This is a genomic window from Pseudomonas sp. YuFO20, from assembly GCF_035064975.1.
Classification (GTDB): domain Bacteria; phylum Pseudomonadota; class Gammaproteobacteria; order Pseudomonadales; family Pseudomonadaceae; genus Aquipseudomonas; species Aquipseudomonas putida_AE.
Genome location: NZ_JAXDEO010000001.1, coordinates 226,228 through 269,186 on the forward strand (window position 1 = coordinate 226,228; position 42,959 = coordinate 269,186).

Below are 42,959 nucleotides of genomic sequence, written 5' to 3' on the forward strand. Positions count from 1 at the left end.
TCACCGGGCTACGGCCATGGAAGCTGTCTTTCACGCTGCCATCGACGAATTCGACCAATACTTCAACGAAGTTCTGCAAAGCACCTGGTTGACCGGAAGTCGCTTTCTTCGCCGCCATGCGGAAAAGAAGAACGAAGATCAGACCCAATGCGACCGACCAGCCGAGAGTATCGACGTGGAAAGCCCAGAAGCCCATTTCCTTGGCTTCTGCTGCGGTGTGGGCAAAGCCCCAGCCGCCGGTAGGGTGCTGACCGAAGGTCAGGTTCTGCAAGTGGTGCTGGATATAGCCCGAAGCGGTTGTTTCTGCCATGGTTGCCTCAAACGCCCTAAGGTCTCGAAAGTCTTGTTCTCATCAGCAGGGGAGCGAACCAGCTGACTGACTGAGTCAGCACGAAGACACCGAATACTGCAATCGGTGCCAATGGCTTCACACCTGCAAACACCAGTGCAAACAGCACTGCCGTCAAAATCAGTTTGCCTGCCTCGCCGGCATAAAAAGACCGGACGATGGACTGGGCTGCTCGGGCGCCGGAAAACCGAAATGCCCTGTGAGCGAAATAAACATTGGGCAGCAAGGCTATCAGGCCTCCGCAAAGTCCCGAGTACCCGGCAACGACTCCCCGCCATTGCCAGAGCGCCAAAGCAGCGATCAGCAAAACGACAAATTGAGCCATTAGCACCGGAAAAACTGCCAGGCGATGGAAGGGCAAGCGGTTTGGCGTGCGGGTTTCCATCACTTTTGCTCTCCAATGGTCGGCTGCCAGAATTCAATAACTTGGCATAATTTGTGCCGACAAAATGCGCGCAGAGTATAGGGGCGGTTCAGCCCCTATTCAACTGTCAGGTAGTGATTTCCGACTGCGCGCTACATGAGGAAATGTTTCAGCGAATGTGTGCGAGCACACCCTGAAGTTCATCCAGGGAGTTGTAACCAATGACCAGTTGCCCTTTACCCTTCTTTCCATGGCGAATCTGCACCGCAGAGCCTAGGCGCTCGGCCAGGCGCTGTTCCAGGCGGGCAATATCCGGGTCCGGTTTTGGGGTTTCCACAGGCTCCGGTTTGCCACTCAACCACTGGCGAACCAGTGCTTCAGTCTGGCGCACGGTCAGTCCGCGTGCGACAACATGTCGCGCCCCTTCAACCTGTTGATTTTCCGGCAAACCGAGCAATGCACGAGCATGCCCCATTTCCAGGTCGCCATGGGAAAGCATGGTCTTGATGACTTCCGGCAGGGAAATCAGGCGCAGCAGGTTGGCCACGGTGACCCGGGACTTGCCCACGGCTTCGGCGACCTGTTGCTGTGTGAGCTGGAATTCCGTTTGCAGGCGCTGCAAGGCCACCGCTTCTTCGATCGGATTGAGGTCTTCGCGCTGGATGTTCTCGATCAGCGCGATGGCGATCGCGGTTTCATCCGGGACATCGCGCACCATCGCCGGAATGGTTTCCTGGCCAGCTTGCTGGCTGGCGCGCCAGCGGCGTTCACCGGCAATGATTTCGTAACGGCCGCTACCGATCGGCCGCACCACGATCGGCTGCATCACGCCCTGGGCCTTGATCGATTGCGCCAGCTCTTCGAGCGCCTGGGGATCCATGTCTCGACGCGGCTGGTACTTGCCGCGCTGCAGCAGGTCCAGCGGCAGGTGTTGCAGCTCGCGCGAATCGGCTTGCACCGCCTGTTCTTCCAGCGCGCTGACACTCGGACCACTCAGCAGTGCATCCAGTCCACGTCCGAGACCTCGTTTCTTGACGGCCATGGGGATTCCTTAAGTTGCCTGAGCAGCGGCGATGCGTGAGTTTTTGCGTTGACGACGGACCATCTCGCCCGCCAGGGCCAGATAGGCCACGGCACCGCGCGATGATTTGTCGTACGCCAGCGCCGGCATGCCGTAGCTCGGCGCTTCGGCCAGGCGAATGTTGCGCGGAATGACCGTGTCGTACAGCTGGTCGCCGAAGTGTTCCTTGAGCTGGGCCGATACGTCGTTCATCAGGCTCAGGCGCGGGTCGTACATCGTGCGCAAAAGGCCTTCGACCTTGAGGTTCGGATTGAGCAGCTCGGCGATGCGCTTGATGTTATCCACAAGGTCGCTCAAGCCTTCGAGTGCGAAGTACTCGCACTGCATGGGGATAATCACCCCGTCGGCGGCAACCAGTGCGTTCAAGGTCAGCATCGACAGCGATGGCGGGCAGTCGATCAGGATGTAGTCGTAGTTTTCACGGATCGGCGCCAGCGCACTGCGCAGGCGGCTTTCCTTCATCTGCATTTCCAGCAGAACCACTTCGGCCGCGGTCAGGTCACGGTTGGCCGGCAACAGCTGGTAACCGCCGTGCTCGGAGAAATGCATGGCCTGGGCCAGGTCGCACTCCCCGATCAGCAGGTCATAGACCGAGTTTTCCAGGCCGTGTTTGTCCACACCGCTACCCATGGTGGCGTTGCCCTGTGGATCGAGATCGATCAGCAATACCCGACGCTTGGTCGCGACCAGGGATGCTGCGAGGTTGATACAGGTGGTGGTCTTGCCCACACCACCCTTTTGGTTCGCTATTGCGAATACCTTAGCCATTCTTGCTTGTGTTCCCAATCATGCCGTGCGGCGCAGTATCAGCAGATGGCGTTGGCCTTGGCAACCAGGTACGGCCAGGGCGTGTTCGCTATCGAGGTGGAAGTCTGTCGGCAATGCTACCAGCTCATCGGCGGGATGAACGCCCTTCATTGCCAGCCAGCGCGTATCGGTGTCACCAAGGTGGCGCGTCCAGTTGCTGAAGTTCTCCATGCTGCTGAAGGCCCGGGAAATGATCCCGTTGAAGGGCTGTGCAGGCTGGAACGCTTCGACGCGACTGTGGATAACTTGCAGGTTGTCCAGTTTCAGCTCGAGTTTGACCTGGGTCAGGAAGCGGGTCTTCTTGCCGTTGCTGTCCAGGCAGGTCACTTGCGACTCGGGAAACAGGATGGCCAGGGGAATGCCCGGCATGCCGCCACCGCTGCCAACATCGAGCCAGCGACCGTTTTCGACGAACGACATCACGCTCAGGCTATCGAGCAAATGACGCGACACCATTTCATCGGGATCGCGCACGGCCGTGAGGTTGTAGGCCTTGTTCCATTTTATCAACAGGGCCAGATAACCCAGCAGTTGTGCCTGCTGGGTTTCGCTCAAAGCCACACCGAGCTCGCGAGCACCTGTGGATAACTCTTCTGCGTGTTGCGGGGTGACCAACGAACTCAAGCGCTTTGCTCCAACTGACGGCCCGCGCCGCGTTTTTTCAAATGAATCATCAACAGGGAAATGGCTGCCGGTGTCACGCCCGGGATACGTGATGCCTGACCCAATGTCTCTGGACGGGTCGCGCCGAGCTTGCTCTGGATCTCTTTGGAGAGACCGGAAATGTTCGTGTAATCGATATCCACAGGCAGTTTGGTGTCTTCGCTGGCCCGCAGACGCGCGATTTCATCCTGTTGACGATCGATGTAGCCGGCGTATTTGGTCTTGATTTCGACCTGTTCGGCCACCTGTGGATCTTCCGCGCCACCACCGGTGACGGCGATCAGACCAGCGTAGTCGATTTCCGGACGGCTCAGCAGATTGAGCAGGTTGTATTCGTGAGTCAGCGGCGTGCCGAATTTTTCCGCGATCGCATCGCCCTGTTCGGTGCCCGGACGTACCCAGGTACTTTTCAGGCGTTGCTCTTCCAGCTCGATGCTTTCGCGTTTTTTGCAGAACGCTGCCCAGCGCGCGTCATCGACCAGACCCAATTCGCGACCTTTTTCGGTCAAGCGCAGATCGGCGTTGTCTTCGCGCAGGATCAGGCGGTATTCGGCACGGGATGTGAACATCCGGTACGGCTCCTGAGTGCCGAGGGTAATCAGGTCGTCGACCAGAACGCCGATGTAGGCTTCGTCGCGACGCGGACACCAGGCATCTTTGCCTTGAGCACGCAGCGCGGCGTTGGTTCCGGCAAGCAAACCCTGGGCGCCGGCTTCTTCGTAACCGGTGGTGCCGTTGATTTGCCCGGCAAAGAACAGGCCGCCGATGACTTTGGTTTCCAGGCTGTACTTCAGGTCACGCGGGTCGAAGTAGTCGTATTCGATGGCGTAGCCCGGGCGCACGATGTGTGCGTTTTCCATGCCGCGGATCGATTGCACGATCTGCAATTGCACGTCGAACGGCAAGGAAGTGGAAATTCCGTTCGGGTACAGCTCATTGGTGGTCAAGCCTTCCGGTTCGATGAAAACCTGGTGGCTTTGCTTGTCGGCAAAGCGATGGATCTTGTCTTCGATCGACGGGCAGTAACGCGGGCCGATGCCTTCGATTTCACCCGCAGCCGAATACATCGGCGAACGGTCGAGGTTCGCGGCAATGATTTCGTGAGTGCGCGCGTTGGTGTGGGTGATCCAGCAGCTGACCTGTTGTGGGTGCTGCTCCTTGGAGCCCATGAACGACATCACTGGAATCGGCGTATCGCCGGCCTGCTCGGTCATCACCGAGAAATCCACAGACCGGGCGTCGATACGCGGCGGCGTTCCGGTTTTCAGGCGACCGACCCGCAGCGGCAATTCACGAAGGCGTTGAGCCAGGGCGATCGACGGCGGATCACCGGCGCGTCCGCCGGAAAAATTCTGCAAACCGATGTGGATAAGTCCACCGAGGAAGGTACCGGTGGTCAACACCACGGAATCGGCCAGGAAACGCAGGCCCATTTGGGTGACAACACCGCGCACTTGTTCCTGCTCGACGATCAGGTCGTCTGCAGCCTGTTGAAATATCCACAGGTTCGGCTGGTTTTCCAGGATTTCGCGGACAGCGGCCTTGTATAGAACCCGGTCGGCTTGCGCACGAGTCGCCCGTACGGCTGGGCCTTTGCGGCTGTTCAACACGCGAAACTGGATGCCGCCTTTATCGGTAGCAATGGCCATCGCGCCGCCCAGGGCGTCGATTTCCTTGACCAGATGACTTTTGCCGATCCCGCCAATGGCCGGGTTGCAACTCATGGCACCGAGGGTTTCCACGTTATGCGTCAGCAACAGGGTCTTGACTCCCATACGTGCTGAGGCCAGTGCTGCCTCGGTACCGGCATGACCGCCGCCGATGACGATCACTTCAAAACGGGAAGGGAAATCCACCACGCACCTCGTGCCTGCTTAAGTAGGTAATTCAGGAATAGTTTGAGCTCAGGTTTTTGGACCTGGTCGACAAGTATAGGGACTTCGCCCTTCCTAAAGAACCCTTTGCACAAAATTTAACCAGCTGTGGAGAAGTGGCGGTTATAGAAATTAAAAAGAGAGAAATTTATTAAATCTTTGTTTTTATGTTTATTTCTACTGACATGCCTTTCTGTGGATAGATTGTTACAGGCCTTTAAATTCAATGTGTACAGAGATTCAAAACCCTGTGGTCATGTGCCTATGAGGCCCTTGGATAACCGGTTTAAGCCTGTGGATGAATGGGGTGCTTATCCACAGGGGTGGTTATCTTCAGTTTTGAGGCCCTGTTATCAACTGGCCTTAGCTGCGGTTATTCACAGGGCTTAATCCACAGGAAAACGTGGATCAGTCAGATCCTGGGCACAGAAAATCCGCTCAAGCAGGGGGAAATCTGCTCGGCACTGGACGAAATCAAGAGAAAGGAAGAAACAGACAGGCTTAAAAGCAGACCCTTGTAGGAGCGAGCTCGCTCGCGATGGAGCTAAGGGCGACACGTTTAACCAGCAATACACGCGTCATCGTTAACGTCCATCGCGAGCAAGCTTGCTCCTACTTACCGATGCAGAAGCTGGAGAAGATTCGACCCAACAGGTCATCGGAGCTGAACGCACCGGTGATTTCGCCCAGGGACTGCTGAGCTTGGCGCAAATCCTCGGCCAGCAACTCACCGGCACCCGCCAGGGTCAGCTGCGCGCGGCCATGCTCAAGGGACGCACTCGCATGACGCAATGCTTCCAGGTGGCGCCTGCGCGCACTGAAGCTGCTTTCCGAGGTTTGTTCATAGCCCATGCATGCCTTCAAGTGGTCGCGCAGCAGCTCAAGGCCAACCCCTGCAGACTTGGCGCTGAGGCTGATGGTGACGTGCCCGTCATCGCTGACTTCCAGGGCCATGGCTTCACCGGTGAGGTCGGCCTTGTTACGGATCAGCGTGACTTTCGCCGGATCAGGGCGGGTTTCGAGGAACTCAGGCCATAACGCAAAAGGATCGAGGGCTTCCGGCGCGGTCGCATCGACCACCAGCAGGACCCGATCGGCCTCGCCAATGGCTTTCAACGCCCGCTCCACACCAATCTTTTCCACATGGTCATCGGTATCGCGCAGCCCGGCGGTATCCACCACATGCAGGGGCATGCCATCGATGTGGATATGTTCGCGCAGGACGTCCCGCGTGGTGCCGGCGATCTCGGTGACGATGGCCGCTTCGCGACCGGCCAGTGCATTGAGCAGGCTGGATTTTCCAGCATTCGGACGACCGGCGATGACCACCGTCATGCCATCGCGCAGCAAGGCACCCTGCCCGGCTTCGCGCATGACGGTGGATAACTCGTCGCGAACTTTGTCGAGCATGCTCAATACGTGGCCATCGGCCAGGAAGTCGATTTCTTCCTCCGGAAAGTCGATCGCCGCTTCGACATAAATCCGCAGGCCGATCAGTTGTTCCGTGAGGTTATGTACACGCGCCGAAAAGGCGCCTTGCAAGGAGCGCAATGCGTTGCGAGCTGCTTGTGCAGAACTGGCTTCGATCAGGTCGGCGATGGCTTCGGCCTGGGCCAGGTCGAGCTTGTCGTTCAAAAATGCCCGCTCACTGAATTCACCCGGCCGGGCCAGGCGGCAACCCAGTTCAAGACAGCGCTGCAGCAGCATATCCAGGACGACCGGACCACCGTGCCCCTGTAATTCCAGTACATCTTCGCCGGTGAACGAGTTCGGTCCGGGAAAATACAGCGCGATGCCCTGATCGAGCACCTCGTCGTTTTCACCCAGGAACGGTCCGTAATGAGCGAACCGCGGTTTAAGTTCACGACCGCTGAAGGCCTTGGCCGCAATGCTGGCCAAAGGCCCGGAAATACGCACGATGCCGACACCGCCACGACCCTGGGCAGTGGCGACGGCGGCAATGGTTTCACGAGGAGCGCTCATAAACCGGTATCCAGACAAAAGTGACAGATAGCAAAACGCCCCACTAGGGGGCGTTTTGAGTGGTTACCCACAGTGTAAGTCAGGCAGTCGCTTTGGCAGCTGCTTCGATCTTACGAGTGATGTACCACTGTTGGGCGATCGACAGGCAGTTGTTCACTACCCAGTACAGCACCAGACCAGCCGGGAACCACAGGAAGAAGAAGGTGAAGATGATTGGCATCAGCTTCATCACCTTGGCCTGCATCGGATCCGGTGGAGTCGGGTTCAACTGCTGCTGGATGAACATGGTTGCACCCATGATGATCGGCAGGATGAAGAACGGATCCTTGATCGACAGGTCGGTAATCCACAGCATGAACGGCGCTTGGCGCATTTCAACGCTTTCCAGCAGAACCCAGTACAACGAAAGGAATACCGGCATCTGCACGAGGATTGGCAAGCAACCACCCAGCGGATTGATCTTCTCTTTCTTGTACAGCTCCATCATGGCTTGCGACATTTTCTGCCGGTCATCGCCATGTTGCTCTTTCAGCGCAGCCAGTTTCGGAGCCACTGCACGCATGCGCGCCATGGATTTGTAGCTGGCGGCCGACAACGGGAAGAAGATCCCCTTGATCAGCATGGTCAGGAAGATAATCGACCAGCCCCAGTTACCCACAATGGCGTGGATGTGTTGCAGCAACCAGAAGATCGGTTGAGCGATGAACCACAGGATGCCGTAGTCGACAGTCAGTTCCAGACCTGGGGACAACTCTTTGAGCACAGCCTGGCTTTTCGGACCGGCGTACAGAGTAGCGCTGGTTTCAGCCTTGGCACCCGGAGCAACGGTCAACGAAGGACCGGTGTAACCGATGATGTAGTTGCCTTTGCTGTCTTTACGGGTCTGGACGACGTTGTTTTCGCCCTTCGCCGGAATCCACGCGGTCACGAAGTAGTGTTGCAACCAGGCAACCCAACCGCCGGTAACGGTTTCTTTCAGCTGCGCCTTGTCCATGTCCTTCATGGACACTTTCTTGTACGGCTCCGAACTTGTCCACAGGGCGGCGCCCAGGTAAGTCGCGGTACCGGTGGCGGTGCTGGAAGACGGATCGGAGCTGGCGTCACGCTTCAATTGCGCGAACATTGCACCGGACCAAGGCTGTGCGCTCTGGTTGTCGATCAGGTAGGACACGGTTACGTCGTACAGGCCGCGTTTCAGAGTGAAACGCTTGATGTAGTTGACGCCGTCCTTGCTGAACTTCAGGTCCACGACCAATTGGTCCTGACCGTCAGCCAGCTGATAAACCTTCTTCTCTGCCGAGTAAATCGGACGACCGGCAGGACTTGCATCCGGGCCGTTGCTGCCAATCAGGCCACTTTGCGCCAGATAAGTCCGTTCGTTGCCGTTGTCGAACAGCTGGAACGGAATCTCCGGATGGTCCTGACGACGTGGATACAGCGGCAATTTCAGTTGGGCAACATCACCACCCTGTGGATCGATGGCCAGATCGAGCACATCCGTTTTGATCTGGATGAGGTCGGTGCTCGCCGCTACCGGAGTTTCGGCAGGTGCGCTGGTATCGTTTGCGGCGTGCGGAATGTCGTCACTGACGGACGCTTTATTGCCAGTGGCCGTATCCGGGAGGCCCGGTGCGGTCGTACTGGAAGCAACATTCTGAGTCGGCAAGGCAGCCTGGCCATAGTCCTGGTTCCATTTAAGAACCATAACGTAGGACACGATTGCCAGGGCGACGATCAGGATCGTGCGTTTGATATCCATGATTACTCGGCCATCGAAGAAGAACGGGAGGTAGGGATAGATGGAACCGGGTCATAACCACCGGGATTCCACGGATGACAGCGACCTAAACGACGAAAGGTCAGCCAGCCACCGCGAAGAAGGCCATGATTTTCAATGGCTTCTAACGCGTAGCAGGAACAACTGGGGTAGAAACGACAGTGACTGGCCATCAGGGGACTAATGGCGTAGCGATAAAACTGGATCGGAACGAGTGCCAGTTTACGCATCGGGACTGTCTACCCCTACAGTTTCGGTTTTGACTGCTGGTACTGGCGTGTTGCGTGCCAGACGCTTCCAGAGTTTGCCGAAATGCTGAATCAATTCGGGGTTTTCTACGTCACCCAAACCTTTGCGCGCGACGATAACGATGTCCCAGCCTGCCAGTGAATCCTGGTTCAGGCGAAACGATTCGCGCATCAGACGTTTGAGGCGATTGCGCTCGACGGAGAGCTTTACGCTCTTTTTCCCGATAACCAGCCCGAGACGGGGGTGATCAAGATCGTTTTTGCGCGCAAGGAGCAGGAGATTTTTCCCCGGAACCTTGCCGGTAGGGGAGTCAAAGACCGCCTTGAAATGCCGGGGGGTAAGCAGACGCTTTTCCCGACTGAAGTCCTGACTCACCTCCAGTGCCGGATTATCAAACTGCCAGACGCGCACGACCTTTGGCGCGACGACGCGACAGGACGGCACGACCGTTCTTGGTAGCCATGCGAGCACGGAAACCGTGGGTACGAGCGCGTTTGATAGTGCTTGGTTGGAAAGTACGTTTCATTGTCGTGTTACCTGGTTCGTCCACAACGGGCCGGAATGGCCCCCGTTTTAAGAGACCGGGGATTCTAGAGAAAGCAAGCCTCTAGGTCAATTTCCAACCAACGTTTCCTTATAAATAGATCTCCGGAGGTTTTGCCTGGTCAGGATCCTCAGGCAAATATAAAAATAAGAAAGGAAAGTATTTAAAGCTTTTCTGTAAAGCTTATAAAAGCTTAGGGCGCGGGTATCTGTGGATAAGTGCCTAGAGCCCTTGTTTCATCGCATGTACAGCGAATGACAACTACAGTGGAAAACGGTGTTCAGGCTGTGCTGCGCGGTCGGATAACCTGTGTGTGGAAAGCGCTGTTATCCACAGGCAGGTTATCCACCGAGTTTCGCCCCCACTTGTGCAATGAGCTTAGAGGTGGTTATCCACAGGGCTTATGCACAGACCATTGGTCGTCTTTTTTGCGTATAAAACCCTGATTGTTCTCGGTTCATGACCCACCTACGTGTGGATAAGTCGGCGTCTGGCCGTTACAATGGCCGCTTGTTTTTGCCTCACCGGCTTTCAACTTAGGGGATATCCGTGTCAGTGGAACTTTGGCAGCAGTGCGTGGAGCTTTTGCGCGATGAGCTGCCTGCCCAACAATTCAACACTTGGATCCGTCCACTACAGGTCGAAGCCGAAGGCGACGAGTTGCGTGTCTATGCACCCAATCGTTTTGTCCTGGACTGGGTCAACGAGAAATACCTGAGCCGCGTGCTGGAATTGCTCGACGAGCACGGCAACGGCATGGCGCCTGCGCTTTCCTTATTAATAGGCAGCAAACGCAGCTCAGCTCCGCGTGCTGCACCGAATGCGCCGCTGGCTGCCGCCGCGGCGTCCCAGGTTCAGGCAGCTGCAGCTGCTGCCGCGCCTGCGGCCCCCGCCCCATCACCGGCCAAGCGTGCGACGCAAAAAACCGCTGAAGTGGCTGAGCAAGAGCCTTCTCGTGACAGCTTCGACCCAATGGCCGGCGCCAGTTCGCAACAGGCACCGGTGCGCGCCGAGCAACGCACTGTTCAGGTTGAAGGCGCCCTCAAGCACACCAGCTACCTGAACCGCACCTTTACCTTCGAAAACTTCGTTGAGGGCAAGTCCAACCAACTGGCCCGGGCTGCGGCCTGGCAAGTGGCGGACAACCCCAAGCACGGATACAACCCGCTCTTCCTTTATGGTGGTGTAGGTCTGGGTAAAACCCACTTGATGCATGCTGTGGGTAACCACCTATTAAAGAAGAACCCGAATGCCAAGGTCGTGTACCTGCATTCCGAGCGCTTCGTGGCCGACATGGTCAAGGCGCTGCAACTGAACGCGATCAACGAATTCAAGCGCTTCTACCGTTCGGTGGATGCATTGCTGATCGACGATATTCAGTTTTTCGCTCGCAAGGAGCGCTCCCAGGAAGAGTTTTTCCACACCTTCAACGCCCTGCTTGAAGGTGGCCAGCAGGTCATTCTCACCAGTGACCGCTATCCGAAAGAAATCGAAGGCCTTGAAGAACGACTGAAGTCCCGCTTCGGCTGGGGCCTCACGGTGGCCGTAGAGCCGCCGGAACTGGAAACCCGTGTCGCGATCCTGATGAAGAAGGCCGACCAGGCCAAGGTCGAATTGCCACACGATGCCGCGTTCTTCATTGCCCAACGCATTCGCTCCAACGTCCGTGAACTGGAAGGTGCGCTCAAGCGCGTCATCGCCCATTCGCACTTTATGGGGCGCGATATCACCATCGAGTTGATTCGCGAGTCCCTGAAGGACCTGTTGGCGCTGCAAGACAAACTGGTCTCTGTGGATAACATTCAGCGCACGGTCGCCGAGTACTACAAGATCAAGATCTCCGATTTGTTGTCCAAACGTCGTTCGCGTTCGGTTGCCCGTCCACGTCAGGTCGCCATGGCGTTGTCCAAGGAACTCACCAACCACAGCCTGCCGGAAATCGGTGATGTGTTTGGTGGGCGTGACCACACGACTGTTTTGCACGCCTGCCGCAAGATCAACGAACTTAAGGAATCCGACGCGGACATCCGCGAGGACTACAAGAACCTGCTGCGTACACTGACCACTTGATGAACACCAGCGCAGCTTTTAAGGCAAGGGACTAGACCATGCATTTCACCATTCAACGCGAAGCCCTGTTGAAACCCCTGCAACTGGTCGCAGGCGTCGTCGAGCGCCGACAGACCTTGCCGGTTCTCTCCAACGTGCTGCTGGTTGTCGAAGGCCAGCAGTTGTCGCTGACCGGTACCGACCTGGAAGTCGAGCTGGTCGGTCGCGTGCAACTCGAAGAGCCTGCTGAAACAGGTTCCATCACCGTGCCTGCACGTAAGCTGATGGACATCTGCAAAAGCCTGCCGAACGACGCGCTGATCGATATCAAGGTCGATGAACAGAAGCTGGTGGTGAAGGCTGGCCGTAGCCGCTTCACCCTCTCGACCTTGCCGGCCAACGATTTCCCCACCGTGGAAGAAGGCCCGGGCTCGCTGACCTGCAGTCTCGAACAGAGCAAGCTGCGTCGCCTGATAGAGCGCACCAGTTTCGCCATGGCCCAGCAGGACGTGCGTTACTACCTCAACGGCATGCTGCTGGAAGTCTCGGCGGGCGTCATTCGTGCCGTGGCCACCGACGGCCACCGACTGGCAATGTGCTCGATGCAGGCTGATATCGGCCAGCCGGATCGCCACCAGGTCATCGTGCCGCGCAAGGGTATCCTTGAAATGGCGCGTTTGCTGACCGAGCCAGACGGCATCGTCACTATCGTCCTGGGCCAGCACCACATTCGCGCGACCACCGGTGAGTTCACCTTCACCTCGAAACTGGTCGACGGCAAATTCCCGGACTACGAGCGCGTTCTGCCAAAGGGCGGCGACAAGCTGGTGCTCGGTGATCGTCAGGCGTTGCGTGAGGCTTTCAGCCGTACGGCGATTCTGTCCAACGAAAAGTACCGCGGCATCCGTCTGCAACTGGCTCCTGGCCAGCTGAAGATTCAGGCGAACAACCCGGAGCAGGAGGAAGCGGAAGAAGAGGTTGGCGTAGAGTACAACGGCGGCTCCCTGGAAATCGGCTTCAACGTCAGCTACTTGCTCGACGTACTGGGCGTGATGACCACCGAGCAGGTACGTCTGATCCTGTCCGACTCCAACAGCAGTGCGCTGGTGCAAGAGTCCGACAACGACGACTCGGCCTACGTCGTCATGCCGATGCGTCTGTAATCATGTTCAGCAGAAGCTAGATGTCCCTCAGTCGCGTCTCGGTCACCGCGGTGCGCAATCTGCACCCGGTGACCTTCTCCCCCTCCCCCCGAATCAATATTCTTTACGGCGCCAACGGCAGCGGCAAAACCAGTGTCCTGGAAGCCATTCATCTGCTGGGGCTTGCGCGTTCGTTTCGTAGCACCCGGTTGTTGCCCGTCATTCAATACGAGCAATTGGCGTGCACGGTATTTGGCCAGGTCGAGTTGGCTGAAGGCGGACACAGCGCACTTGGCATCTCCCGGGATCGCCAGGGGGAGTTCCAGATCCGCATCGACGGACAAAACGCGCGCAGTGCCGCGCAACTGGCCGAGATTCTGCCGCTGCAGTTGATCAACCCGGACAGCTTCCGCTTGCTGGAAGGCGCGCCGAAGATTCGCCGACAGTTCCTCGACTGGGGCGTGTTCCACGTGGAACCCCGATTCATGTCCACCTGGCAACGCCTGCAGAAGGCCCTGCGCCAGAGAAACTCTTGGCTGCGGCATGGTACACTTGACGCCGTTTCGCAAGCGGTTTGGGACAGGGAACTGTGCCAGGCCAGCGCTGAAATCGATGAATACCGCCGCGCTTACATCAAAGCCTTGAAGCCAGTCTTTGAACAAACCTTGAGCGAACTGGTTGAGCTCGAAGGTTTGACGCTCAGCTATTACCGAGGCTGGGACAAGGACCGGGAATTGAGCGCCGTACTTGCCGGGTCCCTGCAACGGGATCAGCAAATGGGTCATACCCAGGCCGGACCGCAACGGGCTGATTTGCGTCTTAGATTGGGCGCACACAACGCCGCGGACATTTTGTCCCGGGGTCAGCAAAAGCTTGTGGTCTGTGCATTGCGGATTGCCCAAGGGCACCTGGTGAGCCAGGCCCGACGCGGTCAGTGTATTTATCTGGTGGATGACTTGCCGTCCGAACTGGACGAGCAGCACCGCCGTGCGCTTTGCCGCTTGCTGGAAGACTTACGCTGCCAGGTGTTCATCACCTGTGTAGACCACGAATTATTGAGGGAAGGCTGGCAGACGGAAACGCCAGTCGCCCTGTTCCACGTGGAACAGGGCCGTATCACCCAGACCCACGACCATCGGGAGTGAAGGCATTGAGCGAAGAAAATACGTACGACTCAACGAGCATTAAAGTGCTGAAAGGCCTGGATGCCGTACGCAAACGTCCCGGTATGTACATTGGTGACACCGACGATGGCAGCGGTCTGCACCACATGGTGTTCGAGGTGGTCGATAACTCGATCGACGAAGCGCTCGCCGGCCACTGCGACGACATCAGCATCATCATCCACCCGGACGAATCCATCACCGTTAAAGACAACGGTCGTGGCATCCCGGTAGACGTGCACAAAGAAGAAGGCGTTTCGGCAGCCGAGGTCATCATGACCGTGCTGCACGCCGGCGGTAAGTTCGATGACAACTCCTACAAGGTATCCGGCGGCCTGCACGGCGTAGGCGTGTCGGTAGTGAACGCGCTGTCTGAAGAGCTGGTTCTCACTGTGCGCCGTAGTGGCAAGATCTGGGAACAGACCTACGTACACGGTGTTCCTCAGGAACCGATGAAGATCGTTGGCGACAGCGAAACCACCGGTACCCAGATCCACTTCAAGGCTTCCAGCGAAACCTTCAAGAATATCCACTTCAGCTGGGACATCCTGGCCAAGCGGATTCGTGAACTGTCGTTCCTCAACTCCGGTGTCGGCATCGTCCTCAAGGATGAGCGCAGCGGCAAGGAAGAGTTGTTCAAGTACGAAGGCGGCCTGCGTGCGTTCGTTGAATACCTCAACACCAACAAGACCCCGGTCAACCAGGTGTTCCACTTCAACATCCAGCGTGAAGACGGCATCGGCGTTGAAATCGCCCTGCAGTGGAACGACAGCTTCAACGAGAACCTGTTGTGCTTCACCAACAACATCCCGCAGCGAGACGGCGGTACTCACCTGGTGGGCTTCCGTTCCGCACTGACGCGTAACCTCAACACCTACATCGAAGCCGAAGGCCTGGCGAAGAAGCACAAGGTTGCCACCACCGGTGACGATGCCCGTGAAGGCCTGACCGCGATCATTTCGGTGAAGGTGCCGGATCCGAAGTTCAGCTCCCAGACCAAGGACAAGCTGGTCTCTTCCGAAGTGAAGACCGCGGTCGAACAGGAAATGGGCAAATACTTCTCCGACTTCCTGCTGGAAAACCCGAACGAAGCCAAGCTGGTCGTCGGCAAGATGATCGACGCGGCACGTGCCCGTGAAGCCGCGCGCAAGGCCCGTGAGATGACCCGTCGTAAAGGCGCGCTGGACATCGCTGGCCTGCCGGGCAAACTGGCTGACTGCCAGGAAAAGGACCCTGCCCTCTCCGAACTGTACCTCGTGGAAGGTGACTCCGCGGGCGGCTCTGCCAAGCAGGGACGTAACCGCAAGACCCAGGCGATTCTCCCGCTCAAGGGTAAAATCCTGAACGTCGAGAAGGCACGTTTCGACAAGATGATCTCTTCCCAGGAAGTGGGCACCTTGATCACCGCGCTGGGCTGCGGCATCGGTCGCGAAGAGTACAACATCGACAAGTTGCGTTATCACAACATCATCATCATGACCGATGCTGACGTCGACGGTTCGCACATTCGTACCCTGCTGCTGACCTTCTTCTTCCGTCAGCTGCCGGAGCTGATCGAGCGTGGCTACATCTACATCGCCCAGCCGCCGCTGTACAAGGTGAAGAAAGGCAAGCAAGAGCAATACATCAAAGACGACGACGCCATGGAAGAGTACATGACGCAGTCGGCCCTGGAAGATGCGAGCCTGCACCTGAACGAAGAGGCACCAGGTATCTCTGGCGAAGCCCTTGAGCGTCTGGTGAATGACTTCCGCCTGGTGATGAAGACCCTCAAGCGTCTGTCGCGCCTGTACCCACAGGAACTGACCGAGCACTTCATCTACCTGCCGGCCGTCAGCCTGGAGCAACTGTCCGATCACGCTGCGATGCAGGATTGGCTGGCCCAGTACGAAGTGCGCCTGCGCACCGTCGAGAAGTCCGGCCTGGTCTACAAGGCCAGCCTGCGTGAAGACCGTGAACGTAATGTCTGGCTGCCAGAGGTCGAACTGATCTCCCACGGCCTGTCGAACTACGTCACCTTCAACCGTGACTTCTTCGGCAGCAACGACTACAAGACCGTCGTGTCCCTGGGCGCCCAGCTGAGCACCCTGCTGGACGAGGGCGCGTACATCCAGCGCGGCGAGCGCAAGAAAGCGGTCACCGAGTTCAAGGAAGCCCTGGACTGGTTGATGGCGGAAAGCACCAAGCGCCACACCATCCAGCGATACAAAGGTCTGGGTGAAATGAACCCGGATCAGCTGTGGGAAACCACCATGGATCCGAGCGTTCGCCGGATGCTGAAAGTGACCATCGAAGACGCCATTGGTGCGGACCAGATCTTCAACACCCTGATGGGTGATGCGGTTGAACCTCGTCGTGACTTCATCGAAAGCAATGCCCTGGCGGTTTCCAACCTGGACTTCTGATCCCGGTTAACCCGCTGGACCAAAAAGGCCAACGCTTGCGTTGGCCTTTTTTGTGTCCAGTGAAACACCCACATTACAGGCATAAAAAAACCGGCTATATCAGCCGGTTTTTTTGCGCCCGAAAAAAACTTATGCACGTTTTTTGGTTTTTTAAGCGCTAAAGAAATATCTATATAAATCATTAAGTTAGGAGACGATTTCGACGCTTTTCTCACAAACGGTACACAGCTTATCCACAGAAGCTCAGACAACCACCTGATCGTTGGTAACCGGCGCCTGCGGAGCCGGTGGCAGAGAGCCCATTTCACGCTGCATCTGCTCGTTCCAAGCCTGGACTCGGTCGTTCAATTCGGCGATAGCGCGTGGTCCGCTACCTTCGGCATACATCGGTGCACCGATGATCACGGTGATGACACCCTGCTTCTTCCTCCAACCGGTTTTTGGCCAGAACTTGCCAGCGTTATGCGCAATCGGCAGCACCGGCAGCTCGGCATTCACTGCCAGCGCAGTACCGCCGCGGGAGAATTTGCCGATGGTGCCGTAGGGAACGCGCGTGCCTTCAGGGAAGATCAGCACCCAGACGTTGTCCTTGAGCAATTCATCGCCTTTCTTGGCGACGTGCTTGAGTGCCGCTTTCGGGTTGTCCCGGTCGATGGCGATGGGACGCAGCATGGCCATGGCCCAACCGAAGAATGGCACGTACAGCAGTTCGCGCTTGAGCACCTGGCTCAATGGCGAGAAATAGGCCGAGAGAAAAAAGGTCTCCCAGGTGCTCTGGTGGTTCGACTGGATCACGCAGGGCTGTGCCGGTACGTTCTCGGCACCCTTCACTTCGTAGCGAATGCCCAGGAATACCTTGCTCAGCCACAAGGCGCAGCGGCACCAATAGACGTTGATGAAGCGATAACGCGCCTTGAATGGCAGAAAGGGCGCGATAAAAAAACTCAGGCTGCACCACAGCAGGGAGCTGGTGCCCAGCAGCAGGTAAAAGAGGAAGGTTCTGATGGCCTGCAGTATCGACATGGCGACGTTTACCGTAACGGTTCAAGCGCACTCCCGAACGTTCCTTGGTCAGGATTTCGAAAGCGCTCTAATTGTGGATAAGTTCTGCGGCAATCGCCGCCAGATCGTCGAAAATCAATGTGCCTACCGGAAGGGTCTTGCCCAAAGTCTTTTCGCCTTTCCCGGTCTTTACCAAAACTGGCTGAGAATCGACGGCTTTGGCGGCTTCCAGGTCACCGAGACTATCGCCGACGAACCATAGATTTGTCAGCGATACGTTGTAATGTGCGGCGATGCTTTTCAGCATCCCGGGTTTTGGCTTGCGGCAATCGCAGCCTTCGTCCGGCCCGTGCGGGCAGTAGACGATCAGCCCGACTTCCCCACCCTGCTCGGCCACCAGCGAGCGCAAGCGCTCGTGCATGGCGTCCAGGGTGGCGAGGTCGTAGTAGCCGCGAGCGATGCCCGACTGGTTGGTGGCGACCGCCACCGTCCAGCCGGCCTTGCTCAACTGCGCGATGGCTTCGATCGATCCGGGGAGTGGGATCCACTCCTCCACCGACTTGATGTAAGCGTCGGAGTCGTAATTGATCACCCCGTCCCGATCGAGAATCAGCAGTTTCAAACAGTCTTACCCCAGCAGCGAAATGTCGGCGACGCCGAGGAACAGCCCACGCAGGCGCGCCAGCAGTGCATAACGGTTAGCGCGGACATTGGCATCTTCCGCGTTGACCATCACCGCTTCGAAGAACGCGTCGACCGGCTCGCGCAAGGCGGCCAGGCGTGCCAGCGATTCGCTGTACTGACGTGCCGCCGCCATAGGCTGGACAGCCTGGTCAGCCTGCTGGATCGCCGAGTACAGGGAGAACTCGTTGGCATTGTCGAAATACTTGGCTTCGACCACGGTCGGCACCGAGCCTTCGACCTTGCTCAGCAAGTTCGATACGCGCTTGTTCACCGCCGCCAGGGCTGCGGCTTCCGGCAATTTGCGGAAGGCCTGTACCGCTTGTACGCGCTGGTCGAAGTCCAGGGCCGAGCCCGGGTTCAGTGCGCGCACCGACAGGTAGGTCGCCACGTCGACGCCTTCATCCTCATAACGCGCACGCAGGCGGTCGAAGATGAATTCCAGCACGGCGTCGTTGAGGCCGGCAGCCTTGACCTTGGTACCGAACGCATTCACGGCGAAGGCCACGGCGTCGTTCAGGTCCAGATCCAGTTGTTTCTCGATCAGGATACGCAGCACACCCAACGCAGCACGGCGCAGTGCGTACGGGTCTTTGCTACCAGTCGGCAGCATGCCGATACCGAAGATCCCCACGAGGGTATCGAGCTTGTCGGCGATGGCCACGGCCGCACCGGTCAGGGTGGCTGGCAGTTCGGCACCGGCACCGCGCGGCATGTACTGCTCGTTCAGGGCCAGGGCGACGTCTTCCGGCTCGCCATCATTGAGGGCGTAGTAGTAGCCGGCGACACCTTGCATCTCCGGGAACTCGCCGACCATTTCGGTCGCCAGGTCGCACTTGGACAGCAAGCCTGCGCGAGCGGCCCACGAAGCGTTGCCGCCAATGCGCGCAGCGATGTAGGCGGCCAGCTTGGAAACGCGTTCGGCCTTGTCGTAGACACTGCCGAGTTTTTCCTGGAACACCACGTTTTGCAGGCGCTGGTTGAAGTCTTCGAGCTTCTGCTTCTTGTCTTGCTTGAAGAAGAACTCGGCGTCGGTCAGGCGTGGGCGAACCACTTTCTCGTTACCGGCGATGATCTGCTGCGGGTCTTTGCTTTCGATGTTGGCCACGGTAATGAAACGTGGCAGCAACTTGCCTTCGGCATCCAGCAGGCAGAAGTACTTCTGGTTGTCCTGCATGGTGGTGATCAGTGCTTCTTGCGGCACGTCGAGGAAACGTTCCTCGAACGAGCACACCAGCGGTACCGGCCACTCGACCAGCGCGGTCACTTCGTCGAGCAGGGCTGGCGGAACGATCGCCGTGCCTTCCTGGCGGGTGGCCAGCTCTTCGGTGCGCTTGCTGATGATGTCGCGACGCTCGTTGGCGTCGGCCAGCACGTAGGCGGCACGCAGGTCGGCCAGGTAGCTGGACGGCGAATCGATGCGCACGTTTTCCGGGTGATGGAAGCGGTGACCACGGGAATCGCGGCCGGACTTCTGGGCGAGGATGGTGCAGTCGATGACCTGGTCACCGAACAGCATCACCAGCCATTGGGTCGGACGCACGAACTCTTCCTTGCGCGCACCCCAACGCATGCGTTTCGGGATCGGCAGGTCGTTCAGCGAATCTTCGACGATGGTCGGCAGCAGGCTCGCGGTCGGCTTGCCGGCGATGCTCTGGCTGTAGCGCAGTTTCGGACCGCTCTGATCGATTTCGCTCAGGTCGACGCCGCACTTCTTGGCAAAGCCCAGCGCCGCTTGGGTCGGGTTGCCTTCAGCATCGAACGCGGCCTGACGTGGGGGGCCATCGAGGTTGATGCTGCGATCCGGCTGCTGGGTGGCCAGCGACGTGATCAGCACCGCCAGACGGCGCGGCGCGGCATAAACGGTTTTGGTCTCGTAGTTCAGGCCGGCAGCTTGCAGGCCCTTGTCGATACCGGCAAGAAACGCCTCGGCCAGGGTGTTCAGGGCCTTGGGTGGCAGTTCTTCAGTGCCCAGTTCAACCAGAAAATCCAGAGCACTCATTGTGCAGCCTCCAGCTTGGCCAGTACTTCGTCACGCAGGTCCGGGGTCGCCATCGGGAAGCCCAGCTTGGCGCGAGCCAGCAGGTAGGCTTGCGCAACGGAACGCGCCAGGGTGCGCACACGCAGGATGTATTGCTGACGCGCGGTTACGGAAATCGCCCGGCGCGCATCCAGCAGGTTGAAGGTATGGGACGCCTTCAACACCATTTCGTAGCTCGGCAACGGCAGCGGCTGGTCGAGTTCGATCAGGCGCTTGGCTTCGCTTTCGTAGAAATCGAACAGTTCGAACAGCTTCTCGACGTTGGCGTGTTCGAAGTTGTAGGTCGACTGCTCCACTTCGTTCTGGTGGAACACGTCGCCGTAGGTCACTTTGCCGAACGGACCGTCAGCCCAGACCAGGTCGTAGACCGAGTCCACGCCTTGCAGGTACATGGCCAGGCGCTCGAGGCCGTAAGTGATCTCGCCGGTCACCGGGTAGCACTCGATGCCGCCCGCTTGCTGGAAGTAGGTGAACTGGGTCACTTCCATGCCGTTGAGCCAGACTTCCCAGCCCAGACCCCAGGCGCCGAGGGTCGGCGATTCCCAGTTGTCTTCGACGAAGCGGATGTCGTGGACCAACGGGTCCAGGCCGACATGCTTGAGGGAGCCCAGGTACAGCTCCTGGAAGTTGTCCGGATTTGGCTTGAGCACCACCTGGAACTGGTAGTAGTGCTGCAGACGGTTCGGGTTTTCGCCGTAGCGGCCGTCAGTCGGGCGACGACTTGGCTGCACATAAGCGGCGTTCCAGGTTTCCGGGCCAATGGCGCGCAGGAATGTTGCAGTGTGGAAAGTGCCGGCGCCTACTTCCATATCGTAGGGCTGAAGTACCACACAACCTTGCTCGGCCCAGTATTGCTGGAGGGCGAGGATCAAGTCTTGGAAGGTACGCACGGCTGGCGTAGGCTGGCTCACGAAATTCACCTGTTTCTTGGGCTGCGATTTAAAGAGCGGGAGTATACCCGATTCGTTGCTGCGCACGCCCCCTGGAGCCTTATGCCACGCTGCTTTTGGTGTTCCGAAGATCCGCTGTACATGGCTTATCACGATCAGGAGTGGGGCACGCCGCTACGCGATGCGCAGGGACTGTTCGAGTTGCTTTTGCTCGAAGGGTTCCAGGCCGGCCTTTCCTGGATCACTGTGCTGCGCAAACGCGAGCACTATCGCCAGGTGCTGTACGGCTTCGACGTGCAGCGCGTGGCGCAGATGAGCGACACGGAAATCGATGAATTGATGCTCGACCCGGGCATCATCCGTAATCGCCTCAAGCTCAACGCGGCCCGGCGCAATGCACAGGCCTGGATGGCGCTGGAGGACCCGGTGGGGTTTCTCTGGTCCTTTGTCGGCGGTGTGCCGAAGATCAATCATTTCAAGGACCGCTCCGACGTGCCGGCCATCACGCCCGAGGCGGTGGAGATGAGCAAGGGCTTGAAAAAAGCCGGTTTCACCTTCGTTGGCCCGACCATTTGCTACGCGCTGATGCAGGCCTCGGGCATGGTCATGGACCACACTCGGGATTGCGATCGCTACGCGCTGCTGGCGAACGGCGGTTAGAATAGCCGCCTCGCGCACAGCACAAGATCAGGAGTGACCTGTGGATAAGTTGAAAGGCGCCTTGCTGGTAGGCGCTCTGCGGCTGTTTGCCCTGCTCCCGTGGCGGGCCGTTCAGGCCGTAGGCTCGGCGATAGGCTGGGTCATGTGGAAAACCCCGAACCGTTCCCGCGATGTGGTCCGGATCAATCTGTCCAAGTGTTTTCCCGACATGGACCCCGCCGAGCGTGAGCGCCTGGTGGGCCAGAGCCTCAAAGACATCGGCAAGTCCCTGACCGAAAGCGCCTGTGCCTGGATCTGGCCGGCCCAGCGTTCCATCGACCTGGTCCGCGAAGTGGAAGGCCTCGATGTATTGAAGGACGCCCTCGCCTCCGGCAAAGGCGTGGTCGGCATCACCAGTCACCTGGGCAACTGGGAAGTGCTCAATCACTTTTATTGCAGCCAGTGCAAACCGATCATTTTCTATCGCCCGCCGAAATTGAAGGCGGTGGATGAATTGTTGCAAAAGCAACGGGTGCAACTGGGCAACAAGGTGGCCGCTTCCACCAAGGAAGGCATACTCAGCGTCATCAAGGAAGTGCGCAAAGGTGGTGCGGTGGGTATTCCCGCCGACCCGGAACCGGCCGAATCCGCCGGGATCTTCGTGCCGTTTTTCGCCACCCAGGCGCTGACCAGCAAGTTCGTGCCCAACATGCTCGCCGGCGGCAAGGCGGTCGGCGTGTTCCTGCATGCCCTGCGGCTGCCGGACGGTTCAGGCTACAAAGTAATCCTGGAAGCCGCGCCCGAAGAGATGTACAGCACCGATACCGCCACCTCCTGCGCTGCCATGAGCAAGGTCGTCGAGCGTTACGTGGGGGCGTATCCGAGCCAGTACATGTGGAGCATGAAGCGCTTCAAGAAGCGTCCACCGGGCGAAGAGCGCTGGTATTGAGTTGATTGGCATGATCTGTGGATAACTGTGAACTGTATGCCGAAGGCATTGGCTTGCGTTATCTCTGATCAGGGCGCCTGACGGTCGAGCTTTTTCAGAAACACCGTCATCTCCTTCTCGGCTTGCTTGTCGCCATGGGCAATGGCGGCCTCGATGCCTTGCTCCCAGGCCTGCCGTGCGGCTGCAAAGTCGGTCAGGGCCAGATGGGCCTTGCCGAGTAATTTCCAGGCCGCCGAATATTTCGGATCGAATTCGACGCAGCGCTGGAAATGCTCCGCCGCCTTGGCGTTCTCCCCCAGATCCAGATAACCCTTGCCCAGGCCGAAGCGCAGCAGCGAGTTATCCACACCCTTGGCGAGCATTTTTTCCAGGGATTCGAGCATGGTGGATTCCTTATCTTGGGGGTGTCAGGCGTTCATCCGGATTAGTGAGGCCGCCTTCGCGAGCAAGCCCGCTCCCACATCGGTTTTGTGTTCACCAAAGATCAAATGTGGGAGCGGGCTTGCTCGCGAAGAGGCCCTTGCTGGCAGCAAAAAACTCGGATCAGAAGAAGCTCAGCCCTACGTGGAACAGTTTCTCCACATCGCGAATATGCTTTTTATCCACAAGGAACAGGATCACATGGTCGCCCGCTGCGATCACGGTGTCATCGTGCGCGATAATGACCTCTTCATCGCGAATAATGGCGCCAATCGTTGTACCCGGCGGCAAGCCTATGTTCTCGATGGCCTTGCCGATCACCTTGCTCGATTTCGCATCGCCATGGGCAATGGCCTCGATGGCTTCCGCCGCGCCGCGGCGCAGTGAGTGCACGCTGACGATATCGCCGCGACGGACATGAGCCAGCAAGGTGCCGATGGTCGCCAGTTGCGGGCTGATGGCGATATCGATGTCACCGCCCTGGATCAGGTCGACGTAGGCCGGGTTGTTGATGATGGTCATCACCTTCTTCGCCCCCAGGCGCTTGGCCAGCAGCGAGGACATGATGTTGGCCTCGTCATCGTTGGTCAGGGCCAGGAAGATGTCCGCGTCGGCGATGTTCTCTTCCAGCAGCAGGTCACGGTCCGAGGCGCTGCCCTGCAACACCACGGTGCTATCGAGGGTGTCCGAAAGATGACGGCAGCGCGCCGGGTTCATCTCGATGATCTTCACCTGGTAACGGCTTTCGATGGCCTCGGCCAGACGCTCGCCGATCTGCCCGCCACCGGCGATGACGATGCGCTTGTAGGTCTCGTCGAGACGGCGCATTTCGCTCATGACCGCCCGAATGTTCGCCCGTGCGGCAATGAAAAACACTTCGTCGTCCGCTTCGATCACCGTATCGCCCTGGGGCAGGATCGGCCGGTCGCGACGGAAAATCGCCGCCACGCGGGTTTCGACGTTGGGCATGTGCTCGCGCAGCTGGCGCAGTTGCTGCCCCACCAGCGGCCCGCCGTAGTAGGCCCGCACCGCAACCAATTGCGCCTTGCCTTCGGCGAAGTCGATCACCTGCAGGGCGCCCGGATGCTGGATCAGGCGCTTGATGTAGTTGGTGACTACCTGCTCGGGGCTGATCAGCACATCCACCGGGATGGCTTCGTTGTCGAACAGTTCGGTGCGGGTCAGGTACGCCGCTTCACGGACGCGGGCGATCTTGGTCGGCGTGTGGAACAGGGTGTGGGCAACCTGGCAGGCCACCATGTTGGTTTCATCGCTGCTGGTCACGGCGACCAGCATGTCGGCGTCGTCGGCGCCAGCCTGGCGCAGGATGCTCGGCAGCGAACCGCGCCCTTGCACCGTGCGGATGTCCAGCCGGTCACCGAGGTCACGCAGGCGTTCGCCGTCGGTGTCGACCACGGTGATGTCATTCGCTTCGCTTGCCAGGTGCTCCGCCAGCGAACCGCCGACCTGCCCTGCTCCGAGGATGATGATTTTCATCCAGTCACTCCGTTGAATCCGTTTAACCGCGTGCGGCGGCGATCTTGATCAGCTTGGCGTAGTAGAACCCGTCGTGGCCGCCTTCCTGGGCCAGCAGTTGCCGCCCATGGGGTTGCTTGATCCCGGCCGTCGTGGCCAGGTCCAGTTCGCGGGCGCCCGGTGTGCGAGCGAGGAAGGCCTCGATCACTTCGGTGTTTTCGGTCGGCAGCGTGGAACAGGTGGCGTAGAGGAGGATGCCGCCCACTTCCAGGGTATGCCACATGGCGTCGAGCAGCTCGCCTTGCAGCACTGCGAGCGCGACGATGTCATCGGGCTGGCGCGTCAGCTTGATGTCCGGGTGACGACGAATGACGCCGGTGGCCGAGCACGGGGCATCGAGGAGGATGCGCTGGAAAGGCTTGCCGTCCCACCAGGTGGCGGTGTCGCGGCCGTCGGCGGCGATCAGTTCGGCGCTCAGTTTCAGGCGTTCGAGGTTCTCGCGGACCCGTACCAGGCGCTTGGCTTCGAGGTCCACGGCGACGACGCCGGCCAGTTTCGGTTCGGCTTCGAGGATATGGCAGGTCTTGCCGCCCGGGGCGCAGCACGCATCGAGCACGCGCTGGCCCGGCGCCAGGTCGAGCAAGTCGGCGGCCAGTTGGGCCGCTTCGTCTTGCACGCTGATCCAGCCTTCGGCGAAGCCTGGCAGGCTGCGCACGTCGGCGGCTGCCTCGAGGATGATGCCGTCGCGGCTGTAGACGCAGGCACTGGCGGCAATGCCTGCTTCACTCAGCAGCCCGAGGTAGACGTCACGGCTGTGATGGCGGCGGTTGACCCGCAGGATCATCGGCGGGTGCGCATTGTTCGCCGTGCAAATGGCTTCCCACTGCTCGGGCCAGAAGGCCTTGAGCGACTTTTGCAGCCAGCGCGGGTGAGCGGTACGCACCACCGGGTCGTGTTCCAGCTCGGCCAGCAGGGTTTCGCTTTCCCGCTGCGCGCGGCGCAGCACGGCATTGAGCAAGGCCTTGGCCCAGGGCTTTTTCAGCTTGTCGGCGCAACCCACGGTTTCGCCGATCGCGGCGTGTGGCGGGACGCGGGTGTAGAGCAGTTGGTACAGACCGACCAGCAACAGTGCCTCGACGTCGGCGTCGGCCGCCTTGAACGGCTTCTGCAGCAGCTTGGCCGCCAGCGCCGACAAACGCGGCTGCCAGCGAGCGGTGCCGAACGCCAGGTCCTGGGTGAAGCCGCGGTCACGGTCTTCGACCTTGTCCAGTTGCGTCGGCAGTGAACTGTTGAGCGAGGCTTTTCCGTTCAGGACAGCGGCGAGTGCCTTGGCGGCGGCCAGACGCGGGTTCATTGAGCGTCCACCGCTTGACCGAGGACGGTACCGATGGCGAATTTCTCACGACGGCTGTTGAACAGGTCGCTGAAGTTCAGCGCCTTGCCACCGGGCAATTGCAGGCGGGTCAGGCACAGGGCCTGCTCACCGCAGGCGACGATCAGCCCGTCCTTGCTGGCGCCGAGGATTTCACCTGGTGCGCCCTGCCCTTCGGCCAGGTTTGCCGCCAGCACCTTCAACGCTTCGCCGTTGAGTGTGCTGTGGGTGATCGGCCAAGGGTTGAAAGCGCGAACCAGACGCTCCAGCTCAACCGCTGGACGCGTCCAGTCGATGCGCGCCTCGTCCTTGTTCAACTTGTGTGCGTAGGTGGCCAGGCTGTCGTCCTGCGTTTCACCTTCGAGCGTACCGGCGGCGAGGCCGGCAATCGCCTGGACCACGGCAGGCGGACCCATTTCGGCCAGGCGGTCGTGCAGACTGCCGCCGGTGTCCTGGGCGCTGATCGGGGTGATGACCTTGAGCAGCATCGGGCCGGTGTCGAGGCCGGCTTCCATGCGCATCACGGTCACGCCGCTTTCGCTGTCACCGGCTTCGACGGCGCGCTGGATCGGCGCCGCACCGCGCCAGCGAGGCAACAAGGACGCGTGGCTGTTGATGCAGCCCAGGCGCGGAATATCCAGCACCACTTGCGGCAGGATCAGGCCGTAGGCAACCACCACCATCAAGTCCGGCTTCAGCGCGGCCAATTCGGCCTGGGCGTCTGCGTTACGCAAGGTCGGCGGTTGCAACACCGTGATGTTATTTTCAAGGGCAAGCTGCTTGACCGGGCTCGGCATCAGCTTTTGCCCGCGGCCCGCCGGACGATCCGGCTGGGTGTAGACCGCAACGATCTCGTAAGGGCTGTCGAGCAGGGCCTTGAGGTGTTCGGCGGCGAATTCCGGGGTGCCGGCAAAGACAATGCGCAGTGGCTCAGTCATGAAAGCTCTCGATTACAAAGCATCTTGAAAAGAAAAAGGCTTGCCGCGGCAAGCCTTTGAAGAGGGCATCAAGCGTTCTGGCGGTGAAGCTTTTCCAGTTTCTTCTTGATGCGATCGCGTTTGAGCGTGGACAGGTAGTCGACGAACAATTTGCCGTTCAGGTGGTCGCATTCGTGCTGGATGCAAACGGCTAGCAGGCCTTCGGCGATCAGTTCGTAAGGCTGGCCGTCGCGGTCCAGGGCCTTGACCTTGACCTTCTGCGGGCGATCGACGTTTTCGTAGAAACCCGGCACCGAGAGGCAGCCTTCCTGGTATTGCTCCATCTCGTCGGTCAGGGACTCGAACTCGGGGTTGATGAACACCCGGGGTTCGCTGCGGTCTTCGGAGAGGTCCATCACGACGATACGTTTGTGCACGTTGACCTGGGTCGCGGCGAGGCCGATGCCTGGCGCCTCATACATTGTTTCAAACATATCATCGACCAGCTGACGCACTTCGTCGTCCACTACGGTCACTGTCTTGGCGATCGTACGCAGGCGCGGGTCAGGGAATTCGAGGATGTTTAAAATGGCCATAAGCTTTGATGACTGCACATGTGAAGTAAGGTCGGGTCGATGGCCTGGCCGATCCGAAGATGCAGGCTACCGGTGTAAAACGTAGCTCCCTTCTCTTCATAAGCAAGCCGGGAGCGAGCCACCGAGGGCTCTGGCGTTTCACGCGAACTCACATAATAAAGGGATTCATCGCATGAGGAAATCACTACTCGCCCTGCTACTCCTGGCCTCGGCAGGTTTTGCGCACGGGCAAGTGCAACTCAGGGAGGGTTTTCCACAGCAATACACCGTGGCAACGGGCGACACACTCTGGGACATCTCGGGCAAATATCTTCGTGAGCCATGGCAGTGGCCGCAACTCTGGCAGGCCAATCCCCAGGTTGAAAATCCAGATCTCATCTACCCCGGTGACAGCCTGTCGCTGGTCTACGTCAACGGCCAGCCGCGCCTGACCCTCGATCGCGGCGCCTCGCGGGGGACCATCAAGCTTTCGCCACGGGTGCGCAGCAGTCCGGTGGCCGACGCCATCCCGAGCATCCCGCTGAAATCGATCAACAGCTTCTTGCTGAGCAACCGCATCGTCGACAAGGCCGAGGATTTCGACCAGGCGCCTTATATCGTTGCCGGTGATGCCGAGCGCGTACTCAGTGGCACCGGCGACCGTATCTTCGCCCGCGGCCACTTTGACCCGGCTCAGCCGGTGTATGGCATCTTCCGCCAGGGCAAGGTCTACAGCGATCCGCAGAGCCACGAGTTCCTCGGGATCAACGCCGATGACATTGGCGGCGGCGAGATCATCGCCACCGAGGGCGACGTCACGACTCTGGCGCTGCAACGCACCACCCAGGAGGTGCGTCTCGGCGACCGCCTGTTCAGCGGCGAAGAACGCTCGATCAATTCGACCTTCATGCCCAGCGCCCCAGAGACCCAGGTCAACGGCCTGATCATCGATGTGCCACGCGGGGTCACGCAGATCGGTGCGCTGGACGTGGTCACCCTGAACAAGGGGCAACGCGACGGCCTGGCCGAAGGCAATGTGCTGGCGGTGATGAAAACCGGGGAAACCGTGCGCGACCGGATCACCGGCCAACCAGTGAAAATTCCCGATGAGCGCGCCGGCCTGCTGATGGTTTTCCGCACTTACGACAAGCTCAGCTATGGGCTGGTGCTCCATGCGTCACGTTCATTGGCAGTGCTGGACAAGGTGCAAAATCCTTAGCTGACTTCACAAATTACCAACAGAGTTATCCACAGCTTATTCCCGTTTCGACGGGGGCTCATAACGATCAAGGATGATCCATGTCGATACCCGCTGTTACACCGGTTTCCCCTGCGGAACTGGAGGCGCGTCTGCGTCTGCACCGTCTACCGGAACTTGGCCCGGCGCGATTCAGGAAATTGCTGGAAGCCTTCGGTTCGGCGTCCAAAGCCATCAGCGCACCGGCCAGTGCCTGGCGAGCGCTGGGCTTGCCGCAGGTGTGTTGCGAGGCCCGGCGCGCCCCGGAAGTTCGTGACGGCGCCAGCCATGCATTGGCCTGGCTAGAGCGTCAGGGCCAGCATTTACTGATGTGGGACCAGCCTGACTACCCGGCATTGCTGGCGCAGATCAGCGACGCGCCGCCGTTGCTGTTCGTGGCCGGCGATCCGCAGATCCTGGAAAAACCGCAGCTGGCGATGGTCGGCAGTCGTCGTGCTTCACGGCCCGGCATGGACACCGCCACCGCGTTTTCCCGCAGCCTGGCTGGTGCCGGGTTCGTCATCACCAGCGGTCTGGCTCTGGGGATCGATGCCGCCGCGCATCAGGCGGCACTGGACGTTGGCGGGCGAACGGTCGGGGTACTTGGCACGGGTCTTGAAAACTTTTATCCACAGCGCAACCGGCGCCTGGCGGACGCCATGATCGCGTCGGGTAGCGCGGTGCTTTCGGAGTTTCCGCTGGACACCGCGCCCAGCGCCGGCAACTTCCCCCGACGCAACCGGATCATCAGCGGTCTGTCCCTGGGCGTGCTGGTGGTCGAAGCCAGCGTTGCCAGCGGTTCATTGATCACGGCCCGGCTGGCGGCGGAACAGGGGCGCGAGGTGTATGCGATTCCCGGGTCGATTCATCATCCCGGCGCCCGCGGATGCCATCAGCTGATCCGCGACGGCGCCGTGCTGGTGGAAACCATCGAGCATATCCTTGAAGGCTTGCGGGGCTGGCAGCAGCTGCCTTTTTCAACGCAAACACCCGCGGCCACATCGAGCCATCCGCTGCTGACCCTGCTCCACGCCGCCCCTCACACCAGTGAAGCGCTGGCCGATGCCAGCGGTTGGACCTTGCCCAAGGTCCTGGCGACGTTGACGGAGCTGGAAATGGACGGCCGTGCTGTCTGTGAAAACGGACGCTGGTTTGCGCGGGTGAGCTAGGTTTTACGAGGAAGAACGGTAAACTGCGCAGAGCCTTAATCTGGAGAGTTTTTCATGGTCAACAGTTGGCGTGTGCAGCAAGCCGCACGAGCAATTCGCGCAGGGGCGGTGATTGCCTACCCAACCGAAGCAGTCTGGGGTCTGGGTTGCGACCCGTGGGATGAAGAGGCAGTGGATCGGTTGCTGCTGATCAAGGGGCGCTCGGTTGATAAGGGCCTGATCCTGGTCGCCGACAATATCCGCCAGTTCGACTTCCTCTTCGAAGACTTCCCCGAACTGTGGATGGACCGCATGGCCAGTACCTGGCCGGGGCCGAACACCTGGCTGGTGCCCCATCAGAACATGTTGCCGGAGTGGATTACCGGTGTGCATGAAACGGTGGCGTTGCGGGTCAGCGATCATCCTCAGGTGCGGGATTTGTGCGCGTTGGTCGGGCCGCTGGTGTCGACGTCCGCCAACCCCCAGGGCCGGCCGGCGGCGCGTACGCGGATTCGCGTCGAGCAGTATTTCCGGGGTCAGGTTGACCTGGTGTTGGGCGGGAACCTGGGTGGGCGCAAGAATCCGAGTGTTATTCGGGATCTGGCGACCGGGCATGTTGTGCGCCCCGATTAAGACCGCGTTATCGTTCTTCGCGAGCAAGCCCGCTCCCACATTGGATTTTGTGAATGACACAGAACCAATGTGGGAGCGGGCTTGCTCGCGAAGGCGTCCTCAAGGCAACAGAATGACCGACCCAGTCGTACGCCGCGCCGACAACTCGGTCTGCGCCTTCGCTGCATCAGCCAGTGGAAAACGCTGGCTGATGTCCACCGTCAGCTTGCCGCTGATGATCATCTCGAACAACTCATCGGCCATGCGCTGCAGGTTCTCGGCATTGTTGGCGTAGGTCGCCAGCGTCGGCCGGGTGACGTACAACGAGCCTTTGCCCGCCAGAATCCCCAGGTTCACCCCGTCCACAGCCCCGGATGCATTACCGAAGCTCACCACCAGCCCACGGGGCGCCGCGCTATCGAGGGAAGTCAGCCAGGTATCCTTGCCGACGCCGTCGTACACAACCGGCACCTTCTTGCCGTCAGTCAGTTCCAGTACCCGTTGCGCGACGTTTTCATGGCTGTAGTCGATGGTCGCCCAGGCACCATTGGCCTTGGCCAGCGCGGCTTTCTCTGGCGAACTCACCGTGCCGATCAACTTCACGCCCAAGGCCTTGGCCCATTGGCAGGCCAGGGAGCCGACACCCCCCGCAGCGGCGTGGAACAGGATGGTTTCGCCACCCTTGAGTTCATAGGTCTGGCGCAGCAGGTACTGCACGGTCAGGCCCTTGAGCATCACTCCGGCAGCCTGTTCGAAAGTGATGGCGTCCGGCAGGCGCACCAGGTTGGCTTCGGGCAACACGTGAACTTCGCTGTAAGCGCCCAACGGGCCGCTGCCATAAGCCACGCGATCGCCGACCTTGAACCGGGTCACTTCGCTGCCGACCGCGTCGACCACGCCCGCGCCTTCCGAACCCAGACCCGATGGCAGGGCCGGTGGCGGGTAGAGGCCGCTGCGGTAATAGGTGTCGATGAAGTTCAGGCCGATGGCCTTGTTGGTCACGCGGACCTGCTGCGGGCCGGGCTCGGCGGGTTGGTAGTCCACATACTCAAGTACTTCCGGGCCGCCATGGGTACGGAACTGGATACGCTTTGCCATCTGCACTCTCCTGAGATCGTTTTACCAAGTGCGCTATCTGGCGCCGAAGCGTGATCTTCGTCAACTGCGACGAGCGCATCGGCGGTGTTATGCTACGCGCCCATTTGCGCAGGCTCGGCTCCGCTGGAGCGCCGCGTAGCTTTGCCCGATCCAAGGTGATGCCATGACTACCCGCACCGAGGCCGTAAAAGCCTACCTGCTCGATCTGCAAGACCGTATTTGCACTGCCCTGGAGGCCGAAGACGGCGGCACGCGCTTCGTCGAAGATGCCTGGACCCGGCCCGCCGGCGGTGGCGGGCGCACGCGGGTGGTCGAAAATGGCACGGTCATCGAAAAGGGCGGCGTCAACTTTTCCCACGTCTTCGGCAGCGGTTTGCCGCCGTCGGCCAGCGCGCATCGGCCGGAACTGGCCGGGCGTGGCTTCGAGGCCCTGGGCGTGTCGCTGGTGATCCACCCGCACAACCCGCATGTACCGACTTCCCACGCCAACGTGCGATTCTTCATCGCCGAAAAAGAAGGTGAAGAGCCGGTCTGGTGGTTTGGCGGCGGTTTCGACCTGACGCCGTACTACGGTAACGAAGAAGATTGCGTGCACTGGCACCGCGTCGCCGAGCAGGCCTGCGCGCCGTTCGGTGCGGATGTCTACCCGCGTTACAAGGCCTGGTGCGACAGCTATTTCCACATCAAGCATCGGCACGAGCCCCGGGGTATCGGCGGCCTGTTTTTCGACGACCTGAACGAGTGGGACTTCGACACCAGCTTCGCGTTCATGCGGGCCATCGGTGATGCGTTCATCGAGGCATACCTGCCGATCGTGCAACGCCGCAAGAACGCTGCCTACACCGCCAAACAGCGGGAATTCCAGGAGTTCCGCCGTGGGCGCTACGTCGAGTTCAACCTGGTTTATGACCGTGGCACCTTGTTCGGCCTGCAATCGGGTGGCCGTACCGAATCGATCCTCATGTCGCTGCCGCCGCAGGTACGCTGGGGTTACGACTGGAAAGCCGAGCCTGGGAGCGAAGAAGCGCGCCTGACCGAGTACTTCCTGCAAGACCGCGATTGGTTGGCCCAGGCCTGAAGAGGAATGTTGATGGACCGTTATGTCGTTTTCGGTAACCCGATTGGCCACAGCAAATCGCCGCTGATTCATCGCCTGTTCGCCGAGCAGACCGCGCAGAAACTCGACTACAGCACCTCGCTGGCGCCCCTCGACGACTTCTCCGGCTGCGCCCGGGCATTTTTCCTTGAAGGTCGGGGTGCGAATGTGACGGTGCCGTTCAAGGAAGATGCCTTTCGCCTCGCGGACAGCCTGACGGCGCGGGCGCAACGAGCCGGTGCGGTGAACACGCTGAGCAAGCTGGCCGACGGCACCTTGCTGGGCGACAACACCGATGGCGCCGGGCTGGTGCGGGATTTGACGGTCAACGCCGGGTTCAGCCTCAAGGGCAAGCGCATCCTGCTGCTGGGTGCCGGTGGCGCGGTGCGCGGTGCGCTGGAGCCGTTGCTGGCCGAGCAGCCGGCGTCGGTGATCATCGCCAATCGCACGGTGGATAAGGCCGAATTACTGGCGGAATTGTTCTGCGATCTGGGCCCGGTAGCGGCCAGTGGTTATGACTGGCTGCAGGAGTCGGTGGACCTGATCATCAACGCCACATCCGCGAGCCTCACGGGCGATGTGCCGCCGATTGCGCCAAGCCTGATCGAGCCGGGCAAAACGGTTTGCTACGACATGATGTACGGCAAGGAGCCGACTTCGTTCTGCCGTTGGGCCAGCGAACACGGCGCGGCGGTGTCGATGGATGGGCTGGGGATGCTGGCCGAGCAGGCGGCGGAAGCGTTCTTCCTGTGGCGCGGGGTGCGCCCGGATACGGTACCGGTGTTGGCGGAGCTTCGTCGGCAATTGACACAGTCCCTGTAGGAGCGGGCTTGCCCGCGAAGCTTTTGGCGTACTTAAGGACGCCTTCGCTGGCAAGCCAGCTCCTACAAGGATTTCAATCCTCAAAGCGTATAGGGCATTTTTCTGCCCCTTCCAGCTTCCTCAATTCATCCACCACCTGCGGCCTGGCCCGGCGCAGGGTCAGGCTGCGGTCCTGGCGCAATAGCCGCCGCGCTTCCTGATGCAGCATCTCCACCCCTGAATAGTCGATGAAATTGATCTGCTGCGCCTCGATCACCACGCGTGCGCCGTGCATGCGTTGCAGGCGAACTTGCAGGTAATGGCTGGCGCCGAAAAAGATCGAGCCGCCGACCCGCAGAATGTCTTCATCGCCGTCGCGTAAATGCTGCACCCGTGGTTGTGAGGTGCGCTTGAGGTAAAAGAACAGCGACGCCAACACCCCGGCATAGATCGCCGTCTGCAGTTCCAACAGCAGCGTGGCGATGCAGGTCAGGCTCATGACCATGAACTCGGCGCGGCTGACCCGCAGCAACGCACGAATACCCCGATGATCCACCAGGCCCCAGGCGATCAGCAAAATGCTGCCGGCCATGGCCGGGATTGGAATGTGGGCGATCAGGTTCGCGCCAAAAATCGCAAACAGCGCCACCCACAAGGCCGAAAAAATCCCCGCCAGTGGCGAACAGGCACCCGCTTCGTAGCTCAGCCCCGAACGGGTGAACGAGCCGGCCGAGAGCGATCCGGAAAAAAACGCACCGACGATATTGGACAGGCCTTGGGCGCGAACTTCCTGGTTGGCGTCGAGGAGTTGCTGCGAACGTGCAGATATCGAGCGGGCAATCGACAAACTGGTGACCAGCCCGAGCATACCGACCGCCACGGCACTGGGCAGCAGGCGCAGGATCAGATCGAGGTCAAGCGGCAGTGGGCTCAAGGGCGGCAGCTGGCCAGTGAAGGCGCTGACCAGTCGCACATGCCCGAACATCGATGGCCAGAGCCAGACCAGCAGGGCTGCCAGCACCAGGGTTATCAACAGGGTCGGCCAGCGCGGCAGGCACAGCTTGAGAATCACGCCGACCACGACAGTAGCCAAGCCGAGCATGAGCGAGGGTTTATCCACTTCACCCAGGTGTTTGAACAAGGAGATGAAACTGTCCAGGGCGGTGGCCTGGCTGGGCAGGTCCAGGCCCAGCAGGTTGGGCAACTGGCCGACGGCAATCACCACCGCCGCGCCGAGGGTGAAGCCAAGCACCACTGAATGAGAGACGAAATTGACCAGCGCACCAAAGCGCAGCAATCCCAGCAGCCACTGGAAAATCCCGGCCAGGAAGGTCAGTAACAGGATCAGGGTGACGTAGTCTTGCGTCGCCGGCACGGCCAGTGGACTGACGCTGGCGTACAGGACGATGGAGATGGCCGCCGTAGGACCGCAGATCAGATGCCACGACGAGCCCCACAGGCAAGCAATCAACACCGGGATGATCGCCGCATACAGGCCGTACTCCGGTGGAAGGCCGGCAATCAGTGCGTAGGCGATGGATTGCGGCAACGCGAGAATCGCGCCACTGAGGCCGACGACCAGGTCACGACCGACGCTGGCGCGGGTTTGCCGGGGTAACCATGAAAGGAATGGGAAGAGTGAATGGCGGCTGGGAAGGGCCATGGGTCCTCTCGGGTTGGGTTTTGCATAAGGGTATCAGCACCACGCATTGTGGGAGCGGGCTTGCTCGCGAATGCGGTGGATCAGGCAACTTCAATGTCGACTGATCTACCGCATTCGCGAGCAAGCCCGCTCCCACATGGATTAGAGCTTGGCTTTCACGGCCGGCAACGCATCCTTGCCATCCACGGTCTTCACGCCATCGAGCCACTTGTCCAGCACGGCCGGATTGGCCTTGATCCACGCCTTGGCCGCATCGGCATTGCTGACTTTCTTGTTCACCACTTCGGCCATGATGCTGTTCTCCATCTCCTGGGTGAAGCTCAGATTGGTGAGCAGCTTGCCGATGTTCGGGCAGGCCTGTGCATAACCTTTGCGGGTCAGGGTGTGGACGCTGCCGGTGTCACCGAAATATTTCTCGCCGCCTTTCAGGTAATGCATTTTCAACTGCACATTCATCGGGTGCGGCGTCCAGCCGAGGAAGGTTACGAACTTCTGCTTCTTCACCGCCCGAGACACTTCGGCCAGCATGGCTTGCTCGCTGGATTCGACCAGTTTCCACTTACCCATGTCGAAATCATTTTTCTTGATGATCTCTTGCAGCGAGATGTTGGCCGGTGCGCCAGAGCCGATGCCATAGATCTTGTGGTCGAACTTGTCGGCGTACTTGTTCAGGTCGGCAAAGTTATGCACACCCGCGTCCCACACGTAATCCGGGACAGCGAGGGTGAACTCGGTGCCGTCGAGATTCTTCGCCAGTTGCGTGACGTCACCGGTGGCGACGAACTTGTCGTAGAAGCCCTGCTGCGCCGGCATCCAGTTGCCGAGGAAAACATCCACCTGGCCGTCCTTGAGCCCGCCAAAGGTGATCGGCACGGCGAGGGTATCGACCTTGGCCTTGTAGCCCATGCCGTCCAGCAGAAACCCGGTGATGGCGTTGGTCGCGGCGATGTCGCTCCAGCCCGGGTCGGCCATCTTCACCGTCTCGCAACTCTGATCGGCATAGACCGACGCACTGCCCAGGGCCAGGAACCCGACCGTCAGTACTGTGGATAACCTTTGCATGGACTTCCCCTTGAGATTATTGATTTTGGCAGGGTTGTGGATAACGTGCTTTGCGCTCCAGATCGTCGAGGTCGATGTGGTTGCGCATGTATTGCTGACTGGCGTCCACCAGCGGCTGGTGATCCCAGCTCTTCAGCTTGCCAATGGTCAGGGCATCAGCAACGAAACGCCGGCGCCGCTGGCTCGCGAGCACCTGTTGGTGGATCGCCGGAATATTCCATTTGGCCCTCGCTTCGGTGAGAAAATCGTCGAACAGCTGGCGATGTTGCGGCGAATGGCTGAGTTCTTCCAGCTCGCGTGGGTCATTGTGTACATCGAAGAGTAGGCAAGGGTCGTCTTCGCTGTAGATGAATTTGTAGGCGCCACGGCGAATCATCATCAGCGGGCTGATGGTGCCTTCGGCCATGTATTCGCCGAACACTTCGTCATGACCGCCCTGCCCTTGCAGGTGCGGCACCAGCGAGCGACCATCCAAAGGCAAGCCCGGTTCCAGAGAGCCGCCGGCCAGTTCTACGAAGGTCGGCAACAGGTCGGCGGTTGACACCGAAGCGCTGACCCTGCCGGAACCGAATTGCCCTGGTGCACTTATCAACAGCGGTACACGAGCTGCCATCTCGTACCAGTGCATTTTGTACCAGAGTCCACGCTCGCCGAGCATGTCGCCATGATCCCCGGAGAACACGATGATGGTGTCATCGATCAGACCCGTATCCTCAAGAGTTTGCAGGAGTTTGCCGACGTTGCTGTCGATATAGCTACAGGCGCCGAAGTAGGCACGGCGCGCGTCACGGATTTTATCCACAGGCAGCGGCTTGTCCCACAGGTCATAGACCTTGAGCAATCGCTGGGCGTGCGGATCGAGTCCGGCTTGGTCCGGTGTAACCGGCAGCGGGATGTCGGCGTCGTCGTACAGGTCCCAGAACGCCTTGGGAATGGTGTACGGGTCGTGCGGGTGGGTCATCGAAACCGTCAGGCAAAACGGCTGGTCGCCATCTTCGCGGATGTGGTCGAACAGGTACTGCTGGGCCTTGAACACCACCTCTTCGTCGAAATCCAGTTGATTGGTGCGCACGCAGGGGCCCGCCTGCAGCACCGACGACATGTTGTGGTACCAGCTCGGACGCACGTCAGGTTCATCCCAGTTCACCGCCCAGCCATAGTCGGCGGGGTAGATATCGCTGGTCAGGCGCTCTTCATAGCCGTGCAACTGGTCCGGACCACAGAAATGCATCTTGCCCGACAGCGCGGTGCGGTATCCGAGGCGGCGCAGGTAGTGGGCATAAGTCGGCACATCGGCAGGAAAATCCGCCGCATTGTCATAAGCGCCGATCTTGCTCGGCAGCTGGCCGCTGACCAGGGTAAAGCGCGAAGGCGCGCAAAGCGGGCTATTGCAGTAGGCGCTGTCGAACACCACGCCGCCGGCGGCGAGGCGGCTCAGATTAGGCAGCTTGATGGGCGATGGGCCGTAGAGGGGCAACATTGGCGCGGCCATTTGATCGGCCATGATGAAAAGAATGTTCTTGCGCTTCATGTGTTCGCGGCATTCCATAGTGGATGTTTATGCGAGAGTGCTGGGATCGAGGATGTAACCCCCACACTTTGCGGTAAAGCCCATGGCCGGCAATGACTAGGATAAGCACAGCTTATGTATGACGCACTTGGTGACCTCTCTCTGGATTTACTTCGTGCTTTCGAGTCGGCGGCCCGTCAGCGCAGCTTCACGGCGGCGGCGGTCGAGCTGGGCACCACACAGCCGGCGATCAGCCAACAGATCAAGCGCTTGGAGGAGCAACTGGCGACTCGACTGTTCGACCGAATCTATCGAGGTATCGAACTGACCGAGGCCGGGGTAATCCTTTTTGAGCAGGTTCAGCTGGGTTTGCAGAATATCGACGCAGGATTGGCGGCAATCAGCGCGCAACACCAGCACGAGGTGCTGCAGGTCGCCACCGATTTCGCCTTCGCCGCCTACTGGTTGATGCCCCGGTTGCACCGCTTTCATGCGGCCAATCCACAGGTCGACGTCAGCCTGGTGACCAGTGAGCGCAGCCACAACATGCTGCGCAGCGATATCGATGTAGCGGTGCTGTTCGGCGATGGTCGTTTCAAGCAGGGCGAGAGCCATTGGCTGTTCAGCGAGGAAGTGTTCCCGGTGTGCAGCCCGCAGTTGTTGAATGATCGTGCCCTGCCCCTGCCCGCCCAGTCGTTGCTGGAGTTTCCGCTCCTGCACCTGCGTGGCGAAAACAGCAGTCACTGGTTTGACTGGAGCGGTGTCTTTCGCGAGCTGGGCATCACCTCGGCCCCGGCCCCCGGCCAGTTGCGTTTCGACAATTACACCTTGCTGATTCAGGCCGCCATTGGCGGACAGGGCGTGGCCATTGGCTGGCGGCACCTTGTGGATAACTTGCTGGCCCAAGGTTTGTTGTGTCGGCCGATTGCCGAAACGGTGATTTCCAGGCTGGGTTATTACGTGGTGTTGCCACAGCGCAAGCGACGTGGGGCGCTGATTCAACAGTTCGTTGATTGGCTGATGGCTGAGCAGGCCAGCAGTGCGCAATCGTTGACGGGAATGTCGTTTCCTTCGATTGCGGTTTGAAGATCAAAAGATCGCAGCCTGCGGCAGCTCCTACAGGGACATGCTTTACGGCTCAGAAGTCGCGATGAAATTGACGTGCTCGCCGATATGCAGGTTTAGATGCAGCTCATCAGCGATCCCCACCGCCGTGCGGGCCAGGCGTGCGAGCGGTTCGGCCAGCCCCGGCTCAAGACTGCTGCTGACCTGGCTGAAGTGCTCAATGGTCAGCCCCGGCACTCCGCGCGGGGCATTCACCATCGTCCAGTGCAAGGCACTGCTTTGTAGCGCTTCGCGGATTTCCTCGGCGGCGTGCAGTTCCAATCCGTCCTCGAACTCCGGATCGTCCAGAATCTCGAAATCACCCACCAGAAACAACCGCGCAATGCCCGCCGCCTGCATGCCATCGATCAATGCATCCACCGCCAGCACTTGCTCGACCGGGCCGGGCACGATGGTTTTTTCCACATGCTCACTGTTGAACGGCAATCCTGGTGCGTCTAATAAACAGACGACCGCCGAACTGCCGGCCACACTTTGCTTCACTCGCTCAGCATCGAACAGGTCGCCGGTTTTGGTACGCAAACCCGGTCGCGGCGCCAGGGCCGTCAGATCATCGAGAATGGCGATCACTTCATGCTGACGCCGCAGCATTTCAGCCATCAGCGCACTGCCCAGGCTACTCATGGCACCATAAAGCACCACTTTCACCACCGGGGTTTCGGCATTTTTCATGGCTGGCTCCGTTGTTGCGGGGTATATGGCGTGTGACCTGCCGGAAACGGTGAGGGTTCGACTCGGTTTGGAGGGATTCAGATGCAACGGATCAAGGGCTATCACGCCCATGTATATTTCGACGCCAGCACCATCGACCAGGCGCGGGCCCTGTGTGAGCGAGCCGCACAGTTATTCCCGCTGCAGATGGGCCGCGTACATGAGCGCCCGGTCGGCCCGCACCCGGACTGGAGTTGCCAGCTGGCGTTCGGCCCCGAGCTGATCGGCGATGTGCTGCCGTGGCTGGCGCTCAACCGCAAGGGGCTGGTGGTATTCCTGCATCCTGACACCGGCAACGACTTGCTGGATCACCGCGATCACGCGATCTGGATGGGCGCGGTTCGGCCGTTGGACCTGTCTATTTTCTGATCAGAGCGTTTCTTCGGCTTCGCCCGGCAGATGCTCATCCAGGTGCAGCCACGGCAGGCGGCTGTCGGTCCAGATGTGCCGTTCGGCCGGGGCCTGTTCCGGGTGGTCGAGGGTGGCAATGGTCACGTCGATGCTGTCCGGGCTCAGGTGAGTCACCAATGCCAGTTGTGCCCCGCAGTTGCTGCAGAAATAGCGCGTGCAGGTGGGTGAAGAGTCGTATCGCGCCGGTGTCCCGGCCAGCCATTGAAAGGCTGAAGCCGGGACGGTGATCCATGTCGTCACGATCCCGCCGCTGACTCGCCGGCAGATCGAGCAATGGCAGTGGGCGATATCGTGCAATGGCCCGCTGAATTGATAGCGCAGTTGTCCACAATGGCAACCGCCGGGGTGGAATTCGACCATGCTGTTCCTCCTGATGCGTCTTGACTGACGCCTTCGCGAGCAAGCCCGCTCCCACACTGGATCTATGTCGTACACAAAACCACTGTGGGAGCGGGCTTGCTCGCGAACGCCTCAATCCGGTCCGACGACCGGTTGCACATCCGGTCAATGCTTTCATCGGCGAAAGCTGGCTGAAAGCTTCCCCGATTAGGATCGCCCTCACTGCCGGCAACAGACCGGTTGGCTACAGCGAATGTTCGATTGTTCGCCCGGCCCATTTAACAACAACAATGGTGACCCTGATGTCCTCTTCTATCCGCCGCTTCGCTGCAACTCCGCCCGTACGTCTCGTGCTTCCCGTTCTGCGCTGATCCCGTCCGATCCGCTCATTCCCTAGCCGCGCTACGCCTGGAGTATTCCCATGCTGACTTTCCTTGGCTTCGCCATGGTCATCACGTTCATGTTCCTGATCATGACCAAGCGCCTGTCCGCGTTGATCGCCCTGATCATCATCCCGATCGTTTTCGCCCTGTTCGGCGGTTTCGGCCCGAAAATCGGCCCGATGATGCTCGAAGGCATTACCAAGCTCGCGCCGACCGGCGTGATGCTGATGTTCGCGATCCTGTACTTCGCCCTGATGATCGACTCCGGCCTGTTCGACCCGGCCGTGCGCAAGATCCTCAAGATGGTCAAGGGCGACCCGTTGAAAGTGTCGGTCGGTACCGCGGTACTGGCGCTCGTGGTTTCCCTCGACGGTGACGGCGCGACCACGTACATGATCTGCGTGGCCGCCATGCTGCCGCTCTACAGCCGCATCGGCATGAGCCCGCGGATCATGGCGGGCTTGATCATCCTCGCCGGTGGCGTGATGAACATGACCCCCTGGGGTGGCCCGACCGCCCGTGCGGCCAGTGCGCTGCATGTCGACCCGTCCGACATCTTCGTGCCGATGGTTCCAGCGATGGCGGCCGGTGTCCTGGCCATCCTCGCCATTGCCTACTTCTACGGCAAGCGTGAACGTGCGCGCCTGGGTGAATTGCACCTGGTGGGCGACGAGATCGACCACAGCGAGATCACCGTTTCGCAGTTCCCGGATGCCCGTCGTCCGAACCTGATCTGGTTCAACGGCGCCCTGACCCTGGCCCTGATGTGCACCCTGATCGCCGGCCTGCTGCCGCTGCCGGTGCTGTTCATGGTGGCGTTCAGTATCGCCATGATCGTCAACTACCCTTGCCTGCAACAGCAAAAAGATCGCGTCGCGGCCCACGCCGGTAGCGTGCTGGCGGTGGTCGGGCTAATCTTTGCCGCGGGCATCTTCACCGGTATCCTGTCGGGCACCGGCATGGTCGATGCCATGTCGAAGAGCCTGCTGTCGGTGATTCCGGATTTCCTCGGCCCGTACCTGGCAGTGATCACGGCGTTGGTGAGCATGCCGTTCACCTTCTTCATGTCCAATGATGCGTTTTATTATGGCGTGTTGCCGGTACTGGCCGAAGCCGCCAGCCATTACGGGATTACCGCAGTGGAAATGGCACGTGCCTCGATCGTCGGTCAGCCCGTCCACTTGTTGAGCCCGCTGGTACCATCGACCTACCTGTTGGTGGCCCTGGCTGGTATCGACTTCGGTGATCACCAGCGCTTCACCCTGAAGTGGGCAGTGCTGGTGTGCATGTGCATACTGGTTGCCGCATTGCTGATGGGGATTTTTCCGCTGTTCAGCACTCTATAAGCCCAAGACTCACCATTTCGGGTCCAGGCTTCGCGGTTTGAAGTCGGGGCCCTTTTTGGTTTAACAATCGCTCAAAGGAATACACATGGAATGGCTGACCAACCCTGAAATCTGGGTTGCCTTCTTTACCCTGACCGCCCTGGAAATCGTCCTGGGTATCGATAACATCATCATGATTTCGATCCTGGTCAGCCGCATGCCCAAGCACATGCAGCAGCGCACCCGGATTTTCGGCCTGGCGCTGGCCATGGTCACGCGGATCCTGTTGCTGTTGTCCATCACCTGGGTCATGCGCCTCACTGCCGACCTGTTCGAAGTGTTCGGCCAGGGTATCTCCGGGCGTGACCTGATCCTGTTCTTCGGTGGCCTGTTCCTGCTGTGGAAGAGCTCGCAAGAGATGTACCACGCGCTGGAAGGTGAAGACGAAACCGACGACGAGCCAAACCTCAAGGGTGGCAACTTCCTCTACACCATCATCCAGATCGCGATCATCGACATCGTGTTCTCCCTGGACTCGGTGATCACTGCAGTCGGCATGGTGTCCCACGTACCGGTCATGGTCGCGGCAATCGTCGTGGCGGTACTGGTGATGATGCTGGCCTCGGGCACTATCAGCGCGTTCATCGACAAGCACCCTTCGCTGAAGATGCTGGCGCTGTCCTTCCTGTTGATCGTCGGTATGGTGCTGATTGCCGAATCCCTGGACGTGCATGTACCAAAAGGCTACGTCTACTTCGCCATGGCGTTCTCGCTGGCGGTGGAAGCGATCAACATCAAGATGCGCACCGCGATTGCGAAAAAGAAGAAGCGGCAGGATCCAGTGAAACTGCGCAAGGACATTCCGGGGCAGTAACCCGTAAGCGGTATGTACGCAAAACCTGTGGGAGATTCTATGTTTGGGGGGAAGCCCCCAAGACTGGATTTGGCTGATACTCGCTCTGGTTCTTCATCAGGGCGAACGCCACTCGTGCCAGCTTTCGAGCCAGGATGACCAGCACTTGAGTC

The 42,959-nt window shown here is 59.7% G+C and carries 41 protein-coding genes and 1 pseudogene (1 of these 42 running past the window's edge); 15 read left to right on the forward strand and 27 right to left on the reverse strand.

From position 1 onward, the window contains the following. From atpB to rpmH, 11 genes are all read right to left on the reverse strand, one after another. Positions 1 to 310: the 5' portion of a F0F1 ATP synthase subunit A gene (gene atpB / locus SOP85_RS01085; protein ID WP_192307236.1), read on the reverse strand. It extends 560 nt beyond the left edge of the window; 310 of the gene's 870 nt are visible here — the first part of the coding sequence; it begins with the start codon at positions 308 to 310; the stop codon falls past the left edge of the window. Between the two features lie 16 nt (positions 311 to 326). Next, positions 327 to 734: a F0F1 ATP synthase subunit I gene (locus SOP85_RS01090; protein WP_007969901.1), complete on the reverse strand. Its 408-nt coding sequence runs from the start codon at positions 732 to 734 to the stop codon at positions 327 to 329. 148 nt (positions 735 to 882) lie between these two features. Continuing rightward, positions 883 to 1,755, reverse strand: coding sequence for a ParB/RepB/Spo0J family partition protein (locus tag SOP85_RS01095; RefSeq protein ID WP_046818611.1), 873 nt, complete (start codon positions 1,753 to 1,755; stop codon positions 883 to 885). A gap of 9 nt (positions 1,756 to 1,764) precedes the next feature. Continuing rightward, positions 1,765 to 2,562, reverse strand: a complete 798-nt coding sequence (locus SOP85_RS01100) for a ParA family protein (RefSeq protein ID WP_008064610.1) — start codon at positions 2,560 to 2,562, stop codon at positions 1,765 to 1,767. Positions 2,563 to 2,580: 18 nt separating this feature from the next. Beyond that, on the reverse strand, positions 2,581 to 3,225 hold the full coding sequence (gene rsmG / locus SOP85_RS01105) for a 16S rRNA (guanine(527)-N(7))-methyltransferase RsmG (protein WP_274073780.1): 645 nt from the start codon (positions 3,223 to 3,225) through the stop codon (positions 2,581 to 2,583). Continuing rightward, positions 3,222 to 5,120, reverse strand: coding sequence for a tRNA uridine-5-carboxymethylaminomethyl(34) synthesis enzyme MnmG (gene mnmG, locus SOP85_RS01110; RefSeq protein WP_046818613.1), 1,899 nt, complete (start codon positions 5,118 to 5,120; stop codon positions 3,222 to 3,224). Before mnmG ends, rsmG begins: the two co-directional genes overlap by 4 nt. Positions 5,121 to 5,750: 630 nt before the next feature. Continuing rightward, positions 5,751 to 7,121 (reverse strand): tRNA uridine-5-carboxymethylaminomethyl(34) synthesis GTPase MnmE, encoded by a 1,371-nt coding sequence (gene mnmE, locus SOP85_RS01115; RefSeq protein WP_323625757.1) that lies wholly within the window; start codon positions 7,119 to 7,121, stop codon positions 5,751 to 5,753. Between the two features lie 79 nt (positions 7,122 to 7,200). After that, complete coding sequence (gene yidC / locus SOP85_RS01120; protein WP_274073782.1) at positions 7,201 to 8,880, reverse strand: membrane protein insertase YidC; 1,680 nt, start codon at positions 8,878 to 8,880, stop codon at positions 7,201 to 7,203. Between the two features lie 2 nt (positions 8,881 to 8,882). Next, positions 8,883 to 9,128 (reverse strand): membrane protein insertion efficiency factor YidD, encoded by a 246-nt coding sequence (gene yidD, locus SOP85_RS01125; RefSeq protein ID WP_080725322.1) that lies wholly within the window; start codon positions 9,126 to 9,128, stop codon positions 8,883 to 8,885. Beyond that, positions 9,121 to 9,522, reverse strand: a complete 402-nt coding sequence (rnpA, locus tag SOP85_RS01130) for a ribonuclease P protein component (protein ID WP_323625779.1) — start codon at positions 9,520 to 9,522, stop codon at positions 9,121 to 9,123. Before rnpA ends, yidD begins: the two co-directional genes overlap by 8 nt. 16 nt (positions 9,523 to 9,538) lie before the next feature. Beyond that, on the reverse strand, positions 9,539 to 9,673 hold the full coding sequence (gene rpmH / locus SOP85_RS01135) for a 50S ribosomal protein L34 (protein ID WP_003213577.1): 135 nt from the start codon (positions 9,671 to 9,673) through the stop codon (positions 9,539 to 9,541). A gap of 567 nt (positions 9,674 to 10,240) precedes the next feature. Here rpmH and dnaA point away from each other — a divergent pair. Genes dnaA through gyrB form a run of 4 tightly spaced genes read left to right on the forward strand, consistent with a single transcriptional unit; the run spans position 10,241 to position 16,450 of the window. After that, the gene (dnaA, locus tag SOP85_RS01140; protein ID WP_274073783.1) at positions 10,241 to 11,761 is read left to right on the forward strand and encodes a chromosomal replication initiator protein DnaA; all 1,521 of its coding nucleotides are present in this window, start codon (positions 10,241 to 10,243) and stop codon (positions 11,759 to 11,761) included. 38 nt (positions 11,762 to 11,799) lie between these two features. Next, positions 11,800 to 12,903: a DNA polymerase III subunit beta gene (gene dnaN / locus SOP85_RS01145; RefSeq protein ID WP_274073784.1), complete on the forward strand. Its 1,104-nt coding sequence runs from the start codon at positions 11,800 to 11,802 to the stop codon at positions 12,901 to 12,903. Between the two features lie 20 nt (positions 12,904 to 12,923). Next, complete coding sequence (recF, locus tag SOP85_RS01150; RefSeq protein ID WP_008064628.1) at positions 12,924 to 14,027, forward strand: DNA replication/repair protein RecF; 1,104 nt, start codon at positions 12,924 to 12,926, stop codon at positions 14,025 to 14,027. Positions 14,028 to 14,032: 5 nt separating this feature from the next. After that, positions 14,033 to 16,450, forward strand: a complete 2,418-nt coding sequence (gene gyrB / locus SOP85_RS01155; protein WP_077185067.1) for a DNA topoisomerase (ATP-hydrolyzing) subunit B — start codon at positions 14,033 to 14,035, stop codon at positions 16,448 to 16,450. A gap of 243 nt (positions 16,451 to 16,693) precedes the next feature. Here the strand turns inward: gyrB and SOP85_RS01160 are convergent, their stop codons facing one another. The 4 genes from SOP85_RS01160 to glyQ all read right to left on the reverse strand — a co-directional run bounded on the left by SOP85_RS01160 (position 16,694) and on the right by glyQ (position 21,085). Further along, positions 16,694 to 17,473 carry a lysophospholipid acyltransferase family protein gene (locus SOP85_RS01160; RefSeq protein WP_274073785.1) on the reverse strand — a complete coding sequence of 260 codons (780 nt, stop codon included), beginning with the start codon at positions 17,471 to 17,473 and terminating at the stop codon, positions 16,694 to 16,696. Positions 17,474 to 17,540: 67 nt separating this feature from the next. Then, complete coding sequence (gene gmhB, locus SOP85_RS01165; RefSeq protein ID WP_323607369.1) at positions 17,541 to 18,074, reverse strand: D-glycero-beta-D-manno-heptose 1,7-bisphosphate 7-phosphatase; 534 nt, start codon at positions 18,072 to 18,074, stop codon at positions 17,541 to 17,543. A gap of 6 nt (positions 18,075 to 18,080) precedes the next feature. Further along, positions 18,081 to 20,135, reverse strand: coding sequence for a glycine--tRNA ligase subunit beta (gene glyS, locus SOP85_RS01170; protein WP_323625758.1), 2,055 nt, complete (start codon positions 20,133 to 20,135; stop codon positions 18,081 to 18,083). Further along, the gene (gene glyQ / locus SOP85_RS01175) at positions 20,132 to 21,085 is read right to left on the reverse strand and encodes a glycine--tRNA ligase subunit alpha (RefSeq protein WP_003213601.1); all 954 of its coding nucleotides are present in this window, start codon (positions 21,083 to 21,085) and stop codon (positions 20,132 to 20,134) included. Before glyQ ends, glyS begins: the two co-directional genes overlap by 4 nt. Before the next feature lie 81 nt (positions 21,086 to 21,166). On the opposite strand from glyQ, the gene tag reads away from it, so the two are divergent. Both tag and SOP85_RS01185 read left to right on the forward strand, forming a co-directional pair. Then, positions 21,167 to 21,724 (forward strand): DNA-3-methyladenine glycosylase I, encoded by a 558-nt coding sequence (gene tag, locus SOP85_RS01180; protein WP_323625759.1) that lies wholly within the window; start codon positions 21,167 to 21,169, stop codon positions 21,722 to 21,724. Positions 21,725 to 21,764: 40 nt separating this feature from the next. Further along, on the forward strand, positions 21,765 to 22,652 hold the full coding sequence (locus SOP85_RS01185) for a lysophospholipid acyltransferase (protein ID WP_274073789.1): 888 nt from the start codon (positions 21,765 to 21,767) through the stop codon (positions 22,650 to 22,652). A gap of 68 nt (positions 22,653 to 22,720) precedes the next feature. Here the strand turns inward: SOP85_RS01185 and SOP85_RS01190 are convergent, their stop codons facing one another. From SOP85_RS01190 to def, 5 genes are all read right to left on the reverse strand, one after another. Continuing rightward, the gene (locus tag SOP85_RS01190; RefSeq protein ID WP_323625760.1) at positions 22,721 to 23,035 is read right to left on the reverse strand and encodes a tetratricopeptide repeat protein; all 315 of its coding nucleotides are present in this window, start codon (positions 23,033 to 23,035) and stop codon (positions 22,721 to 22,723) included. A 160-nt stretch (positions 23,036 to 23,195) separates the two neighbouring features. Beyond that, positions 23,196 to 24,569 carry a Trk system potassium transporter TrkA gene (gene trkA / locus SOP85_RS01195; protein WP_046818627.1) on the reverse strand — a complete coding sequence of 458 codons (1,374 nt, stop codon included), beginning with the start codon at positions 24,567 to 24,569 and terminating at the stop codon, positions 23,196 to 23,198. Between the two features lie 22 nt (positions 24,570 to 24,591). Next, the gene (rsmB, locus tag SOP85_RS01200; RefSeq protein WP_323625761.1) at positions 24,592 to 25,902 is read right to left on the reverse strand and encodes a 16S rRNA (cytosine(967)-C(5))-methyltransferase RsmB; all 1,311 of its coding nucleotides are present in this window, start codon (positions 25,900 to 25,902) and stop codon (positions 24,592 to 24,594) included. Beyond that, positions 25,899 to 26,858 carry a methionyl-tRNA formyltransferase gene (gene fmt / locus SOP85_RS01205; RefSeq protein ID WP_323625762.1) on the reverse strand — a complete coding sequence of 320 codons (960 nt, stop codon included), beginning with the start codon at positions 26,856 to 26,858 and terminating at the stop codon, positions 25,899 to 25,901. The genes rsmB and fmt overlap by 4 nt, the downstream gene beginning before the upstream one ends. Positions 26,859 to 26,926: 68 nt before the next feature. Next, positions 26,927 to 27,433: a peptide deformylase gene (gene def / locus SOP85_RS01210; protein WP_046818630.1), complete on the reverse strand. Its 507-nt coding sequence runs from the start codon at positions 27,431 to 27,433 to the stop codon at positions 26,927 to 26,929. A 172-nt stretch (positions 27,434 to 27,605) separates the two neighbouring features. Between def and SOP85_RS01215 the strand changes: the two genes are divergently transcribed. The 3 genes from SOP85_RS01215 to SOP85_RS01225 all read left to right on the forward strand — a co-directional run bounded on the left by SOP85_RS01215 (position 27,606) and on the right by SOP85_RS01225 (position 30,430). Beyond that, the gene (locus SOP85_RS01215; RefSeq protein WP_323625763.1) at positions 27,606 to 28,631 is read left to right on the forward strand and encodes a LysM peptidoglycan-binding domain-containing protein; all 1,026 of its coding nucleotides are present in this window, start codon (positions 27,606 to 27,608) and stop codon (positions 28,629 to 28,631) included. 80 nt (positions 28,632 to 28,711) lie between these two features. Beyond that, complete coding sequence (dprA, locus tag SOP85_RS01220; RefSeq protein ID WP_323625764.1) at positions 28,712 to 29,818, forward strand: DNA-processing protein DprA; 1,107 nt, start codon at positions 28,712 to 28,714, stop codon at positions 29,816 to 29,818. A gap of 54 nt (positions 29,819 to 29,872) precedes the next feature. Then, positions 29,873 to 30,430 carry an L-threonylcarbamoyladenylate synthase gene (locus SOP85_RS01225; RefSeq protein ID WP_008064654.1) on the forward strand — a complete coding sequence of 186 codons (558 nt, stop codon included), beginning with the start codon at positions 29,873 to 29,875 and terminating at the stop codon, positions 30,428 to 30,430. A gap of 99 nt (positions 30,431 to 30,529) precedes the next feature. Here the strand turns inward: SOP85_RS01225 and SOP85_RS01230 are convergent, their stop codons facing one another. Further along, positions 30,530 to 31,507: an NADPH:quinone reductase gene (locus SOP85_RS01230; RefSeq protein WP_323625765.1), complete on the reverse strand. Its 978-nt coding sequence runs from the start codon at positions 31,505 to 31,507 to the stop codon at positions 30,530 to 30,532. Between the two features lie 163 nt (positions 31,508 to 31,670). On the opposite strand from SOP85_RS01230, the gene hemF reads away from it, so the two are divergent. Together hemF and aroE are read left to right on the forward strand one after the other, a co-directional pair. After that, the gene (hemF, locus tag SOP85_RS01235) at positions 31,671 to 32,585 is read left to right on the forward strand and encodes an oxygen-dependent coproporphyrinogen oxidase (RefSeq protein ID WP_323625766.1); all 915 of its coding nucleotides are present in this window, start codon (positions 31,671 to 31,673) and stop codon (positions 32,583 to 32,585) included. Positions 32,586 to 32,597: 12 nt separating this feature from the next. Continuing rightward, on the forward strand, positions 32,598 to 33,425 hold the full coding sequence (gene aroE, locus SOP85_RS01240; RefSeq protein WP_323625767.1) for a shikimate dehydrogenase: 828 nt from the start codon (positions 32,598 to 32,600) through the stop codon (positions 33,423 to 33,425). A 73-nt stretch (positions 33,426 to 33,498) separates the two neighbouring features. Here aroE and SOP85_RS01245 read toward each other — a convergent pair whose 3' ends face one another. The 3 genes from SOP85_RS01245 to betC form a co-directional block, all read right to left on the reverse strand. Next, entirely contained in the window at positions 33,499 to 35,067 is a 1,569-nt protein-coding gene (locus SOP85_RS01245; RefSeq protein WP_323625768.1) for a SulP family inorganic anion transporter, read from the reverse strand. Positions 35,068 to 35,208: 141 nt separating this feature from the next. Further along, entirely contained in the window at positions 35,209 to 36,129 is a 921-nt protein-coding gene (gene choX, locus SOP85_RS01250; RefSeq protein ID WP_323625769.1) for a choline ABC transporter substrate-binding protein, read from the reverse strand. Positions 36,130 to 36,145: 16 nt separating this feature from the next. Next, positions 36,146 to 37,660 (reverse strand): choline-sulfatase, encoded by a 1,515-nt coding sequence (gene betC / locus SOP85_RS01255; protein WP_323625770.1) that lies wholly within the window; start codon positions 37,658 to 37,660, stop codon positions 36,146 to 36,148. Positions 37,661 to 37,774: 114 nt separating this feature from the next. Here betC and SOP85_RS01260 point away from each other — a divergent pair, with 114 nt between their 5' ends. Next, positions 37,775 to 38,725, forward strand: a complete 951-nt coding sequence (locus SOP85_RS01260) for a choline sulfate utilization transcriptional regulator (protein ID WP_274073801.1) — start codon at positions 37,775 to 37,777, stop codon at positions 38,723 to 38,725. Between the two features lie 45 nt (positions 38,726 to 38,770). On the opposite strand, the gene SOP85_RS01265 is transcribed toward SOP85_RS01260, so the two are convergent. Next, positions 38,771 to 39,436, reverse strand: coding sequence for an NAD(P)-dependent oxidoreductase (locus SOP85_RS01265; protein ID WP_323625771.1), 666 nt, complete (start codon positions 39,434 to 39,436; stop codon positions 38,771 to 38,773). 81 nt (positions 39,437 to 39,517) lie between these two features. On the opposite strand from SOP85_RS01265, the gene SOP85_RS01270 reads away from it, so the two are divergent. Next, complete coding sequence (locus SOP85_RS01270) at positions 39,518 to 39,844, forward strand: DOPA 4,5-dioxygenase family protein (RefSeq protein WP_323625772.1); 327 nt, start codon at positions 39,518 to 39,520, stop codon at positions 39,842 to 39,844. Here the strand turns inward: SOP85_RS01270 and SOP85_RS01275 are convergent, their stop codons facing one another. Beyond that, positions 39,845 to 40,246: a GFA family protein gene (locus SOP85_RS01275; protein ID WP_323625773.1), complete on the reverse strand. Its 402-nt coding sequence runs from the start codon at positions 40,244 to 40,246 to the stop codon at positions 39,845 to 39,847. 400 nt (positions 40,247 to 40,646) lie between these two features. Here SOP85_RS01275 and SOP85_RS01280 point away from each other — a divergent pair, with 400 nt between their 5' ends. After that, a complete protein-coding gene (locus tag SOP85_RS01280) occupies positions 40,647 to 41,954 on the forward strand; it encodes a CitMHS family transporter (RefSeq protein WP_274073805.1) in 1,308 nt (435 codons plus the stop codon). Positions 41,955 to 42,039: 85 nt separating this feature from the next. Further along, positions 42,040 to 42,807: a TerC family protein gene (locus SOP85_RS01285; RefSeq protein WP_274073806.1), complete on the forward strand. Its 768-nt coding sequence runs from the start codon at positions 42,040 to 42,042 to the stop codon at positions 42,805 to 42,807. A gap of 37 nt (positions 42,808 to 42,844) precedes the next feature. Here the strand turns inward: SOP85_RS01285 and SOP85_RS01290 are convergent. Further along, positions 42,845 to 42,959: pseudogene (locus SOP85_RS01290) on the reverse strand (IS110 family transposase); the annotation flags it as partial.

What these genes read in the sequence shown, in the direction of transcription:
- SOP85_RS01090 (WP_007969901.1), bottom strand. Translation starts at nt 734, where the DNA reads ATGGAAACCCGCACGCCAAACCGCTTGCCCTTCCATCGCCTGGCAGTT.
- SOP85_RS01095 (WP_046818611.1), bottom strand. Translation starts at nt 1,755, where the DNA reads ATGGCCGTCAAGAAACGAGGTCTCGGACGTGGACTGGATGCACTGCTG.
- SOP85_RS01100 (WP_008064610.1), bottom strand. Translation starts at nt 2,562, where the DNA reads ATGGCTAAGGTATTCGCAATAGCGAACCAAAAGGGTGGTGTGGGCAAG.
- mnmE (WP_323625757.1), bottom strand. Translation starts at nt 7,121, where the DNA reads ATGAGCGCTCCTCGTGAAACCATTGCCGCCGTCGCCACTGCCCAGGGT.
- yidC (WP_274073782.1), bottom strand. Translation starts at nt 8,880, where the DNA reads ATGGATATCAAACGCACGATCCTGATCGTCGCCCTGGCAATCGTGTCC.
- yidD (WP_080725322.1), bottom strand. Translation starts at nt 9,128, where the DNA reads ATGCGTAAACTGGCACTCGTTCCGATCCAGTTTTATCGCTACGCCATT.
- rpmH (WP_003213577.1), bottom strand. Translation starts at nt 9,673, where the DNA reads ATGAAACGTACTTTCCAACCAAGCACTATCAAACGCGCTCGTACCCAC.
- dnaN (WP_274073784.1), top strand. Translation starts at nt 11,800, where the DNA reads ATGCATTTCACCATTCAACGCGAAGCCCTGTTGAAACCCCTGCAACTG.
- recF (WP_008064628.1), top strand. Translation starts at nt 12,924, where the DNA reads ATGTCCCTCAGTCGCGTCTCGGTCACCGCGGTGCGCAATCTGCACCCG.
- SOP85_RS01160 (WP_274073785.1), bottom strand. Translation starts at nt 17,473, where the DNA reads ATGTCGATACTGCAGGCCATCAGAACCTTCCTCTTTTACCTGCTGCTG.
- glyS (WP_323625758.1), bottom strand. Translation starts at nt 20,135, where the DNA reads ATGAGTGCTCTGGATTTTCTGGTTGAACTGGGCACTGAAGAACTGCCA.
- tag (WP_323625759.1), top strand. Translation starts at nt 21,167, where the DNA reads ATGCCACGCTGCTTTTGGTGTTCCGAAGATCCGCTGTACATGGCTTAT.
- SOP85_RS01190 (WP_323625760.1), bottom strand. Translation starts at nt 23,035, where the DNA reads ATGCTCGAATCCCTGGAAAAAATGCTCGCCAAGGGTGTGGATAACTCG.
- trkA (WP_046818627.1), bottom strand. Translation starts at nt 24,569, where the DNA reads ATGAAAATCATCATCCTCGGAGCAGGGCAGGTCGGCGGTTCGCTGGCG.
- rsmB (WP_323625761.1), bottom strand. Translation starts at nt 25,902, where the DNA reads ATGAACCCGCGTCTGGCCGCCGCCAAGGCACTCGCCGCTGTCCTGAAC.
- fmt (WP_323625762.1), bottom strand. Translation starts at nt 26,858, where the DNA reads ATGACTGAGCCACTGCGCATTGTCTTTGCCGGCACCCCGGAATTCGCC.
- def (WP_046818630.1), bottom strand. Translation starts at nt 27,433, where the DNA reads ATGGCCATTTTAAACATCCTCGAATTCCCTGACCCGCGCCTGCGTACG.
- SOP85_RS01215 (WP_323625763.1), top strand. Translation starts at nt 27,606, where the DNA reads ATGAGGAAATCACTACTCGCCCTGCTACTCCTGGCCTCGGCAGGTTTT.
- dprA (WP_323625764.1), top strand. Translation starts at nt 28,712, where the DNA reads ATGTCGATACCCGCTGTTACACCGGTTTCCCCTGCGGAACTGGAGGCG.
- SOP85_RS01225 (WP_008064654.1), top strand. Translation starts at nt 29,873, where the DNA reads ATGGTCAACAGTTGGCGTGTGCAGCAAGCCGCACGAGCAATTCGCGCA.
- SOP85_RS01230 (WP_323625765.1), bottom strand. Translation starts at nt 31,507, where the DNA reads ATGGCAAAGCGTATCCAGTTCCGTACCCATGGCGGCCCGGAAGTACTT.
- hemF (WP_323625766.1), top strand. Translation starts at nt 31,671, where the DNA reads ATGACTACCCGCACCGAGGCCGTAAAAGCCTACCTGCTCGATCTGCAA.
- aroE (WP_323625767.1), top strand. Translation starts at nt 32,598, where the DNA reads ATGGACCGTTATGTCGTTTTCGGTAACCCGATTGGCCACAGCAAATCG.
- SOP85_RS01245 (WP_323625768.1), bottom strand. Translation starts at nt 35,067, where the DNA reads ATGGCCCTTCCCAGCCGCCATTCACTCTTCCCATTCCTTTCATGGTTA.
- choX (WP_323625769.1), bottom strand. Translation starts at nt 36,129, where the DNA reads ATGCAAAGGTTATCCACAGTACTGACGGTCGGGTTCCTGGCCCTGGGC.
- betC (WP_323625770.1), bottom strand. Translation starts at nt 37,660, where the DNA reads ATGAAGCGCAAGAACATTCTTTTCATCATGGCCGATCAAATGGCCGCG.
- SOP85_RS01260 (WP_274073801.1), top strand. Translation starts at nt 37,775, where the DNA reads ATGTATGACGCACTTGGTGACCTCTCTCTGGATTTACTTCGTGCTTTC.
- SOP85_RS01265 (WP_323625771.1), bottom strand. Translation starts at nt 39,436, where the DNA reads ATGAAAAATGCCGAAACCCCGGTGGTGAAAGTGGTGCTTTATGGTGCC.
- SOP85_RS01270 (WP_323625772.1), top strand. Translation starts at nt 39,518, where the DNA reads ATGCAACGGATCAAGGGCTATCACGCCCATGTATATTTCGACGCCAGC.
- SOP85_RS01275 (WP_323625773.1), bottom strand. Translation starts at nt 40,246, where the DNA reads ATGGTCGAATTCCACCCCGGCGGTTGCCATTGTGGACAACTGCGCTAT.
- SOP85_RS01280 (WP_274073805.1), top strand. Translation starts at nt 40,647, where the DNA reads ATGCTGACTTTCCTTGGCTTCGCCATGGTCATCACGTTCATGTTCCTG.
- SOP85_RS01285 (WP_274073806.1), top strand. Translation starts at nt 42,040, where the DNA reads ATGGAATGGCTGACCAACCCTGAAATCTGGGTTGCCTTCTTTACCCTG.